We start from the raw sequence: 57,671 nt of genomic DNA, 5'->3' as shown, positions 1-57,671 counted from the left end.
ATGGATTCGAACAATTCCCCCGTGATGATCAGGCTGTCGGGGAATTTGCTGTTGATGTAGTACTTGGCCACCCGCAGCGGCAGCACGGTCACGTCGCACACTTCCGTTGCCACGCAGCGCAACGCATCTTCAATTCTGTCGAACTGCCGTGTCGTCAGCCTGCCGTAAGCCTCCGAGACAACTTGCGTCGTGATATACCCCTTGATCTCAGCCACGGTACCGGACTTGAGCAAGGTATCGGGCGACATGCCCTTGTGCCGCAGCCCCACCACGTAGGACAGGGGCTCGAGGACAAAGGCCCTGCTGAACAGATAGCGGTTCCTGCGATCCGCCGACGGACTCAGTACGCCTACGTCCACCAGACCGCCATCCAGCAGCTGGGTCATCTGCTCGGGCGTCTTGACGGGCACGACCTCGATCTCCACCCCCAGCTTAGCGCGAATGACCTGCAGCAGATCGGCGACCACTCCATGCATGGTGCCATTGACGTCGAGAAAGCTGAGGGGTGGCACGCCGCTGTTGACGGCAATCCGGATATTTTCCCGCCTGCCCAGCCATTCCCACTGCTCGCGGCTCAACCCGACCTTGCTGGCACCGATGGAGAGGCCTCCCCCATTCCAGCGCTTGGCCACTTCCGCCCGCTTGCTCTCTAGGATCTCCCCCAGCGCTATGTCTATTATTCTCTTGAGTCGCCGGTCTTTGGGATTGAGCGCAAAGGCAAAACCATTGGTATTGATATAAAGCGGCTTCAATAATTGAATGCTGCTCTGATAAAATTTGTTGACGATAAAGTTACCAGAGATCATATCCACCATGACAGCATCCGCCTGGCCATAAGCCACGGCGGAGAGCGCACTATAACGGGAGGGATATATTTTCACTTTATAATCTGACAAATAGCGCATGATGTCCGTATATGGCAAATAATACTCGGGGACTGCCACCGACTTTATTTCTCGTTCCCTTATAGCGATATTTTTATAAATGGCGGGATCATCTGCAATATATTTATCGGTCAACAGGAGTTGCTGCTCTTGCTCATAAGTGTTCGAGGCGCTCAGCAAGTCGATCTCCCCGCGCTTGAGCGCCTCGATGGCGGCCGCTCTGGAGGGGTATCCCTTCACCAGGATCTGGATATGCAGTAAATGGGTGAGCATGCCGACGATGTCGGCCGTCACCCCCTCATAGGCATTGGCACGAAGGGTGATGTCCATGGGGGGATTATCGGGTCTTGGCACCCCCAGGATCAGCCGCTCACGCTCCTGCAGCCAACGCCACTCCTCCCCGTGCAGCGGCAAGGGGCTGGCATCTAGGTACTCCCCGCCATCCCGCGAATAGACTTGCAGCAGCGGCTCTGCTTGCGCCCTGGCCGACAATGGCCAAGCACAGATCAGAACGAGCAGTAACAGCAGTGGTTTCATCGCGCTCACAACAGCTTCTGCCGTCTGGCCAGACTGATCAGATCGACGATGTTGGTGATGTTGAGTTTCTTCATCAGCCGGGTCTTGTAAGTGCTGACGGTTTTCTCGCTCAGCAGCATGCTCTGGGCAATCTGCTTGTTGGCATGGCCCTGGCAAATCTGCAACAGCACGCTCATCTCCCGGGAAGAGAGGCTGGAGAGCAGATCCTCGCGATCGACGGTATGGGCATGTCTGGCGCCGGCAATTACCTCACGAGGATAGTAGAGCAGCTTCTTTTCTATTTTTGCTATCGCATCCTTCAATAAAGACAAATCATCCAGCTTGGACAAAAAACCCTCAGCACCGGCTTGCAGACAACGCACCATAATATGGTGGGTCGATTGGGCAGACAGCACCAAGATCCGGGTACCTATATCCAGCAGCTTGAGTCTTTTAATGACTTCGATACCATCCAGCTTGGGAATTCCAATATCAAGAACCACGATATCGGGTCGGTTTATCTTGGCTGCAGAAATAGCATCAACACCATTATCAACCTCTGCTAAAACATGATGTCCATCCTGTTCAAGCAGCATTTTCACAGCCATTCTTATTGCTGGGTGATCATCTACAATCAATATCTTTGACATATATAAACCTGCTGTTTAGTCCTTCCCAAGTAGTATATTAACTATAAATCAAGCAGCTATACCATACAGCCCCCTTGATGTTCATAAGATGTTAAAAACTAATAAATCACAAATTTTAAAGCTGGCGCTGATTATATCCTTATTATTTTTCATATATTTATCAATCGGTTATTTATTCTGTACTTCGTTTACCCTCTCTGCCAGCCGAGTTTACTACGGCGGATTCCTAGCTCCCCATCACTACCTCCCCACCCCTTTAAGATTTTTCCTACGCAGCAATCAATCGATCCAGGCAAGTCCTATCGCTATCTTAGTCGAAGAAAAAACGAGCTGGTCCGAGGAACAACATGTTCCAAGGCCGGCTGCCTCCCTTGGTCAAATCGTCACCGGGGGCAATGAGATGCCCATGGCGGGCAATCAATCAACTAGGTGGCCTGCGCCGCCTATCAGAAAACATATAGGAAATATCGTAATGAAGAAGACTCTGATTGCACTGACCATCGCTGGACTGGGCTTTGCCGCTACCGCTCAAGCTGCCGTGGAAGCCTCCGCCGTAGCTACCTGGCAGGCCACCGCAAAGAAAGACACCACCTCCGAGCTGGTGGTAACCCCGCTCTCCAGCCTCTCCTTCCAATATGCAGAAGGGATCAAGGGGTTCAACACCGTCAACGGCCTGTTCGATGTCGCCATCAAGGGGGATGCCAGCGCCACCTCCTTCACCCTGAAGGCGAAAAAGCTCAACGGCACTCTGAATCACCTGGGTGGCGATTCCACTGTCGACGTGGGCGTGCTGTGGGGCGGCGCACCGGTCAGCACCACCGCCTATACCACGCTGATCGACACGGCGGCCGGCATCACTGGTGGCAACCTCTCCCCCATCGCCAACGGCTTCCAGAACGATGCGCAGCGCACCACGGCCCAGGGTTCTTTCACCTTCAACATCGAGAGCGCCACCGCCAACGGCAGCACCACCACCTTTGATGCCCTGCCGGATGGCCTGTGGAGCGGCGAAGTCAACGTCGAGTTCGTTGCGAACTGGGTCTGAGTCATTCACCGCATACCATTCGGGGCCCTGCGGGGCCCTTTTTACTCTCGAGACATCCCATGAATCTGAAAATCATAGCCATATGGTTGCTGCTCATTCCCGGCATCAGCCAGGCAATCAATGTCGGCGCCGTGACCACCTTCATCGACGCAGACAGCCAGGAAGTCGCCAAGCAGATCGAAAATGGCAGCGACCAGGCCAGGCTGGTCACGGTCACGGTCACGCGCATCTCCTCCCCGGAAGAGGGGGGACGGGAGATCCCCATGGAGGTGAGCGGTGAACTGATGCTGTCGCCCAGCCGGATGATGCTGCCCGCCAATGCCAAAAATAACGTGAGGTTCTTTTACAAGGGCCCACAAGATGACAAGGAGCGTTACTACCGCATCCGCTGGCTGGACACCGCCCTCTCCGCAGACGATCAGCGTAGCGAACGTCGGCAGGCGGTCGCCACCACCTCGGCCCAGATAGGCACAATCCTGGTGGTGACGCCGCGCCAGCAGCGATTTTCCTACGACCTGAAGGGCGACACCCTGACCAACAAGGGCAATGCCTCCTACCGCACCGTGGCGTACGGCCCCTGCCTGAAAAGCCAGGAGTTGTGCAAGGAGACCTACTACGACCTACCGGGCAAGCAGCGCCGGTTCAAGCAGGTCGACATGCATGACAAAAAGAGCCACTTGGGCCTGTGGCTGGGTCAGGAATTCGTCATCGTCAAATAACCTCTTTTTACCGGTACTGTCCTCGCCCCTCGCAGGGTGACGAGGCCCCGTTGCCGACATCTGGAACCATGGTGCTCGATATGTTGAAGAAAGCCTGGCTGTTGCCACTCTCATGGCTGATCGTGCTGTCAGCCCCGGCCAGCGCCACAGCCCCCCTCAGGATCGCCAACGTCATCATTCCCGCCAGCTTTGCTAGTGCACTGGAAGAGGGGCTGGCGGTGCCGGTGCGCCTCCAATACACGGATGAGGACAATCGGATCGACACCCTGACCGATGGCTCCATCGGCAACGCCACCCTTTTGCTCCAGGACGGCAAACTGCATTTGCTGCACCTTGATTTCAGTGCCGGCCAGCAGCAAGGACTGCTAAACGACGCCCTCACTGCCATGCTCTCCAGCAAACAGCAACGCACCTTTTCTGCAGATGGCAGCCTGCGGCTCGATGCCAATGCGAGCATGCAGCTGGACCTCGTAGCCATGCTGTTGACCATTAGGGTCTCGCGAGAAGCATTTGGCCAGGCCAAGCAGCCAGACAACCGGGTGGCATTGACCCCGACGGTCGATACCTTGACGGGGGTGCATCGCTACAACTTGGGCTACTCCTTCATCAGCAACCCGCAAAGCGGTCACAGCGACTCCAATTTCCTGCAACTGGACAGCACCGTCGGGCTAGGTGCCCATCATGTCGCCATGGACGCCTCCCTTTACAATCTGGGTAAGCCTGAGCAGACCGGAGATATCTACCGCGCCATGTACGAACGGGATCTCGATGATCGCCGCATCGCGGCAGGCATGGTGTCAACGTGGGACCTGCAGACCCTGGGGGTGGTGACGGGCCTGACCACGGGCCGCATCTACGGGGCGTCCTATGGCAACCAGGCGCAGTCTCGCAAACAGACGGCCAACGAATCGACCACGCCGGTACAAGTTTTCATGCCCGCCAATGGCGAGGCCAGAGTCTATAGGGATGGACGCCTGATCGGCCTGCAAAACCTGGCTATCGGCAACCAGAGCCTTGATACCTCTGCTTTCCCCAACGGTGTCTACAACGTCACGGTCGAAGTCCATGTGGATGGACGGCTGACCAGCACCACGACACAGCGTGTCACCAAGCTCGGCGGCAACCTCGGTTTTACCAAGGAGTGGGGCTGGCAATGGTGGGGAGGCATGATGGAAGGTACCCAAAACAGCGGCGATTCCCCCCTGTTTGGCGTATCGCTGGCGCGTTCGCTGGGCACCATTGAACTAGCCACCACTACCTATGCCTTCAAGGAAGCTGCGGTAGGCGAGGCGCGCGCAAGCTGGCAGGTCACCGATCGCCTCGGCACACAGCTGCAAAGCATGCTGGCTTCGGATCGTTCGTGGCGATTGGCCTCCAGCCTCTCCCTGCAGGCCCACGACTACGCCTCCTTGTGGATCAGCCAGGAGAAGCTGAAGACTGGCAGCACCCTGATGGTGGGCGATACCGAGCTCTACTCCGCCGGCATCACGCTCAACCTGGGTGGCTGGATCAGCGGACTGGGTCAGCTGACCTTCAACACCCAGCACGATCGCCAGATGAACAGCGATCGCAGCTATGCAGACTACTACCAGCACCTCTATGCGGGTCGATACGGCAACCTGTCGCTGCGCGCCAGCCTGCAGAGTGACAGTGGCACCCTCAATGGCTTCAGTAACAAGAGTGTCACCCTGGATTATTCGATTCCGTTCGACAACCTGTTCAGCTTTGGCATGAGCAGCAACGAACAGGGTCAGACAACGGCCAACCTCAGCTACCAGAAACGCATGGACGGCGTCATCAATCTGGCGGCATTCAATGCCTCGCGCATGGTGCACGGCAGCGATGAGCACAATACGGCTCTCTCCGGCACCCTGGGTTTCGAGCACAGTGCCATGGGCGGCACCATGACGCTGGGCCGCGGCCATGGCGGTGACATCAACGGCAACCTCATTGCACGGGGCGCCCTGGCCACCACGGAAAATGCCGTGACCGCATCGAGCCGGAGTGCCTCGGGTGCGGGCTTGATCATCAATACCGGGATCGCCCGTGAAGGGAAGATGATCGCCAAGGTGAATGGGCAGGACTACCCCCTGCAAGGGGAACAGACCTTCCTCGCCCTCTCCCCATATCAGGAATACGAGGTTGAGCTGCTCAACAGCAAGACGGGGAAAGACAGCTATGACATCAATACCGGCAAGCAGCGCTACACCCTGTTCCCCGGCAACGTCGCCACCCTGGATGCAAGCGATAGCGTCAAGGAGATGATAACTGTCTTCGGCGTACTCAAGGCAGAGGATGGCTCACTGCTGGCCAACGCCCGCATTGACAACCATATCGGGACCACGGTTACTAACGACGCTGGCGAATTTTCTCTGGATGTGGACAAGGCCAATCCCTTGCTGACCTTCCGCCAGGGGAGTGACTTCTGTGAAGCCGAGCTGGATCTTGCAAGACACACGGGCGCGGCCTGGGTCGGAGTCGTAACCTGCCAGGGACTGCCCACCTATGCCATGGTGAGGAAATATTGATCATGAAAATCACACACAGACTGCTATTGGTCATTGCGCTTGGTACTGGCTGGGCTCAGCAGGGCAGTGCAGCTGTCTCCAAAACCGTCTGGCCGAATGCACCACTTCGCAATTTCCTGTTCATTGAAAACCAGGAAGACAACAACCTGTTTGTTGCGCCAACCGATGCACTGGATCCACGACTGACCGGTGCGAATGCCTGGACCTCGCTCAAAGGAAATGGACAGGTGAGTCTGGCGTACGTTGATAACGGGTACAACACCGATATCAACAACTGGAACGTCGACATGTGGGAGAACGGCCCCATCCGTCGACCTTATGTCAACCAGCGGTGCATCATGACATATACCCGTTGCGATCCCGACACGGCAGAGGCAGTCAACAAGCCGGCCGTTGTCGATGATCTCGGCTTTTTCGGGCTCATGGGGGCATCCGCTGGATGGGGCCATGGCAAGCTGAGTCCAGGCTTCTTCGACTATCTGCGGGTAATGCCCGTTGGGGCTATTCTGAACAGGGAAATGAATCTGTGCAGGACCACGCTCAAATATGATGCTGCTGCGGGAGAACGCTGTGTCGATCAGAACAGCGGTAATTGGTATGTGAGGAACATGCAGCACAAGAAGGCCGGACATTTACGCTTCATACAAACCAACGCAATTAGCGAGGTGATCGTAGACAGCAATGGAACACCTTACGTATTGCCGGGTTCACAGGGTTGCGAGAACTACAGGCTGGGTACTCGAGACGGTATTTTGTGTCGATTTCTTGATTACAATTTCAATGAAGATGGTAGCCAGAGCTATAGCGAGCCTTATATGTATACCAATGTTAAAAACAGCTCGCTAAATAGCGCCATAGGCACAGCCGACCTGCAAATGAGCGCAGATCTAAAGAACTGGGCAAATAAGGGTTCTCGTTACAATATCAGTTACTTAAGGGGGCAACAGTCTGTCTACCTTTTCTTGTCTAGCAACTTTTTCAAGCAGGTCGTGAGACTGGGTTTACAAGAGCAGCTCACTCGCAGCCTGATCAACTTCAATATGAAAAACGGATATGCTCCAGAGAGTGGATATTATGAGTTCAGCGGTACAACTGAGATTCATATCAAACCACGGGATTTCAGCGTCTCGATCCTATCTTCGGATGGAGTAACCAATCCTTACAGGGAAGGCAGCGTCGGTAAAGATGTATTGAGCTTCCCATACAATATTTCGGATAGTGGCCCCATCAGTGCCGATCTGCTTGAGATCTCCATATCACAGGATAAGGGTGCCCCTTACCAGGGGTATTGCACTTTTTATCCTACCGGAACGTTCACCTCCGAACAGGCCGTACCAATACCGACCAGGCTGGTATTCGATTCGGCGACGCATGGTGCCGCCTCCCGACATGCCATTCGCTGTGATCGGACCCCGGTAGATATTCGCGCATTGGGCATACAAGACAGCCAGCCACCGCAGGAATGGAACGATCCGATCAACGGCAAAGGCATTACGCGGTTCTATCAACTGACGCTGGAATTTGACCTGACCGATCCCAGGGTACAGCGCACCGTCAACGATGAGATGTGGGAGGGTGCGGTAGAGCAAAGCGGCACCATTAACATCAAGGGAACCTGGCGCTGAGAATGGAGCACAACATGCATCGTCTTCTTTGGCCCTTGCTGGCCAGCCTCTTTGCCTCACAGGCCACGGCCATCGACATCGGGGCGATGACGGTTGCCATGGACCAGAAGGAAGAGTTCACCACGCGTACCGTGACCAACAACAGTGGCGCACCCAAGGTGTACGAAGTGCAGATGGAGAAGATCAGCGATCCCACGGCCAGAGGGCGCGCGGTGCCCACCATACCCGGTGAGCTGTTGTTTGCCCCCAAGCGCTTCACGCTGCACGGCAGGCAGGCACAGAACGTCAAGCTCTACTACAAGGGACCGGCGGATAGCCAGGAGCGTTACTATCGCATAACCTTCACCGAGTCGCCGGCAGCCCAGGTGGATGAAGGCGGTCAGGCGCAGCGCCGGGGAACCGTAGAGGTGAAGCTGGCTCTGCAATCCATCTTGGTCGTGCGCCCGCGTCAGTCACGTTTTGAATACCAGCTGGATCCGGCAAAGGGCAGCATCACCAATACCGGCAATACCTACTTCGAGTTCATGGTCAAACAGGGTTGTCAGCAGGCGGACAGCGAGGCCGACAGCAAGTACCTGCTGCCCGGCGAGACCTATCACAACTCCAGGATCGGTCAGCCGGGCAATCAGAAGCTGATCGTCTATCAATCCAGATTCATCCAGGTTGGCAAGGAGTGCTGGCCAGACTAGAGGCGCCCGGCACCGGGTGCCCGGGGTCCTGCCACCCTTCAAGGTTCAGGAGGAGAGGGTCGCAAGCGGGTGATCTGGATCTCCATCCTGGTCTATGCCTAGGATCTGGTCCCCGGCAAGGTCAGCACCATCTCTGGCCTCTTGTTCGGTTTCGCCTTCAGCATGGGGGTATAGGGGCGGCCCTTCTGGGCTGGCTAGTGGATCGCCCGCGAGGAATGCCGACCATAAAAAACGCGGCCTGAGAGGCCGCATCTGAAGTGGATGAGAACAAGGGCAGCTCAGCAGTACTGGCCAGCTACCCAACCGGAAGACCAGGCCCACTGGAAGTTGTAGCCACCGAGCCAGCCGGTCACGTCCACCACTTCGCCGATGAAGTAGAGGCCCGGCACCTTGCGCGCTTCCATGGTCTTGGAGGAGAGCTCGTTGGTATCGACGCCACCCAGGGTCACTTCTGCGGTGCGATACCCCTCGGTGCCGTTGGGCAGGATCTGCCAGTCACCCAGCAAGTTGGCCACCGCTTCCAGCTCCCGCTCGTTGTACTGACGCATCGGCTTGCTGACCAGCAGACCCAGTTCCACCAGCTTGTCGACGAAGCGCTTGGGCAGCTCGCGCCCCAGCACGGTTTTCAGCTCCTGCGCCGGGTGCGCCTGCGCCCATTCACGCAGGGCAGCCGGAATATCCAGCTCCGGCAGCAGGTTGATGTGGATCTTCTCGCCGGCATGCCAGTAGGAGGAGATCTGCAGGACGACGGGGCCGGAGAGGCCGCGATGGGTGAACAGCATCGCCTCCTTGAAGCGGGTGCCATCCTCGGCGGTCACCGCTACCGGCAGGCTGATGCCCGCCAGATCGGCAAAGGCCTCTTTCTCCGCCTGATGGAGGGTAAAGGGCACCAGACCGGCACGGGTCGGCAGCACCTTGAGACCGAACTGCTCCGCCAGCTTGAAGCCATACGGGGTCGCGCCCAGCTTGGGCATGGAGAGACCGCCGGTCGCCACCACCAGCGAGTGGCAGCCGATCTCACCCTTGCTGGTGGTCAACACAAAGCCTTCGTCCTGCTTGCTGACGGTGAGGATCTCGGTCTGGAACTGCAGGGTCACCCCGGCCCAGTCACACTCGGTGAGCAGCACATCGACGATATCCTTGGCACTCTCGAGACAGAACAGCTGCCCCAGGGTGCGCTCGTGATAGTTAACCCCGTGGCGATCCACCAGATCGATAAAGTCCTGCTGGGTGTAGCGAGCCAGCGCCGACTTGCTGAAGTGGGGATTCTCCGACAGGTAGGCGTGAGCACCAGCCTGATGGTTGGTGAAGTTGCAGCGGCCACCGCCACTGATGAGGATCTTGCGGCCCGGCTTCTTGGCGTTGTCGAGCACCAGCACGGAGCGGCCACGGTAGCCCGCCTGCGCCGCACACATCAATCCGGCCGCACCGGCCCCGATCACCACCACATCGACCTGCTTCATCATCACTCACTTATCAAAATAGAAACGGCACCTGGCCAGAACCGAGATTGCCTCTGGCGGAACAGAACCATAGTGGCTGCCCACCAGAATAAACAACGGCCCTTAAAAGGGCCGTTATTGTACTGGCTGAACACTAAGTGTCCACGACTATCAGGCGTTGCTGTCCATGATGCTGGCCGGGGCGCCCTTGGCCAGTTCGGCCAGCTCCTTGTCGATGAAGTAGAGGCCTTTGCCATCTTCACCCACCAGACCGAGACGGTCGACGATGCTCTTGAACAGCTTCTCCTCTTCATGCTGCTCGGCCACATACCACTGCAGGAAATTGAAGGTGGAGTAGTCCTGGGTAGTGAAGGCTACGTGAGCCAGACCATTGATGCACTTGGTGATGTGATACTCGTGCTCCAGGGTGGTACGGAACACATCGCCCAGCGACTTGAACTCGTGGGGAGGGGCATCGATGGCACCCAGCTTGGGCATGGCGCCAGTCTCGCTCACGTAGGTGAACAGACGCTCCATGTGCTGGCGCTCCTCGACCGCGTGCTGGCGCAGGAAGGTCGCCGCCCCTTCAAAGCCCTTGTCTTCGCACCAGGCGCTCATCTGCAGATAGAGATTGGAGGAGTAGAACTCCAGGTTAATCTGCTCGTTCAACTTCTCGATCATGGCTTGGGCCAGCATCTTGTTTCTCCTCAGTGATTTGGTATCGATTGTCGCCACACTCCCGCCGCGAATCAACCCGCCAACGAGAGGGAGATCCCGTTTCTTTGAGCTCAGGGGGTCAACTCGCCAAGGGAGGCGACATCCACCGGCGCTGCATAATCGACGCCCGGCAGCTCGAAGCCGTTGAGCTGCATGAAATCCTGCCGCAGCCCTGCAAAGTCCCCCAGCGCGTGGAAATTCTCCGGCGTCACCTTGGGCCAGAGCGCCGAAACGGCAGCCTGAATGGCCGGGTCGAGCTCGTGGTCATCCATCCGGATCAGCCGGTTACCATCGGCCACCACCCCATTGGGCCCGTACATCTTGGCGGCGAACAGTCGCTGCATCTGCTCGATGCAGCCCTCATGGACGCCACGCTCCTTCATCACCCCCATCAGCAGGCCGAGATAGACCGGCAGCACCGGGATATAGGCGCTCGCCTTGGTCACCAGCGCCTTGCAGACCGACACCCAGGCGTGACCACCAATCTCGGCCAGCTGCAGGTTGATGGTCTCGGCGGTGGCGTGCAGATGCTCCTTGGCATAACCGATGGTGCCATCCCGATAGAGGGGATAGGTGGATTCCGGGCCGATATAGGAGTAAGCGACGGTTTGCGCACCGGGGGCAAGACAATCGGTCTGCTGCAACGCCTGCATCCAGAGCTGCCAATCCTCGCCCCCCATCACGGTGACGGTATCGCGGATCTCCTCCGGCGTTGCTGGCGCCAGCGACTGCTGCACCAGGGTATCGCGCTCCAGATCCAGCCCCCAGCCGCTAAATGGCTGGCCTGTTGTCTTGAGCACCGAGCGCACTTGCGTGCCATCGGGCAGCACCCGGATGCCGCTTGCGAGCGAATAGATCACCAGATCCACCTGCCCCAGCTGCTGGCGGATGGTGTCGATGGCCTGCTGGCGCATGCCATCGGAGAAGGCATCGCCAATCAGGTTGATGGCGATACGCCCCTCCTGCTCCGCCTCCTTGCGAAACCAGATGTTGTTGTACCAACCGGCGCTGCCCAATCCTTTGTCGGAAGGGCCGCGCTCGAAGGAGATGCCGATGGTGTCGGCACCAGCCCCGAAGGCGAGTGCAATGCGCGACGCCAGTCCAAACCCGGAGGAAGCCCCCAGCACCAGCACCCGCTTGGGGCCGTTGAACGGGCCAGCGGCCTTGATCCGTTCGATCTGCTGCTGCACGGCGGCGCGACAGCCGATGGGGTGACAGTTGCGGGCAACACAACCTTGAATCTGGGGATGAATGATCATGGGAAGGCCTCCAAAGAAACTGGCTACAGCATAACCAAATCGAAGGAGATTAACTTGATGCCGGATCGCTATCAGTCAGAAAATCAGCGGGAATTGAGGCAGAAAAACAAAAGGGAACACGTGGCTCCCCAAAGCGGTATTCAGATGCTTTTTGTTGTTTTGTGTTCATTGCGAAGCACGGGCCCATCCTATGCCTCTCCCCCCAGATCGGCAAGCCGAGGGGTGTGACCGGCGTCAAACTCTTGTTTAATTTATAGGCAAATAGTGGTTAATAACTGAGTTGTTGACCCTGTGTCACACGTCATTAAACTCATTTAAATCCCAAAACTGTGCCTGAGGCACCATTTTAGTTTCAGCAGAGATTGGTATAGTGGGCTGAAGGATCGGTAAGGAGAACCCCCATGAGTGGAACAACCTATTACAAGCATATTCTGGCCGCGATCGACCTCTCTGAAGACAACCGCAAGGTGATCGACAAGGCGGTGGACAGAGCCCGCTCCAACGGCGCCAAGCTGTCGGTTATCCATGTCGATGTGGACCTCAAGGATCTCTACACCGAGATGATCGATATCGACATCGACAACGTGCAGGATCAGGTGATTGCCGAAGCGAAAGAGAAGCTGGAGGCATTTCTGGCCTCGGTGGACTATCCCATCGAGAAGAAGCTGGTGATCTGCGGCGATCTGAGCGAGCGGGTCAATCAGGCGGTCAAGGAGTACGAGATCGACCTGCTGGTGTGCGGCCATCGCCAGAGCTTCTGGAGCCTGCTCACCTCCAGCGCCCGTCAGCTGATGAATACGGTGCCCTGCGATCTGCTGGTCGTCCCCTTGCAGAAGTAATGAAACCGGCGTAGTTTGATTTGCTATGAACATGACCGCATTCAATCACAACTACTGGTGGTGCTACTCCTAAACAGGCGGCACCGCGTTTCTATTGTAAATTTCCCAAAGAAAACACCGTGACCGCCGAGAGGCGGTCAACTGTTTTTATCCCTTTGTCGCCTCCCGGCTCACCCAACTGGAGAGAGTGACATGCACAACCCTGTAATCCTGACTGGCGATCGTCCCACCGGCAAACTGCACATCGGCCACTATGTCGGCTCCCTGCGCCAGCGCGTCGAAGCTCAGCACCACTACCGTCAATTCGTGATGATCGCCGACCTGCAGGCGCTGACCGACAACGGCCACAATCCGGCCAAGGTGACCGACAACGTGCTGGAGGTGATGGCCGACTATCTGGCGGTCGGTCTCGACCCGGCCAAGACCACCTTCTGCCTGCAGAGCGCCCTGCCCGCCCTCGCCGAACTCACCTGTTACTACCTCAATCTGGTCAGCGTCGCCCGGCTGGAGCGCAACCCCACCGTCAAGGCGGAGATCCAGCAAAAAGGGTTCGAACGCACGCTGCCGGCCGGTTTTCTGGTCTATCCGGTCAGTCAGGCCGCCGACATCACCGCCTTTCGCGCCGGCCACGTGCCGGTCGGGGAAGATCAGCTGCCGATGCTGGAGCAGACCAACGAGATCGTCCGCCGCTTCAACTCTCTGGTAGGCAAAGAGGTGCTGACCGAATGCCAGCCGATCCTGAGCGACACCGGCCGCCTGCCCGGCATCGACGGCAAGGCCAAGATGTCCAAATCCCTCGGCAACACCATAGAGCTCGGCATGTCGGCGGAAGAGATCAAACAGGCGGTGTTCGCCATGTATACCGACCCCAACCACCTCAAGGTGAGCGATCCGGGTCAGGTGGAGGGAAATACGGTGTTCGCCTATCTCGATGCTTTCCACCCCGACAAGGCGCTGGTCGCCGAGATGAAGGCCCACTACCGACGAGGCGGACTGGGGGACATGCGCTGCAAACAGGTGCTCAATGACTGCCTGCAAACCCTGCTCGCCCCGATGCGGGAGCGCCGGGCCGCGGCCATTGCCGACAAGAAGATGCTGCTGGAGCTGCTCTATCAAGGCACCGAGCAGGCTCGCATCATCACCGATGAGGTATTGGCGGAGGTGAAAAGCGCCATGGGGCTCGACTACTTCGCCAGCATCCGCTGAGCGGGAGTCCCGAGTGCATCGTCGCCATAGAGGTCGAACACCAACTGGTGCAACAGGCTCTTGAACCAGCCGATCGCCTCGTCGTGGGCGGTGAGCGGATGCCCTGCCATCAGGTAAACGATCGGGATGGCGGGGTCGAGCTGGTGCATCCGCAGCGGGTAGTAGCGGCAGAAGTGGCGTCCGATCATCTCGGGCACCACCACCAGATAGCGGCCGGTCGCCATCAACGGCGGCACCGCCATAAAGCTCGGCAACCGTACGCCCAACTCCCGCTCCACCCCGAAGCGAGCCAGCCAGAGCTCCACCATCGCCTGACTGTGACCCCAGCTGGAGGTGTGGATGTGGGGACGGCTCACCAGCTCGACCGGGGTCAGCACATCGGGCAACTCGCTACCGAGTGGCGACAGGCAGACCAGCGGGTTGTTGAACCACTCCTCCCGCCACAAACGGGGTGAGAGGTGATTCGCCCCGGCGAAACCGATCACCAGATCCAGCTCACCCTTTTCCAACTCCCGCTCGTAGTCGCTGTCCGCCAGCTCGCACACCTCAAGCCGACAGTGAGGGGCCTGCCGATGGAGCCGCTCCACCAGCATTGGCACCAGCCCGTGCTCTACCGAACCCGGGGTGGCGATGCGGAAAATCCGCCGTGCGGTAGCGGGATCAAACCCTTTGGCCTGCCGCAATCCCTGCTCCAGCATTGCCAGCGCCTGGCGCACCGGCCCGGCCAGCGCCTTGGCCCGCTCGGTCGGCATCATCTCGCGCCGACTCATCACGAACAGCGGGTCATCCAGCGCCACCCTCAGCCGCCCCAAGGCGTGACTGACAGTGGATTGGGACAAATGCAGCCGTTCGGCGGCACGAGTGACATTGCGCTCCTGCATCAGCATGTCGAATACGGCGAGCAGGTTGAGGTCAAGACGGGCGAGCGAGCTATCCATCGATATTAGCCATAGTTAAATGCCAACAATTCATTTTTACCATAGTAACAGATTGCCTAGAATGCGCTGGCTTAATACATCGGAGATTCAAATGCGTAGCTATCTGTTATTGCTGGCCATTGGCCTGCTGTGGGGTTCCCAATTCATTTTCATGCACCAAGCCGTTGCCGAGTTGCCCCCCATTCTGGTGGCTGCCGGTCGTGCCCTGTGCGGCAGCCTGACCCTGGGTCTGCTCTGCCTGTTCATGCGACTCAAGAGTGAACACACCCCGTGGCGCACCTATATGCTGATCGCCCTGCTGGATGCCACCATCCCCTTCATCATGGTCGCCTGGGGCCAACAGTACGTGGATAGCGCAATCGCCGCCGTGGTCATGGGTTGTATCCCGTTTGTGACCATTCTGGCTGCACCGCTGTTTATTTCTGGTGAAAGAATAACCAAAACCGGTCTGCTTTCCGTGATCATCGGCTTTGCCGGTGTGCTCACCCTGTTCTGGCCGAAACTCTCCCAGGGCATGAACGCCGGTCTGCTTGGTGCCATGGCCATCCTGCTGGGAGCCAGCTGCTTCGCCATCGGCCTGCTGATGATCAAGCGCTTCGCCAAGGACCATCCGGTCGTGGTCGCCCGCAATATCCTGATCTCCTCGGCAATCCAGTTGCTGCTGGTCGCCCCCTTCATGGTTGATCTCAGCAGCCTGACCCTGCCGAGCACCCAGGCCCTGAGCGCGATCACCGTGCTGGGTACCCTCTGTACCGGTCTGGTCTACTTCCTCTACATGGCGCTGATCCAGAAGGCCGGCCCGACGTTCGCCTCCTTCAGCAACTATCTGGTGCCGCTGTTCGGCGTGATGCTGGGTGCCCTGTTCCTCGGCGAGCAGATCCATCCCACCACAGGTGTTGCTCTGGCCCTGATCCTCGGCTCGGTCGCCATGAACCAGTGGGCGCAACAGCGTCGCATGCAGCGCGAGGTCTCCCTATGTCAGGCATCCTGACCACACTGTGCGGTGGTCTGGTACTGATTGCCGGCTGGCAGTATCGCCAGCGACTGGCCGGGATCCTGGGCCTGCTGATGGTACTGCTGCCCTGGTTCTTCGATAGCAAGCTGCAAGCCATGTTGAGCTATGCCCTGAATGCCTGAAGTCCATCTCTGAATGTGTGACGAGAGTCTATCTCTCCTGTTTTTGGGACTGTTTTAAAAAACCTCCGATTTGTCCCCCGCTACCGGCGCTCTGCGCCGGTTTTTTTATGTTCGAGATCAGGAGAAGACCGTTACCTGTTATCAACTGTTTTGATGGGGGGCTGATCTAACAGTGGTTTCTCACCAACAGTGAATCCTTAAAGAACTGGGTATTAGGAATAAAACCGACTCATTAAGGTAATTTACATGCGTACTGATCTTGTCATATCCGATACCCTTCATGCCTTGGCGACCAATAGTCCGTTAGAAAACCTATGCGTTGCCGTAGCAGCGTTTGCCCTGATAAGGCTGATAAACGCTTTTGCAGAGCTACTGACAACATAGAGTGTGAGCAACACCTTCACGGGAAACTTAGCCGAGCTCGCCAGACTGATACACATTCCACCAGTCAGCCTGATATATCAGACTGACTGGCCAAAAAAGCCAACGACAACCATCTGAAACTCAAACCGAATAGCGATAGCTGAGTCGCTCGTTCTTGCGCGGCCCGGTGATCTGCCAGCTCAGCAGAAAACCGCCGTCTATCTCGGTCAGCTCGGCGCTGTAGTGATCCGCCCCGCACAGATGGGGCTCGGCGGTCAGCCAGCAGCCATCCCCCTGCGGCAGCAGCTCGAACAGTTCGACCGGCTCCTCATAACGCAGATGGGAGAGACGGATCCCCCGCGCACTGCGCTGCCACCAGAAGCGGTTGTGCATGGCGAGCTCCCTACCATGAGGCGTGATGTAACGGCCATGCTCGTTAAACAGCCAGCCCCCCTGATGATCGGCCACCTGCACACGCCCCTCGCCCCGACCATTCCAGTCGGTCGCCGACCCCTCGCCATTGCTGGCGGTAAAGAAAAATGCTCCGACCTGTGGCAATCGCGCCCATAAACGCTGGATTGCCGCTTCCATCTCGGCCATCATAGCCCCCTTAAAATTGACAACTGACGATAAATCAAACACATGAACTACTTGATAGGGGTCACCCTGCTCTGGTCATTCTCCTTCAGCCTGATCGGGGTCTACCTCGCCGGTCAGGTGGATGCCTACTTCTCGGTGCTGACCCGCATCGCCCTCGCCAGTCTGGTGTTTCTCCCCTTCCTGCGCCGCCGCTGGCTGCGCCCCGATCTGGCGGCCAAGCTGATGGCGCTGGGCGCCATCCAGCTCGGCATCATGTATCTCTTCTACTACCACTCCTTCCTGCTGCTGACGGTGCCGGAAGTACTGGTCTTTACCATCTTCACCCCCATCTACGTCACCCTGCTCCACGATCTGCTGGAGGGGCGCTTCAAGCCCACCTATCTGTGGGGCGCCCTGCTGGCGGTGCTCGGGGCTGCCGTCATCCGCTTCGACGGCCTGACCGAAAGTTATGTGCTGGGATTTCTGGTGGTGCAGGGGGCCAACCTCTGTTTCGCCCTAGGTCAAGTGGGCTACAAGGTACTGCTGGCAAGGGAGGCGGAGCAACCGCCGCAACTGGCGGTGTTCGGCTGCTTCTATCTGGGAGCGCTGGTGATCGCATTGCCCGCCTGGTGGCTGCTGGGCAAGCCGCAATACCCAACGTCAGGGTTGCAGTGGGGCATTCTGCTCTGGTTGGGGGTGGGTGCCTCCGGCCTCGGCTACTTCCTCTGGAACAAGGGGGCGACGCTGGTCACCAGCGGGGTGCTGGCCATCATGAACAATGCGCTAATTCCGGCCGGCTTGCTGGTCAATCTGCTGCTCTGGGGCAAGGATACCGACCTGACCCGACTGACCATCGGCGGCCTGCTGATGCTGGCCTCGCTCTGGGTCTGCCAGCGTGACAAGCGCGGCCTACCCTGACCGCACTCAGCCGACGACGGTGTTGTGCTCCCGTCTGGCCTGACTGTGACAGCTGGCCAGCCGGGCCAGCAGATGATCGAGCAGCTCGCCAGCCTGACTCTGCACCAGCCCGATGCTGACGGTGACCGGCCGCTGTGACAGCAGGCTGGCATCGGCAATCTCGAGGCGCAGCCGCTCGGCGATCTCCAGCGCACTCATCCGCTCGGTCTGGGAGAGCATCAGGATAAAACCGTCCTCATCCCAGCGGGCGAAGGGATCTTCCCGCCGCAGTTCGTGACGCACGATACGCGCCAGCTTGGCCAGCATGGCGTCGCAAGCCGCTTCACCAAACAACTGCTGGATTTTGGCCATGTGATCGACCGAGAACTGCAACAGACTGAAAGTGCCGCTCTCGGTCGCCAGCCGCTCTTCAAGCAGTTGCTCGAAACGGCCACGGCTCTCCAGTCCGGTCAGCGGATCGGTGCCATGTCGCTCCTCCACCAGCACGGCAGCGGGATCGAGGTGACGGACGACCCCCAGCAGATAACCCCGCTCATCGCGACGCATCCGCTCTTCCAGCCGGATGTAGTGACCGTGATGATGCAGAATGCGGTATTCGAGGCGCAGACCGCTGCTGCGGCCGCTCTGGCAGGCGAGCAGGGCATCTTCCAGCCGGGTAACATCGTCGGGATGCACCCGATCCAGCCAGCCAAGATCATCCGGCCAGCACTCTCCCAATCCCAACAGGCGCAGGCAGGAGGGATCACGCTGCAGTCCATGTTGGGCTGACCAGCTCCAGATCCCCGCCTCCAGCAGCGCCATGGCATCAGACAGCAGACCCGGATCAAGCCGGGCAGTCACATCGACCAAAGGTGTCTTGAGCATTTCCATGGGGCGCCTCGAAACAGGATCTGAATACCTGCTCAATAAGTAACATTGGCGTTCACGCCGAGCAACAGGGTCAGAGCGCTTTTCCCTGATACCCGTTCATCAAGGTCTGCCAGTTCTCCGGTACGAAGTGGAAACTGGTATGCAGTTGAGACTCTTTATTGAATGAACGAAGCAAGCGTTCCAGATTGGCCTTCTGCCATTCACCGGGGGAACGGATCGCACCCTTGTCAAAATCGATCACCCACACCTTGCCCTCTTTATCGAGCAGCAGGTTGTGACTGTTGAGATCGGCGTGATAAACCCCGGCATCGTGCAGCTGACGCACCGTCTGACCTATCTTGTGCCACACCTCGGTCACCACCGGCCCCTGCTTGAGCAGCGCCACCATATCCTTGGCACCGCGAATTCGCTCGATCAGGATATCGGCGCGATAGAAGGGGCCCTGTTTGACCATACGGGCGCCAAACGGACGCGGCACCGGTAACCCCAGCTCACACAACTTGGCCAGCAGGGTGTATTCGGCCATGGCGCGGCTCGACTCGACCCCTTCGAACCAGAAGCGATCCCGCACCACCTTGCCCACCATGCCGCCGCGATAGTAGTGGCGCAGCACCAGATGGCGGGACTCATCCTTGACGAACCAGGTCACTCCCCGTCCGATGGAGGTTCCCACCACCTGACGGTTGTTCTGCCACCAGGCAGGATCGAATAACTGGGGAGATGGGTCGCGAAAGGCCCCTTCGGCATACCAGCAGATCTGGTTGTGTTCGGTCTGTACTCGCATCGTGGAGATCCCGCTCGGTGGGTCGTTGATCGCCCCTGTTTATGGGCGATGAGGCTGCGACTGTGGCATGCCCGCAACATGTGCCAGCCATGGCGGCTGCTATTCAGGTGGCAAAGCCCGGCTGACGATTGTGCGCAATTTTACAATCCAGAGGGGAGTTTGCATAATGCCATTCACCCTTTTTGCCAGCCGTGCGCCACAACATGCCGCTATTTCAAACGCCTCCCTCCTCCATCTGCATCCTGCGGCTCTCCGCCATCGGGGATTGCTGCCACGCACTGGCGCTGGTGCGCGTCATCCAGCGGGAGTGGCCACAGACCCGTATCACCTGGATCACCGGCAAAATCGAGGCAACCCTGTTTGCCGATCTGCCTGGGGTCGAGGTGATCCCCTTCGACAAGAGCAAGGGGTGGCGCGGCTATCGCGATCTCTGGCATACCCTCAAGGGGCGCAAATTCGATGCCCTGCTCCACCTGCAGGCGGCGATGCGGGCCAGCATCGCAACCCTCGGCATCAAGGCCAAGGTCAAACTCGGGTTTGATCGGGAGCGGGCCAACGACGGCCAGTGGCTGTTCACCAACCACAAGGTACCTTCGCCTGCCTCCCCCCATGTGCTGGACGGTTTCCTCGCTTTCGCCAAAGAGCTCGGCATCCAGGATCTGACCCCGGACTGGCAACTGCCCATCAGCGCCGATCATCAGGCGTGGGCAAGGGAGAAGATTGGCGGCAAACCGACTCTGCTTATCTGCGCAGCCGCCAGCAAGGCATTCAAAAACTGGACTGCCGCAGGCTATGCCGCGCTGGCAGATCACGCCGCCAACAAGGGCTTTCAGGTCTATCTCTGTGGCGGGCCTGCCAAACTGGAGCGGGATCTGGCTGCCGAGATCCGGCAACTCAGCCAGAGTAAACCGGTCGATCTGGTGGGGCAGACCAACCTCAAGCAGTTATTGGCGCTGATTGGCGAGGCGAGTCTGGTACTGGCCCCCGATACCGGCCCCACCCATATGGCCACCATAGTGGGCACGCCGGTGATCGGCCTCTATGCCCACCACAATCCGGCCCGCACCGGCCCCTATCTGTGCCGCGACTACGTGGTCAGCGTCTATCAGGAGCTGGTCGAGCAGGAGACCGGCAAGCCGCTGGCCGAATTGAGCTGGCGCACCCGTCTCAAAGACCCGGAGGCCATGCGAAAAATCACCAGCGAGCAGGTGACCGCCGCGTTCGATCGGCTCTGTGCAGATCGTCAACTGCCGTAGTGACAGGGCACCTCGGGAATTCCGAGCCATCAGGCAGGGATAACCTGATAGCCTCTGCCCTCAGCCAAAGGCACAATGCAGGCTGATGTGGGTTACGCTCCCGCAGCAAGCTACGAATACTTTGATCGGCTGGAATATGATTCCGGCCGTTTTTTTATTCGCCGCATTCTGGTAAAATTCGCCGCCTTTACATCCTCCTGACTCAAGAATTTTCCGCGTTTTGCGTTTGGCTGTCTCCCTTTCGGGCACAAGACGGCGGTCTCTGCTACAACCAAAACAGCGGTTTCGATTAAAGGTAATAATATGGCGCAACAAGGCACTCTCTATATCATCTCCTCTCCGAGCGGCGCGGGTAAATCCAGTCTGCTCAATGCCTTGCTGACCAACCACAATCAAGCTGGCAAGATGCAGCTATCGGTTTCCCACACCACTCGCGCCACCCGCCCGGGCGAAGAGCACGGCGTCCACTACCACTTCGTTCAGGTGGAAGAGTTCAAGGCGCTGATCGAACGCGGTGATTTTCTGGAGTGGGCCGAAGTGTTCGGCAACTACTACGGCACCTCCCGCGCCACCATCGAAGCCTGTCTGGCCAAGGGGATCGACGTATTCCTCGACATCGACTGGCAAGGTGCCCGCCAGATCCGCGAGCAGATGCCGACCAAATCCATCTTCATCCTGCCCCCCAGCCGCGAAGAGCTGGAACGCCGCCTGATTGGGCGCGGTCAGGACAGCGCCGAAGTGATTGCCGGCCGGATGGCGAAAGCCATTGCCGAAATGGTGCACTACGACGAGTATGACTATGTCATTATCAATGAAGAGTTCGAGCAGGCACTGTTCCAGCTCAGGTCCATTATTGAGTGCCAACGGCTGGAGATGCGTCACCAGCAACAGGCTCAAAAAAACTTGCTGCAACAGCTACTGGCAGAGTAAGCCAAAAACAAGTAAACTTTTGCGTCATTTTTAAACACTGCTTTTCTAAATACAGAAAGCCCAAACACTGGAGTCCTGCATGGCACGCGTTACTGTAGAAGATGCTGTAAAACAGGTTGGTAACCGTTTTGACCTGGTGCTGGTCGCCGCGCGCCGCGCTCGTCAAATCGCGGTACAAGGCAAAGATCCCCTGGTTGAAGAAGAGAACGACAAGCCGACCGTGATCGCCCTGCGTGAGATCGAACTGGGTCTGGTGAACAATCAAGTGATGGACACCCAGGACCGCTACGAACAGCAAGAGCAGGAAGCCGCCGAGCTGGCTGCCGTTGCTGCCATCGCCGAAGGCCGCGGTTAAGTTATTCCTCCGGTTGGCACCCGCCCGGGTGCCGACTGTTCATCCCCATTTACAACCGCTCGAAAACCTCGCAAACTCAGGGCTATACCCTCAATTCCACGAATTGCCGTTTCACCGCTGCGGGGACTGTCTTGTATTTATTTGAAAACCTTAAAGAAATAGCCAGTTCCTACCTGCCGCCAGAGCAGGTTGAGAAGCTCAAGCAAGCCTATGTGGTGGCCCGTGATGCCCACCAGGGTCAGATGCGTTCCAGTGGCGAACCCTATATTACCCACCCTGTTGCCGTTGCCCGGATCCTGGGTGACATGCGCCTCGACCATGAAACCCTGATGGCCGCCGTGTTGCACGACGTCATCGAAGACACCTCTGTCACCAAGGCCGATCTGGCCGAGCAGTTTGGCAATGCGGTTGCAGAACTGGTGGCCGGGGTCTCCAAGCTCGACAAGCTGAAGTTTCGCGATCGCAAAGAGGCGCAGGCCGAGAACTTCCGCAAGATGGTGATGGCAATGACCCAGGATATCCGGGTCATTCTGATCAAGCTGGCCGACCGCACTCACAACATGCGCACGCTAGGCTCGCTGCGCCCTGACAAGCGCCGCCGCATCGCCCGGGAAACCCTCGAAATCTTCGCCCCCATCGCCAACCGCCTCGGTATTCACACCATGAAGAACGAGCTGGAAGAGCTGGGTTTCGAGGCGCTCTATCCCATGCGATCCCGCGTGTTGCGCGAATCGGTGCGCCGCGCTCGTGGCAATCGCCGCGAGATCATCGACTCCATCCAGAGCGAAATCAGCGGTCGCCTGAAAGAGGCAGGGATCGAGCATCAGGTCAGTGGCCGCGAGAAGAATCTGTTCTCCATCTACAACAAGATGGAGAAAAAAGAGCTGCAATTTCATGAGGTAATGGATATCTACGCCTTTCGTGTCAAGGTGAAGGACATAGATACCTGTTACCGGGTGCTGGGACAGATGCACAGCCTCTACAAGCCGCGCCCCGGCCGCTTCAAGGATTACATCGCCATCCCCAAGACCAACGGCTACCAGTCGCTGCACACCTCTTTGGTGGGGCCGCACGGGGTACCGGTCGAGGTGCAGATCCGCACCGAGTTCATGGACCAGATGGCCGACAAAGGGGTTGCCGCCCACTGGGCCTACAAGCAGGATGGCGACAGCTCGGGCACCACTGCCCAGATCCGCGCCCAGCGCTGGATGCAGAGCCTGCTGGAATTGCAACAGAGCGCCGGCAGCTCGTTTGAATTTATCGAAGGGGTCAAGACCGACCTCTTCCCCGACGAGATCTACGTGTTCACGCCGGAAGGACGCATCATGGAGCTGCCCGCTGGCGCCACGCCGGTGGACTTCGCCTACACGGTGCACACCGATATCGGCCATGCCTGCGTCGGTTCGCGGGTCGACCGCCACCCCTACCCGCTCAGCAGCCCGCTGCACTCGGGCCAGACGGTGGAGATCATCACGGCACCGGGCGCTCGCCCCAACGCGGCCTGGCTCAACTTTGTGGTGACCACCAAGGCACGATCCAAAATCCGCCAATTCCTCAAGAACCTGCGCACCGAAGAGTCGGTGGTGCTGGGTCGCCGCCTGCTCAACCATGCGCTGGGCGCCAAGAATATCGAAGACATCCCCGAGCCGCGCATCAAGCAGGTGCTGGCTGATACCAAGCATGAGAACCTGCAGGGGCTGCTGGCCGATGTGGGCCTCGGCAACGCCATGAGTGTTATGGTGGCGCGCCGCATGCTAGGGGATGAACTGCCGCCGGAAGAACAGCCCAAAACCAGCAGCAAAAAGATGCCGATCAAGGGTGCCGACGGCATGCTGGTCACCTTCGCCAACTGCTGCCGCCCGATCCCGGGGGATGCCATTATCGCCCACATCAGCCCGGGCAAGGGTCTGGTGATCCACCAGGAAGCCTGTCGCAACATCAAGGGCTACAGCAAGGAGCCGGACAAGTACCTGCCGGTGCAGTGGGAAGTGGACAAGGAGCAGGAACAGGAGTTCCGCACCGGTATCAGCATCGAGATCGTCAACCATCAGGGTGCGCTGGCCGAGCTGGCCAACGTGATTGCCGCCACCGGCGCCAACATTCACGCCATCAGCACCGAAGAGAAGGATGGCCGGGTCTATCAGGTCAGCCTGCTCATCACCACCAAGAGCCGCATCCACCTGGCCAACATCATGCGCAAGATCCGCGTGATGCCCAACGTGCTCAAGGTGAGCCGACAGAAGAACTGAACACAGGCGGCGCAAGCCGCCTGCTGCTTTTATAGAGACAAGCCATGACCCCCGAACGCTTCAAGCGCATCACCGATATGCTGGCCCAGCGTCAGCTCGATTTGACCGTCTGTATGGAAGAGGTCCACAAACCTCACAATCTGGCCGCTATCGTGCGTACCGCCGATGCCATCGGCATCCACCGGGTACACGCCGTCTGGCCCAAAACCTGGATCCATAAGCGCAAGGGCACCGCCCGCGGCAGCCAGAACTGGGTGGATGTAAAACTGCACCCGGATATCGGCACAGCCGTTGCCGAGCTGAAAGCTTCAGGCATGCAGATCCTGGCAACCCACCTCTCCGACAGCTCCGTCGATTTTCGCGCTATCGACTACACCAAACCGACCGCCATTCTGGTGGGTCAGGAGAAACACGGCATCGGTGAAGAGGCGCTGGCGCTGGCCGACCACCATATTGTCATTCCCATGGTCGGCATGGTGCAGTCCCTCAACGTCTCGGTGGCTGCTGCCGCCATCCTCTACGAAGCCCAGCGTCAGCGCGAGCTGGCCGGTTGCTATCAGCGCGGCTGCCCGCTCACGCTGGAGGAGCAGAACAGCATCCTGTTCGAGGGGGGTTATCCTATCTATGCCCAGCTCTGCAAAGAGAAAGAGATACCCTACCCCCAGCTCGGCCCGGCCGGTGAAATTCTGGCGGACGAAGAGTGGTGGCAACGGATGCAGCTGACCCGCAAAGGGTGGGCACAGCAGAGCGAGCAGGACGACCTACAGGAGGAGTGATGGAGAACCCTTTTGGCAGCTGGCTGGAATCGCAAATCATCCGGGATCACCTGACCAACCCGAACATAGAGGCCGGCGACTACAGCTACTACTCCGGCTACTACCACGGCAAACCGTTCGAGGATCACTGCGTCCGCTACCTGCTCGGCGATGGCTCGACCCGCGACACCTGGGAGAGCGGCCTCTGGGGCGAGGTGGATCGGCTGATCATCGGCAAGTTCTGCTCCATCGGCTCGGGCGCCACCTTCATGTTGGCGGGCAATCAGGGCCACCGGCTGGATTGGGTCTCAACCTTCCCGTTCAACCCCGACACCTTTGGCGAAGGTGCCCACAGCGGCTTCCAGCGCAAGGGGGACACCCGGATTGGCAACGATGTCTGGATCGGCTCGGAAGCGATGATCATGCCCGGCATCACCATAGGTGATGGTGCCGTCATCGCCACCCGCGCCGTGGTGACCAAGGATGTGGCCCCTTACACCATAGTCGGCGGCAACCCGGCCCAACCGATCCGCCGCCGTTTCAACGATGAGCAGATCCTCATGCTGCAAGAGATGCAGTGGTGGGACTGGCCCCTGCCTCGCTTGCAAGCCTGCATGGCGCTGCTCTGCTCGGGGGATATCGCCGCCCTTTATCACCATTGGCAACAGGAGTGTGCCTGATGAAACCCCTCTCTCTTTCCCTGTTGGCCCTGACCCTGTTTTCTGCCGGAGCCCTTGCCGTGACCAATACCTATCAGCTCACCAGCGAAGCCGATGTACCCAGCCTCTACCAGCAAACCCTGCCCGACTTCTGGCGCCAGCATGCGGTGGAAGGAGAGTTCAAGGGCAAGGATGGGGTGACCATCCGCTATGCCGCGCTGCGGCAGGAGAAGGTCGATCGCGCCATCCTGATCGTCAATGGCCGGGTCGAAAGCTACCTCAAGTATCAGGAGCTGGCGTGGGATCTCTGGCGTCAGGGCTACAGCCTCTATCTCATCGACCATCGCGGTCAGGGGATGTCCGACCGGATGCTGAATGACCCGCAGAAGGGATATGTCGACCAGTTCGACGATTATGTGGCCGATCTGAAGCAGTTTCACGACCAGATCATCATGGCGGACCAACCTGCCAAGCTGTTCCTGCTGGCCCACTCCATGGGCGGTGCCATCTCGGCCCGCTATCTGGAGCGCTGGCCCGATGATATCAAAGCAGCCGTACTCTCCTCCCCCATGCTGGGCATCAATCTCGGCGGTCTGCCCAAGTGGCTGGCCAAGGGATTGGCGAGCACCATAGGCACGGTCGGCGGTTGGATTAGTGAGCCTCCCTACGGCCCCGGTCAGGGAGCCTATCAGGATCACGGCTTTGCCGATAACGAACTGACTCACAGCCAGCCCCGCTATCAGGCCTTCCGCCAAATCTACGAGCAGCACCCGCAGATCAAGCTGGGTGGCGCCACCGCCCACTGGATTTATCAGGGGATCACCGGTGCCGATGCCGCCATCGCCGATGCGGGCGCCATCAAAACCCCGCTGCTGGTACTGCAGGCTGGCAACGACAGCGTGGTGGACAATGCCGCGCAGGATCGCTTCTGCACCATAGCCAAGTGCGAAGGGGGCAAACCACTGCGCATCGAGGGTGCCTGGCACGAGCTGTTTATCGAATCCGATGACAAGCGCCAGCCAGCCCTGACCGCGATGGTCGACTTTTTCGCCCGCTTCTGAGCTGGCTATTTTTTGTAACCCTAAATAAATGGGGTGACAGTGCGGGCTAAGGTAAACTGCCCCTGTTTTCAATCGATGCCGAGGTAATGATGTTCAAGGTAGTTGTATCCGATCTCGATGGCACTCTGCTCAACAAGCAGCACCAGATCTCTCCCCGTACCCGGGATACCCTGCACCGCCTGGTAGAACAAGGTGTGAAATTCGTGGTCGCCACCGGCCGTCATCACGTTGACGTACGCAGCTTCCGCGATGCGCTGGGGATGGACATCTACCTCATTACCTCCAATGGCGCCGTGGTCCATGACAAACAGGATCAGCTGATTTTCAACCAGCCGCTGCCGACCGAGATCGCCGCCGAACTGATTGCGCTGGAGCGCGACCCCTCTATCCACCTCAATGTCTATCAGGGTGATGATTGGGTGGTGGAAGAGGAGCTGCCCTGGCTGCTGCAGTTCCACGACGAGTCAGGGTTCACCTACCGTCTGGTCGATGACCTGAAACAGGAACCGAAAGAGCAGATCAACAAGGTGTTCTACATCGGCGACCACGAGAAGCTGCTGAAGATCGAGGCACACCTCAACCAATGCTACGGCGATCAGCTCAACGTCACCTTCTCCCTGCCGGACTGTCTCGAAGTGATGCACGCCGGGGTGCACAAGGGCAATGCTGTGCGTGCCGTGCTGGAGCAGAACGGGTTCGACATGTCGGAGGCGATCGCCTTCGGCGATGGCATGAACGACTTCGAGATGTTGACCATGGTGGGACGCGGCATCGTTATGGGCAACGCCCATGACCGCCTGAAAATGGCGCTGCCAGAGCATGAGCAGACCCTCACCTCCGATGAAGATGGCGTCGCCGTCTATCTGGAGAAGCTGTTCGAGCTGGAGAGCGTCAGCGCAGCCTGATCCTCTTCAGCCCGCCATCCGATTCAGCAAAGCCTCACCATGTGAGGCTTTGTTTTTTCAGAGTCTCCAGCCAGGGATTGGGCCGCTGCCAGCTGAAGCTCTGGTTCGCACCGCCGTAGCATTCAGCCAACCGCAGAGGCGTGCCGGGGGTATGGCGTCGCCCGGCCACATCGAGGCAGCGGGAGACCTTGCTGTTGAACAGTCTGTCTTTCTGCCACTCCCACTGTGCCTGACCGTCACAGGGTGCCAGCATCACTTCGCTGTCACTTTTGGCTTGCAGGCAGAGATCCTGCAGACGCAACTCACCCAGATCCCACTCGAACAGTTGATCGTCTTTTCCGCTGCAGGGTTGTGCCAACACCTTCTGTTGGGATACTGCGACACAAAAATCGCCGCTGGTCAGCAAGGGAGAAAGCACCCGATCCTCCGACGGTATCGAAGCGATTGAGTCCATCATTTCATCGGTTGATGGCGGCTTGATGGTACATCCTCCCAGCAACAAGGCGACCAGCAGAGCGGGAGAGCAAGCAAGGGAAATTTTGTTATTCATGGAAAATGCCTGAAATGGGCCGATGACATCCGTTTGTCAGTGACTCGAGGCTGAAGCATAACCGAAAGGTGGGGCACTCTGCCCTGATAGAGTGTAAACAGACGTAACAGAGAAAGCGTGCAGGCGCAGTAAAGGCCGGAAAGCAAAAAACCTCGCCGAAGCGAGGTTTTTCTAAATGTGGTCGGTGATAAAGGATTCGAACCTTTGACCCTCTGGTCCCAAACCAGATGCGCTACCGGGCTGCGCTAATCACCGATGCTATTCAAAAATAGCGTTTTTCAAAAAACAAAGACGACCTGATGGCCATCCTCGTCATACAGCAAGTATGGTGCGAAGAGAGGGACTCGAACCCTCACACCCGGGGGGCACTAACACCTGAAGCTAGCGCGTCTACCAATTCCGCCACCTTCGCGTACCTGACAAGCTGTAAAATGGGGTGGCTGATGGGGCTCGAACCCACGACAACCGGAATCACAATCCGGGACTCTACCAACTGAGCTACAGCCACCACAGCTGTTTTCGTTCCACAACAACGCCCGTTTAACCGACGCACTTTTTATGGTGCGCCCGACAGGATTCGAACCTGTGACCTCTGCCTCCGGAGGGCAGCGCTCTATCCAGCTGAGCTACGGGCGCTACGCTGTCGAACGGGGCGCATTATTAATGATGGTTGCCGGTTTGTCTACACTTTTCTGTCACCGAAGCACTGTTCGTTGTTTTTTCAGGCAATCTGTGTGTTTTTCTTCCACTTACCTGCCTGTGGCCTGGCAAAAAGGCACACATCCCCGCTCAAATCATCCTGCCGTCTTGACTTGATGTTGTGCCCATCTAAAATGAATGAACGTTCATTCAATCGAAAGTCACACTGATGATTCTGGATAAAAAAGAGAGCATCTTCAACGCGGCCCATGAGGTGCTGGGTGAACGGGGTTTTCATGGTCTGTCGATTGCGGAAGTCGCCAAGAAGGCCAATGTTGCCACCGGCACCATCTATCGCTACTTCGGCGACAAGGATGATCTGATCCGGCAACTGCACCAGCACACTATCTTGCAGTGTGTGCCCATGGTCATGGCCGATGTAGCAATCGATAAAGTTTCATTTCAACAATTTCGCCAATTATGGCTCAATATTCATGCCATTTTTGTTAACGAACCCAACGCTATCCGGTGCAAATTGCAGTACGAGAGCTCTCCGCTAGGGGCAGAATTGGAGACCAATCCTGTCATTCTGGCTGCCTGGGAGCCTCTGGACCGATTTTTTGAACAGGGCGTTGAACAAGGATTGTTTATTGATTTACCGATACGGGCACTCCAGGTGTTGAGTCTGGACAGTGTCATGCATCTGGCCCTGCAGTGCAGGGTGCACAACATCACGCTGACCGAATCGCAGTTGGAAACCGCGATCCGGGCCAGCTGGAATGCCATTTTATCCCCCAATCTTTCCACCTCAGGAGCCTGTTCATGAAAAAGTGGATGGCCATTATGTTGCTGATAGCGATCGCCTTGTTTGGCAGCGTCATCGGCTTCAATTTGTTCAAACAGAAGATGATTGCCCAATATATGGCCAACCGGCCGGAACCCGAGTTCCCCGTCACCGCCATGGTGACCAAGGCGCAGGATTGGGTACCGACCATCGAAGCAATCGGCTTCATCGAACCGAATCAGGGGGTGACCCTCTCCACCGAACTGGCCGGCACCATTGATGCTATCACCTTCGAGTCGGGCAAACCGGTCAAGGCTGACCAGCTGCTGTTGAGCCTGGACTCCACCGTGGAGCGGGCCAATCTGCGCGCCTCCCAGGCCAAGCTGCCGGCGGCAAAAGCCAAGTTCGATCGTTTCCAGAACCTCTACAAGACCAGCTCCATCTCCAAAGAGCAGCTGGATGAGGCGGAAGCGGCCTATCGCTCGCTGGAAGCGGATATCGAGAGTCTGAAGGCGACCATTGCCCGTCGTGAAGTGCGTGCGCCCTTTAGCGGCGTGGTCGGCCTGCGCAATGTGTTCCTCGGTCAGTATCTGCAGCCGGGCACCGATATCGTGCGCCTGGAAGATACCAGCGTGATGCGCCTGCGCTTCACCGTGCCCCAGACCGATATCTCCAAAATCAAGCTGGGCCAGACCATCAAGATCAATGTGGATGCCTATCCGCAAACCCAGTTTGACGGCCATATCACCGCTATCGAGCCTGCGGTCAACTTCCAGAGCGGCCTGATCCAGGTACAGGCAGACATTCCGAACAACGACGGTCAGCTCCGTTCCGGTATGTTCGCCCGCGCCAGCATCATTCTGCCGACGGTGAAAGATCAGATTGTGATCCCGCAAACCGCTATCTCCTTCACCCTTTACGGTCAGAACGTCTACGTGCTCAAAGAGGGCGAAGAGACTGACAAAGAGGGTAACAAGGTGAAAGTGCTGCGAGCCAAGCAGGTTGTGGTCAAGGCGGGTGAGCGCCGTGGCAACGATGTGCATGTGCTCTCTGGCATTCAGGCCGGTGACCAGATCGTACTGTCGGGTCAGGTTCGCCTGAGCAACGACACCAAGGTGCATGTGGTCGAGAACGATGCCCTGGCCGTTCCGGCACAAACCCCGATGCTGTAAGCGCGGAGATCTGCGATGCGATTTACTGACATATTTATAAAACGGCCTGTGCTGGCGATCTCGCTCAGCTTCCTGATCGCCTTGCTGGGCTTTCAGGCCATCTTCAAGATGCAGGTACGGGAATACCCCGAGGTGACCAACACGGTGATCACCGTCAGCACTGGCTACTATGGCGCCAGTTCTGATCTGATCCAGGGGTTCATCACCCAGCCGCTGGAACAGGCGGTCGCGCAAGCCGACAACATCGACTTCATGACCTCCTCCAGCCAGCTGGGTAGCTCCACCATCACTGCATACATGAAGCTCAATACCGACCCCAACGCCGCGCTGTCCGACATCCTGGCGAAGGTGAACTCGGTGCGCTCTCAGTTGCCGAAAGAGGCGGAAGACCCCTCGGTCACCTCCTCCACCGGTTCAACCACGGCGGTGCTCTACCTCGGCTTTACCAGCCCGGAGCTCAACTCCAGCCAGATCACCGACTATCTGGAGCGGGTTATCAAGCCGCAGCTCTTTACTGTCGGCGGGGTCTCCAAGGTTGACCTCTACGGCGGTGTCGAGTTTGCCCTGCGGGTATGGCTGGATCCGGCCAAGATGGCGGCCTTCAACCTGACTGCCAGCGACGTGATGACGGTGCTCAACAGCAACAACTATCAGTCCGCGACAGGTCAGGCGACCGGTTACTTCACCCTGTTCAATGGCAATGCCGAGACCCAGGTCAAGGATGTCGACGAGCTGAAGCGACTGGTGGTGGCTACCCGCGACGGCAAGGTGATCCGTCTGGCGGACATCGCCAAGGTAACCCTCGAGAAGAGTCACGATGTCTATCGTGCCAGCGCCAATGGTCGCGAAGCCGTGGTCATGGCGGTCAACGCCGCCCCGACAGCCAACCCCATCAACATCGCCCGCGATGTGCTGGCACTGCTGCCGAGCCTTGAGCGCAATATGCCGAGCACCATGCGTCTCAACGTGATGTATGACTCCACCGTGGCGATCAACGAGTCCATCCACGAGGTTATCAAGACCATCCTGGAGGCAGCCGCCATCGTTCTGGTGGTCATCACCCTGTTCCTCGGCTCGTTCCGCGCGGTCATCATCCCGATCATCACCATTCCGCTCAGTCTTATCGGCGTGGTGATGATGATGGATATGTTCGGCTTCTCGATAAACCTGATGACCCTGCTGGCGATGGTGCTGGCGATCGGTCTGGTGGTGGATGACGCCATCGTGGTGCTGGAGAACGTCGACCGCCATATCAAAGAAGGTGAAGAGCCGTTCCGGGCCGCCATTATCGGTACCCGTGAAATTGCGGTGCCGGTTATCGCCATGACGGTCACCCTGGCGGCGGTATACGCACCTATCGCCCTGATGGGGGGTATCACCGGCTCCCTGTTCAAGGAGTTTGCCCTGACCCTGGCAGGTGCCGTGTTCGTCTCGGGCATCATCGCCCTGACCCTGTCACCGATGATGTGTTCCAAGATGCTCAAGGCCAACGAGCAACCGGGCAAATTCGAGAGCACGGTCCACCACCTGCTGGAACGGATGACCGATCGCTACGACAGCATGCTGCACGCCGTGATGAAAAAGCGCCCCGTCATCGTGGTGTTCGCCGTCATCGTGTTCGCCAGCCTGCCGTTGCTGTTCAAGTTCATCCCGAGCGAACTGGCACCGTCAGAGGACAAGGGGGTAATGGCCGTGCTGGGTACCGCACCGTCCAACGCCAACCTGGACTACATCGAAAACACCATGGCGGATGTGAACAAGATCCTGGACGAGCAGCCCGAGATCGCCTTCTCCCAGGTCTTCTCAGGGGTGTTCAACGCCAACCAGGCGTTCGGTATCGCCTCCATGGTGCCCTGGAGCCAACGTGAAGCGAGCCAGAAAGAGGTGCTGGATCGGGTCGCCAATCTGGTTAAAGACATCCCGGGTATGGCCATCACCACCTTCCAGTTCCCGGAACTGCCGGGAGCATCGAGTGGTCTGCCGATCCAGTTCGTCATCACCACCCCGAACAGCTTCGAAAGCCTGTTCCTGGTGGCCGGTGAAATTCTGGCCGCGGCGCAGAGTAACGGTCAGTTCGTCTATTCGGATCTCGATCTGAACTACGACTCCGCCACCATGAAGATCCGCATCGACAAGGACAAGGCGGGTGCCTACGGCATCACCATGCAGGATATCGGTATCACCATGGGCACCATGATGGCGGACGGTTACGTCAACCGTATCGACCTGGATGGCCGCTCCTACGAGGTGATCCCGCAGGTCGAGCGCAAATACCGTCTCAATCCGGAGTCCATCAAGGGCTACTACGTGCGGGCCGCAGATGGCAAGTCGATCCCGCTCGGCAGCCTGATCACCATTGAAGTGGTTGGCGAGCCCCGCGCCCTGCCCCACTTCAACCAGCTGAACTCCGCCACTATCGGTGCCGTTCCGGCTCCGGGTGTGGCCATGGGTGATGCGATCAACTGGTTCCAGACCACCGCCGACGAGAAGCTGCCGCAAGGCTATCGTTACGACTTCATGGGTGAAGCCCGTCAGTTCGTCACCGAAGGCAATGCGCTCTATGCCACCTTCGCGCTGGCACTGGCGATCATCTTCCTGGTGCTGGCGATCCAGTTCGAGTCGGTGCGTGACCCGCTGGTCATCATGGTCTCTGTACCGCTCGCCATCAGCGGGGCCTTGATTGCCTTGGCTTGGGGACTGGCGACCATGAACATCTACTCCCAGGTGGGCCTCATCACCCTGGTGGGTCTGATTACCAAGCACGGCATCCTGATCTGTGAAGTAGCGAAGGAAGAGCAGCTGCTGCGCGGCATGAACCGGATGGAAGCCGTGATGCAAGCCGCCAAGGTGCGTCTGCGTCCGATCCTGATGACCACCGCCGCCATGATTGCCGGTCTGATCCCGCTGCTCTACGCCGCAGGCGCCGGTGCAGCACAACGGTTCAGCATCGGTATCGTCATCGTGGCAGGCCTTGCCATCGGTACCCTGTTCACCCTGTTCGTACTGCCGGTGATCTACACCTATCTGGCTTCCGAGCACAAACCCTTGCCGGTATTCGATGAAACCATTCCGCCCAAGGCAAACGGCGGACACTGATCATCAATCACTTGCCAAGGCCCCGATACGGGGCCTTTTTTATGGTTCGCAGGAAAGACGACATAAGTCCATGAAGCAGTTAAACTAAAAAACACAACATCCAGACCGCAAGGACGCCATGTCAGGACTCATCTCCAAGACCGCCGAGGCTGTAGGCCGCAACGGACTCTCATACCGCCTGCTCTCCTATATTCTGGTGTGTAGTACCGTATTGGCGATGATCATTACGGTGCTGCAACTCGCCTGGGATTACCGCAAGGATGTCGCCGTCATCGAAGACAGCATCGGCCAGATCGAAGCCTCCTTTTTGCAACCTATTGCCGCCAGCTTGTGGAACCTCGATGAGGAGCAGGTCAAGGTGCAGATCGAAGGGATCATGAACCTGCCCAACATGCAGTTTGTGATGGTCAAGGAGATGCTCGGCAACTCCGAAGTGCCATTGTTGACCCAGGGAGTGGAACGGGAAAGCTATGACATCTCCCAGGAGTTCAATCTCACCTATCAGGGGGAAATTGTCGGCAAGCTGTTTGTCGCCGCGTCGCTGGAGCAGATTTACCAGCGTCTGATTGAGAAGTCAGTGCTGATCATGGTCAGCCAGACCATCAAGACCCTGGTGGTCTCATTTTGTATCCTGATCATCATTTACTATCTGGTGGTCAGACACATCAACCGCATCGCCAACTACGCCCAGAAGTTCAACCTCGATCGGCTCGACATGGAGCTGGTGCTGGAGGGGCGTCCGCAACCACGCAAGAAACCCGACGAACTGGATACCCTGGTGTCCACCCTCAACCAGATGCGCACCCGGCTACGTGACGAGCTGGTCGCTCGTCATCAGGCGGTGGAACAACTGCAACAGGAGCGGGATTTCTCCGCCACCCTGATCAACTCGGCCAACATGGTCATCTGCTGTATGGAGCCGGATCTCACCATCGCCAGCATCAATCCGGCAGCCATCCTGCTGACCGGTTATCACCAACAGGAGCTGCTCCAGCACAACTGGCTGGATCTCTTCGTCAGCCCGACCCAGCGGGAAGAGCTGAACAATATCCTGAACGAAGAGGGGTCACTGGCAGACAAAGAGGTCATCATGCATGACCAGCAGGCCCACGAGCTGGTGCTGCAGTGGACCTTCGTACCCTTCTATGAAGGGCCGAACCTCAAGTACCAGATCGGGTTCGGCTACGACATCACCCAACTGAAAAAGGTCGAGCGGGAGATTATCCAGCTCAATGAGCAGCTGGAAGGAAAAGTGGTGGAACGTACCCGCAGCCTGAGTGAAGCCAACAACCAGCTGGGCAAGGCGTACGACGACCTGAAACAGGCCCAGCAAACCCTGGTGGAGTCGGAGAAGATGGCCTCCCTCGGCTCGCTGGTGGCCGGGGTGGCACACGAGATCAATACCCCAATCGGCATCAGTGTGACCGCCTCCTCCTACCTGCAGGAACGGGTTGCCGATTTCAAATCTCATATAGAGTCAAAACAGCTGTCGCGTTCCTATCTCAACGAGTTCACCGTCAACCTCGACGAGTCGATGCAGCTGCTGCAGAGCAACCTGCGCCGCGCCTCTGAGCTGATTGCCAGCTTCAAGCAGGTAGCTGTCGACCAGTCATCGGAAGCACGCTACAACTTCAGCCTCGCCGACAACCTCCATCAGGTGGTGGTCTCGCTTGGCCACAAACTGAAGAAGAGCCAGTGCGAAGTGGATATCCAGTGCGATCCCAAGCTGTCTATATTCTCCTTCCCGGGCAGTTTTACCCAGATCTACTCGAACCTGATCCTCAACTCCATCAACCACGGGTTCGACAACTGGGACAAACCGAAGAAGATCACCATCAAGGTGGAACAGCAGGGAGAGGAGCTGTTTATCGACTATTCGGACAATGGCCGCGGCATCCCGCCCGAAATCTTGCCGCGCATCTTCGATCCCTTCGTCACCTCCAAGCGGGGTCAGGGTGGCAGCGGTCTGGGCACCCACATCATCTACAACCTGGTGGTGCAACTGCTGAAAGGCCGTATCAGCTGTGCCAGCGAACCGGGCCAGGGCGCCCAGTTCCATATTCGCCTGCCGATCCAACATAACTGAGTGCTGGCTCTTGTGAGCCAGCCGCTTTATCCCCATCATGCTGTGATTGCATTCTTAATGAGCGGAGAACCTCGCAATGGCACAGCATTTTGACTATATCGCCATCGGCGGCGGCAGCGGCGGTATTGCTTCTGCCAACCGGGCTGCCATGTACGGTAAGAAAGTTGCCCTGATTGAAGCCAAAGAGTTGGGTGGAACCTGCGTCAACGTAGGCTGCGTACCGAAGAAGGCTATGTGGTATGCAGGCCAGATCGCCGATGCCCTGAAATATGGCGCCGACTACGGCTTTGACACCACCCTCAACCACTTCAACTGGGCCAAGCTGGTCGAGTCCCGCCAGGCCTACATAGGCCGCATTCACCAGTCCTATCAGAACGTGCTGGGCAAGAACCAGATCACCGTCATCAAGGGCTTCGCCCGCTTCGTCAGCAGCAACACCATCGAGGTTAATGGCGAGCACTACACGGCCGATCATATCCTGATCGCTACCGGTGGCCGCCCGGAAATTCCGGCGATCCCGGGTGCCGAGCTGGGTATCGACTCCGACGGTTTCTTTGACCTGCAAAGCCAGCCCAAGCGGGTTGCCGTGGTGGGTGCTGGCTACATCGCAGTCGAGATCGCTGGCGTGATGCAGGCACTCGGCTCAGAGACCCATCTGGTGGTGCGCAAGCACGCGCCGCTGCGCAACTTCGACCCCATGATCCACGAGACTCTGGTCGAAATCATGGCGCAGGAAGGGCCCAAGCTGCACACCCACGCCATTCCCAAAGCCGTGCTCAAGAACGCTGACAACAGCCTGACCCTGCAACTGGAAGATGGTCGCCACCTCACCGTTGACTGCCTGATCTGGGCCATCGGCCGGGTACCGGCTACCGACAACCTCAACCTGGCTGCCGCTGGCATCACGCTGGACGAGAAGGGCTTTATCCCGACCGACAAGTTCCAGAACACCGCCGTCGCCAACATCTATGCAGTGGGTGACAACACGGGGCGCATCCAACTCACCCCGGTGGCTGTCGCCGCGGGCCGTCGCCTCTCCGAACGGCTGTTCAACAACAAGCCGAACGAGCACCTCAACTACGATCTGGTGCCGACCGTGGTGTTCAGCCACCCGCCCATCGGCACCATAGGCCTGACCGAACCGGAAGCCATCGCCCAATACGGCGAGGACCAGGTGAAGGTCTACCGCAGCCAGTTCACCGCCATGTACTCGGCACTGACCCAGCATCGCCAGCCCACCCGGATGAAGCTGGTCTGTGTCGGCCCGGAAGAGAAGGTGGTCGGTCTGCACGGCATCGGCTTTGCGATGGACGAGATCCTGCAAGGCTTCGGCGTCGCCATGAAGATGGGCGCCACCAAGGCTGATTTCGACAACTGCGTGGCGATCCATCCGACCAGTGCAGAAGAGTTCGTGACAATGCGATAGGTACGTTTGAAGTCGGCCTGTCATTATCAGGCCAACTTCAACAACTACGTTCCCACGCCTCATCCCACCAGCGCTGAAGAGTTCGTGACGATGCGATAGGTACGTTTGAAGTTGACCTGTCACGAGCAGCCGGCTTCGACAACCATCTAACCCCTTCTCCCAAACCCGGCTCAGGCCGGGTTTTTTGATCCCTCCTCGCTATTTCTCTCGCAAATCCGCCGTTCTTTACGCCGATTTTACGCCTGCCACATGGCGCTTTATGGCGCCTTTACGCCTGTTTTACATACCCTTTTCAGCGTCAATGACACCAACAGAGTCGATATGGTCTTACATCGGCTCTCGCAGCTAATTATCTCAATGGAGTCGATATGAATTGGCTATATCTGCTGCTCGTCCTCGCCTTGATGGCCTATCTGATGCGCGCACTCACGCGCAGTCACGAGTGATGGACTACCTATATGCAGCAAGAAATTATCTACCCGGTGGCCAGCAAACTGCCGAGCCTCGTGAGCAATCCAATGCGTGCCCTGACGCACCGTGACCACGAGTGAGGAACTAGAACATGTGGCAAGAAATAATCTATCCGGTTGCCTTCGTGCTGCTGGTTCTGCTGCCGGCACCGCTGCTGGGCAACTACATCTACCGGGTATTTGAAGGCAAAATCCACTGGCTGGCACCGGTCGAGCGCGCCACGCTGGCTTGCTGTGGCACCGATGGACGGGAACAGGACTGGAAGTCCTACGCCCTCAGCCTGCTGGCCTTCAACGGCGCCGGTTTCGGTCTGCTGTTCCTGATCCTGATGGCGCAGGGGTTGCTGCCCCTCAACCCGCAACAACTGCCGGGTCTGAGTTGGCAACTGGCATTCAACACCGCGGTCAGCTTTATGACCAACACCAACTGGCAAGCCTATTCCGGTGAGGCCAGCCTCTCCTACTTCAGCCAGATGGTGGGCCTGACCACCCAGAACTTCGTCTCCGCAGGGACGGGCGCAGCCGTCGCCATTGCCCTGTTCCGCGGTATCGCCCGCCAGCAGACCATCAACCTTGGCAACTTCTGGCAGGATCTGGTGCGTTTCTGCCTCTATGTGCTGCTGCCCATCGCGCTGATCATGGCGCTGGTGCTGGTATGGCAAGGGGTGCCGCAAAGCCTCTCCGCCTATCTGTCGTTCCACGGTGTGGAGGGTCAGGAGCAGCTGCTGCCCCTCGGCCCGGCGGCCTCGCAGATCTCCATCAAGCAACTGGGCTCCAACGGCGGCGGCTTCTTCGGCATCAACTCGGCACATCCGTTCGAGAACCCGACAGCCCTCTCCAACTGGCTGGAGATGGTCGCCCTGCTCACCATCGCCGCCGCCATGGTCTTTACTCTGGGCCGCTATGTGAAGGACATGGCCCACAGCCGCGCCATTCTCGGTGCCATGACCCTCATGCTGGTGCTGGGGCTCTTCGTCTCCCTCTCCCAAGAGCTGAAACCGGATCACGCCCTCGCCCAGCTCACCACTGACGCCAGCAACATGACTGGCAACTGGGAAGGCAAGGAGAGCCGCTTCGGCCCTGTGCTCTCCAGCATCTGGGAAGTGGCGACTACTGCCGCCTCCAACGGTGCCGTCAACGCCATGCACGACAGCTTTACTCCGCTCGGCGGCATGGTGGGCATGATCAACATGCTGCTGGGTGAGGTCATCTTCGGCGGGGTCGGCTCCGGTATCTACGGCATGATGCTGTTCGTACTGCTGACCGTGTTCCTGTGCGGCCTGATGGTCGGGCGCACCCCGACCTATCTGGGCAAACGCCTCGGCATCACCGAGATGAAGTGGGTAGTCGCCAGCATGCTGGTCATGCCGGTGGGGGTTTTGGTGATCGGCGGTGTCACCCTGCTGATGCCGGATGCCAGCACCATCATCGGCCATGATGGCCCGCACGGTCTGTCACGCCTCATCTACGCCTACGCCTCGGCTGCCGGCAACAACGGCTCCGCCTTTGCCGGTTTTGCCGCCGGTGACAACTGGCAGTGCATCGCCATCGGTCTGGCCATGCTGCTCGGTCGCTTCGGCTACATCATTCCGGTACTGGCCATCGCCGGTCAGCTGGCCCGCGCGCCCCGTCAGGAGACGAGCGAAGGGGACTTCCCCATCAGCGGCCCGCTGTTCGTTACCCTACTGATCATCACCGTCCTGCTGATAGGTGGCCTCTCCTTCCTGCCGGTGCTGGCACTGGGCCCGGTGGCTGAACATCTGAGTCTGATCGGAGGTGCATTCTGATGAACCTGACCCTGTCGATCACCATCCGGATGCCAATGGCCAACTATCTGATGCTGGGAGCTTTCCAATGAGCAAGTCCACTGCAATGAGCACTGACACCATGTTGGTGAAGGGCAAAAAACAGAAATCACAGATCATCCAGGCAATGGTTGAGGCCCTCTATCGCTTCAATCCCAAGGCGCTGTTTGGCAGTCCCATCCTGTTCACCCTCTGGCTGGCCGCAGTCATGGCGACCGTGGAGTCCCTGCTGGGGCAGCCTTTCTCCGGCGTTGCTCCCTCACTGGCCTGGCAGCTGACCGCCTGGCTCTGGCTGACCCTCTGGTTTGCCAACTTCGCGGAAACCCTGGCCGAGGGGCGCGGCAAGGCCCGCGCCGACAGCCTGAAAGCGGGCATGAGCCAGCTCAAGGCCCGTCGGGTGGCGAATGCCAAAGATGGTCAGGGCGAGTGGGTACCCGCCACCAGCCTGATGAAGGGGGACCTGGTGCTGGTACGCAGCGGCGAGATGATCCCGGCCGACGGCGAAGTGATCGCCGGTATCGCCTCGGTCAACGAGGCCGCCATCACCGGCGAATCCGCCCCCGTCATCCGCGAGTCGGGTACCGACCGCAGCGGTGTAACCGGCAATACCACCGTCGTTTCAGACGAGATCTGGGTACGCGTCAGCAACAATCCGGGCGAAAGCACGCTGGATCGGATGATCGCACTGGTGGAAGGGGCCAAGCGCCAGAAAACGCCCAATGAGATGGCGCTGGATGCCCTGCTGGTGGGCCTGACCCTGATCTTCCTGTTGGTGGTCGCCACCCTGCCCTGGTTCCTCGACTACAACGGCACCCAGGTACCGCGCCTCTACCTGATCGCTCTCTTTATCACTCTGATCCCGACCACCATCGGCGGCCTGCTCTCCGCCATCGGTATTGCCGGTATGGATCGACTGGTGAAGCTGAACGTCATCGCCAAGTCTGGCCGTGCCGTGGAAGCGGCCGGTGACGTGCGTACCCTGCTGCTGGACAAGACCGGCACCATCACCTTCGGCAACCGGATGGCGGATGAGCTGATCCCGGCACCGGGCGTCGACCCCGCCCTGCTGGCACAAGCCGCCATGCTGGCCTCGCTGGGTGACAATACCCCGGAGGGCAAATCCATCCTGACTCTGGCCAGCAAGAGCATGGCCAAGCCGAGCCAGCTGGAGAGCGACAAGGTGATCCCCTTCAGCGCCGAAACCCGGCTGAGCGGGCTGGATCGCAACGGTCATCAATATCGCAAGGGTGCGGTGGATGCCGTGTTGAACTACCTCAGCCTCGACCGCAAGGCGGTACCTGAGCTGGTGCTCAAGTCAGTCGACAGCATCGCCCGTCAGGGTGGTACTCCGCTGCTGGTCTGCACTCAGGAGAAACTGCTGGGGGTGGTCTACCTCAAGGACATCATCAAGCCCGGTATCAAGGCTCGCTTCCAGATCCTGCGCCATATGGGGATCCGTACCGTGATGATCACCGGTGACAACCCGAAAACCGCCGCCGCCATCGCCGCCGAAGCCGGGGTGGATGACTTCATCGCCGAAGCGACGCCGGAGAAGAAGCTCGCCTATATCCGGCAGGAGCAGGCCGATGGTCGTCTGGTCGCCATGTGCGGTGACGGCGCCAACGATGCGCCCGCACTGGCGCAGGCTGATGTGGGGCTGGCCATGAATGAGGGTACCCAGGCCGCCAAGGAGGCGGGCAACCTGGTGGATCTCGACTCCAACCCCACCAAGCTGCTGGATGTGGTGCTGGTCGGCAAACAGCTGCTGGTGACCCGTGGCGCCCTGACCACCTTCTCCATCGCCAACGACGTGGCCAAGTACTTCGCCATCCTGCCAGCCCTGTTCATCGCCGCCTACCCGCAACTGGGGGCACTGAACCTGATGCAGCTGGGCAGCCCGCAGAGCGCCATCCTGTCGGCCATCATCTTCAACGCCCTGATCATTGTGGCGCTGGTGCCGCTGGCACTGCGTGGTGTCGACCTGAAAGGCTCGGCCGCCAGCCTGCTGCGCCGCAACCTGCTGATCTACGGTGTCGGTGGCCTGCTGGTGCCGTTTATCGGCATCAAGCTGATCGATCTGGTCATTACCGGCCTGGGTCTGGTGTAACGACATAACCGGGATGCGGGACAGACCCGCATCCCCAGCCATCCATTTGGAGCAAGAGAATCATGATAGCAATCAGAACCCTGTTGACCCTGACCCTGCTGCTGGGAGTGGGTTATCCGCTGGCGGTCACCGGACTGGCCCAACTGCTGTTCCCCTGGCAGGCCAACGGCAGCCAGCTGACCGACAGCAAGCAGCAACTGATCGGTAGCGCCCTGCTGGGGCAGAAATTCGAGCGGGCTGACTACTTCCATCCCCGCCCCTCCGCCAGCGATTTCAACACCATAGGCGGCAGCGCCAGCAATCTGGGGATGAGTTCGCCACTGCGGGCAGAGTTCGCAGAACAGGTGGCCAAGGCACAGCCTGGAACCCGCTCCCCCGCCATGCTGACCCGCTCCGCCTCCGGCCTCGATCCCCACCTGCAGCTGGATGCGGTGCTGGCTCAGGTCGACCGCGTCGCCAAAGAACGTGGACTGGATCCCGCCCAACTGACGGAGCAGGTCAAGTCGGCCACACAAGCTGGTATCCTTGGCCCGCAGGTGGTCAACATTCTCCAGCTGAATCTGCAACTGGATCATAAAAAGGGCGCCTGATGGCGCCCATTCCGGTTTGATGATGACCTCGATTTTCGAAACGGGCGGTTGGCTCGATAGGGATAACAATGGCTGATGTAGCAAGCGCTGATGCCCTGCTGACGAGTCTGATGCAGGAGCATGGGGATGCGTGATGAGGTAAGGGCCGACGCCCTGCTGGCGAGCCTCGAACAGGAGCACAAGGGCAAGCTGAAGGTGTTTCTCGGCGCAGCTCCCGGCGTGGGCAAGACCTACGCCATGCTGCAGGCAGTGCGGGAGCAGGCCAAAGAGGGGGTAGACATCCTGATCGGCGTGGTGGAGACCCACGGCAGGCAGGAGACGCTGGCTCTGCTCGACAAGCTCGCCATCATGCCGCGCAAGATCCACATGCACCGCCAGCAGCGACTGGAGGAGATGGATCTCGACGGCCTGCTCGCCCGCAAACCGGCCATCGCCGTGGTGGACGAACTGGCACACAGCAACGCCCCCGGCAGCCGCCACGAGAAGCGTTGGCAGGATGTAGAGGAGCTGCTCAACGCCGGGATCGACGTCTACACCACCCTCAACGTGCAGCATCTGGAGAGTCTCAACGATCTGGTGTGGCAGCTGACCGGGGTCAGGGTGAAAGAGACCCTGCCCGATCAGGTGCTGCTGGAAGCCGACAGTCTGGTGCTGATCGACCTGCCCCCCAAGGAGCTGCTCGGCCGCCTCAAGGAGGGCAAGGTCTATGTGCCCCATCAGGCCAAGGCTGCCCTGCAATCCTTCTTCTCCCTCAACAACCTCACCGCATTGCGGGAGCTGGCGATGCAGACCGCCGCCAGCCATGTGGAGGGCGATCTGCAACTGCAGTGGCAGGCTGCAGGCAAGAGCACCTTGCCGCTACGGGGCAAGCTGATGGTTTGCCTCGGCGATCTGCACGGCTCGGCGCTGGTGCGCTACGGCCACCGCTTTGCCCAGCGCCGCCAGCTTCCTTGGCTGGTAGTGCATGTCGACAGCAATGGCCGCCGCTCTGCTGATGTGGAACAAGCACTGGCGCTCGCCTCTCACCTCGGTGCCAAGGTGCTTACCCTCTCCAGTCCGGCGGTCGCCAACACCCTGCTGGAGACCGCCGAACAGCAGCAGGTCTCCCAGCTGCTGCTCGGCAAACCTCACAAGGCGCCGTGGCGCCGCTCGCTAGTGCAACACCTGCTCAAACAGGCGCAGGGGCTCGAAATCACGCTGGTCGATACCGAGAAGCAGAAGCCCGAAGTGGGAATGCGCGTCCCGACCCCGAAGGATATACACCACAGCATGCTGGCAGTGGTGATCATGGGGATCACCTCGGCCGCCGCTTGGGGGCTCTCCTACTGGCTGCCACCAGCAGCGTTGCCGCTCATCTTCGTGCTGGGGGTACTGGCGACCGCCCTCACCACCAGTCTGGTGCCCGCCACGCTGGCAGCGGTGCTGGGCTTTATCGCCCACAATCTGCTCTTCACCGCCCCCTACTTCTCCCTGAGCGTCGCCAACCACAGCGATCTGCTCACCCTGTTTGTGCTGCTTATCGTCGGCATGACGGCGGGACGGCTCGCCTCCCGCCAGCGCCAGCAGCTGATCGGTCTGCGCGAGACCCAGCAGCTGGGCAATGCCCTGCTCTCCCTCAGTCAGGGGCTGGCCACCGCCAGCAGCCCGGAGGAGGTTTTGAGACAAGGTGCCCAGGCCATTTCGCTGGCGCTCGGCCAGCCAACCGTGGTGATCGACAAGGAGTTCAACGATCGGCTCGGCAACGAGAAGCACAGGCCCGGCCAGACCGACAAGGCGGCCATCGACTGGTGTCTGGCCCAGAAGCAGAGCGCCGGGGCCCACACCGCCACCCTCAATGCCGCCGAGGCCCAGTATTACCATCTCAGCGATGACCTGGTGATCGGTATAACGCTGGCCAATCCGCTCTCCTCCTCTGCCGAGCATCAGCTGCAGGCGCTGCTCACCGACATTCGCGCCGCACTGGCGCGGATCGACCTCAACGAGCGGCTGGCCGACAGCCAGTTGCAGGCTGAGACCGACCGGATGCGCGCAGCCTTGCTCTCCTCGGTCTCCCACGATTTGAAGACCCCCTTGGCGACCATCATGGGGGCTGGCAGCACCCTGCTGGAATATGGTGACCGGATCCCCGCCGAAGACCGTGACGAACTGCTCCACTCGGTACAGGACGAGGCACGCCGCCTCCACAGCTATGTGCAGAATCTGCTGGATATGACCCGCATCGGCTCCCCCGACTTCCAGCTGAAACGAGACTGGGTCGATCTGGCGGATCTGGTGGAGAGCGCCCGCAAGCGGCTCGACTCCTCCTGGCGCCAGCACAAGCTGCTGGTCCATTTCGATCAGCATGTGCCCCAGCTCTATGTCCATGGCGCCCTGATCGAGCAGGTGCTGGTCAACATCCTCGACAACGCCTCCCGCTACTCGCCAGCTGGCACCCCCATCGAGTTCAAGGTGATGGTGGCCGAACCCGACCTTATCATCGACATCATCGATATCGGGGTCGGTATCGCCGAGTCGGATCGGGAGAAGATCTTCAACCTCTTTTACACCCAGCCGGTGGGTGATTGCGGCAGCCGTGGCACCGGGCTTGGCCTCGCCATTTCCCGCGCTATGATAGAGGCCCACGGCGGCAAGATTTGGGCCTTCTCCGGCCCCAATGGCAACGGAACCTGCATGCGCATCTCCCTGCCGCTCGCCCTCAATTCACCGGAGGTCTGATGGTTGACCGCCAGATCGGGTCACTCAGCCCCTCCCACCATTCGCCTCTGGAGGTTCGATGGCGCACATTCTGGTCATAGATGATGAAGCGGCGATCCGTCGCTTTCTGCGGATCAGCCTGATTGCCGAGGGGCATCAGGTGAGTGAGGCGGTGGGGGTCAATGAAGGGCTGGAGCAGTATCGCCACCTCAACCCCGATCTGGTGATCCTCGATCTCGGTCTGCCGGATGGCGATGGCATTCAGGTGTTGCAGGCCATTCGCGAACACCACCCCAATCCTGTGCTGGTGTTGTCGGCCCGCGATTCGGAGCAGGAGAAGGTGCGGCTGCTGGATGCCGGCGCCAACGACTACATGAGCAAGCCGTTCGGCATCGGCGAGATGATGGCCCGCATTCGCGTGCTCTTGCGCCAGCGGGCTGGTGTCAGCAGTGGCGAACGGCGCCACTTCCCCCAATGCGGCCTGACGCTCGATATCAGCAGCCACAAGGTAACCATGAAAGACGAGGAGATCCCTCTCTCCCGCAAGGAGTTCGCCCTGTTGCAGGCGCTGGTGTGCCACCCCGGCAAGCTGGTGATGCAGACCCAGCTACTCAACGACATCTGGGGGCCGAGCCACAAGGAGGACACCCACTACCTGCGCATCGTCATCGCCAGCCTGCGCAAAAAGCTGGGGGATAACCCCCAGCAACCGACGCTTATCGAGACCGAATCCGGTATCGGCTACCGCTTTATCGGCAACTGACGTTTCACGTGGAACGACGCCCGCTGCAAATCAGCGCCAGCAGACCGCAGCCACTCAGCAACAGGCCGAGATCCTGCAATCCGGCCGCCACCGCCAACCCCAGACTGAGCAGCAGGTAGTAGCCAAGCCCGAACAGGGCGCCAGCGCTGCCCGCTACTTCGCGATAGGCCAGCAGCGCCTGACTCAGCACATTGGGGATAGCCAGCCCGAAGGCCACCACCACACCCATCATGGGCAACAGGAACCAGAGGCTGGACTGACTCGCCCAGACCAGCAGCCCGGCGACCAGCGCCAGAGCGCAAGCCAGTCTGACCAGAGAGGACGGCAGCCACCCCCTCCCCAGCAGATGCTTGTTGAGCAGGCTGCCAACCAGGGTCGCCAGCGCCAGCAAGATCCCCGAATAACCAAACTCGCCAGTGCTCAATCCCAATCCGGCAAACAGGAACGGCGCCAGACTGTAGTAACCAAACAGCATGGTGTTGAACAGGGCGACCAGCATGGCACTGCGCCAGAGCCCGCCATCCTTCATCATCCGGCACGCCAGCGGCCAGAGTGCGATTTGCCGGATGGTGGCCGGACGGGTTTCCGGCAGTTGCCAACAGGTAACCAGCAGCAAACCTACTGCCAGTACCAGCAGACCGCTGAACACCCCGAGATAGCCGAACCCGCTCGCCAGCTGACCGCCACTGAGCAGCCCCAGCACCGGACTGAGTGAGAGCGCAATGCCCATCACCGAGAAGACCCGCGCCAGATCGCTGCCCTGATAGCTGTCACGCAGCATGGTCTGGGTCACCACGGAACCCACTGCAGCGCCAAAGGCCGAGATGATCCGGGCCTGCAGCAGGGTCTCAAACTGATTAGCCAGCAGCGCCAGCAAGGTGCCGACGCCATAGGTAAGCAGACCTGCCAACATGGCGGGGCGCCGTCCGATCAGATCGCAGAGCCTTCCCCAGCAGACCACGCCCACCGCAAACGCCAGAAAATAGACCGACAGGGTCTGGGATGCCTGCCCTTCGCTCACCTGAAACTGGGTAGCGATGTGGGTCAGGACCGGGCTGTAGATGGTCTCCACAATTTGGGGAAACATCATCAATCCCACCACAAGCCAGAGCGGTGGCAACTTGTTGTTCATGACAAACCTCCTTCACAAGAGGTCGCCATTCTAGAGAGATGCCGTCTGTCTGATTACAATAAGAAGGACTATAAACATCAAAAATCAGACATATGGCCTTTATTCTTCCCGATCACCCTTTTGACCCCGACCAGCTGACCGGCAGCGTGATCGGCATTGCCTCCGCCCTCGGCTGGCACGACTCGGGCCTACATCAACATCAGCGCCATCAGCTGCTGTTCGCCCAATCCGGCTGCATGACCATGGAGCTGGAAGGTCGGGTCTGCCTGCTGCCGCCTACCCGCGCCGCCTGGCTGCCTGCAGGCACCGCACACCGGATCTTGATGCGCGGTGTGGTGGCCTACCGCTCCCTCTACTTCCAGCCGCACCCCGAGTTGCCCGGCACGGTCGAAGTGCTGGCGGTCAATCCGCTGCTGCACGAACTGATCGAGCGGATGGCGCTCTGGCCGTGGGACAAACCGCAAGAGCAGCAGCTACGGACGGTGGCACTGTTTATGGAGGAGTTGGGGCAGGCGCCGCGGGAGTCGTGGCAGTTACCGCTGCCGACGGATCCCAGACTGGGCGACTGGCTACAGCAGTTGAAACGGGGGGATGCCCTGCCCGATCGGCTCAACCGGCTGGCCGAGCGGGTGGGTGCCAGTGACAAGACCATTGGCCGCATCTTCATTCGGGAGACCGGCATGAGCTATCAGGCGTGGCGTCAGCAGTGGCGGCTGTTGCGGGCCATGGAGCTGCTGGCAGAAAGCGAGTCCATCAGCAGGATTGCCGCAGCGCTGGAGTTCTCCAGCGACAGCGCCTTTATCAGCTTCTTCAAACAACATACGGGACAGACCCCCCTGCGCTACCTCAGCTCTCGGGGTGAGTCGCCACAGCCTGGCTCGCCTCCACCACCAGGGTATCCAGCGCCAGCGGCTTGAGATTGTGCAGCGCATCCTGCACCACGGCATGGGATGCCTGTTGCAACTCGCTCTGCACATCCTGCTCCAGCTGGGCACTCTCCAGCTCGGGCCGCGGGTTTTCGTTGGCCATCACGTTCAGGCTCAGGGCACTCACAATCAGGGTAGCGATCAGGCTTTTCATCTGGTTTGCTCCGGTATGGTTGAGATGACCAGATAGCTATTCCAATAGTTGTGCCAATCCTCACGCAATTCATAACATAATGATTTTGTTTAAATTAACTATATCTCGATACCAAATTGAGTCGCAAAATGCATTCCGCTCGGTCATTTTTAAACCAACAGTTGGTGCTTTTAACCACGCTTGATTTTTGCACCATGTTCCACGTGGAACGTCCCATCTTTTTGATCGACACCCGCTTTTAAACTGAGCTATGGTGCTACATCCCCGTAACTCAAATCTGGATCTGTCACTGAATGGAATTTTCCTTGTTCGGCGAGAAGTTCACTCGCCACGCCGGTATTACCCAACTCATGGATGACCTCAATCAGGGGCTGACCAATCCGGACGCCATCATGCTGGGTGGCGGCAATCCGGCCCCCATCCCCGCCATGCTGGAACGCTTTCAAGCCGAGGCCAAGAGCCTGCTCGACAACGGCGAGCTGGTCAAAGCGATGGCCAACTACGACGGCCCACAGGGCAAAGACAGGTTCACCAAAGCGCTGGCCGCCCTGCTCAGCAAGGAGCTGGGATGGGATATCTCGGCCCGCAATATCGCCCTGACCAACGGCAGTCAGAATGCCTTCTTCTACCTGTTCAACCTGCTGGCCGGTGAATTTGCCGATGGCCGCAAGAAGAAGGTGCTGTTCCCGCTCGCCCCCGAATACATCGGCTATGCCGACTCGGCGCTGACCGACGACTACTTCGTGGCCTACAAACCCACCATCGAGAAGCTGCCCGATGGCCAGTTCAAATACCACGTGGATTTCGAGAGTCTTCAGGTAGGTGACGATATCGGGGTGATCTGCGTCTCCCGTCCCACCAATCCCACTGGCAACGTGCTGACCGACGAAGAGATCGAACACCTCGATCAGATCGCCCGCGACAAGGGGATTCCGCTGCTGATCGACAACGCCTACGGCGTCCCCTTCCCGGGCATCATCTTCAGCGAAGCCAAGCCGTTCTGGAACGCCAACACCATCCTCTGCATGAGCCTCTCCAAACTCGGCCTGCCAGGCACCCGCTGCGGCATCGTCATCGCCGACGAGAAGATCATCCAGGCCATCACCAACCTGAGCGGCATCATCAATCTGGCGCCGGGCAGTCTGGGGCCCGCCATCACCATCCCGATGATCGAGAGCGGCGAGATCATCGCCCTCAGCGAACAGGTGGTGAAGCCCTTCTATCAGCAGAAAGCGGAGCTGGCGGTGCAGCTGCTGCGCGAAGCGATCCCCGACCCGCGCTTCCATATCCACAAGCCGGAAGGCGCCCTCTTCCTCTGGCTCTGGTTCGAGGGTTTACCGATCCACTGTCAGGAGCTCTATGAGCGACTGAAGGCGAAGAACCTGCTGATCGTGCCGGGTCACTACTTCTTCCCCGGCATCGACGACCCAGAGTGGCGCCACAGCCAGGAGTGCATCCGCCTCAACTACTCCCAAAGCGAGGAGCTGGTTCGCCGCGGCATCGCCATTCTGGCCGATGAAATAAACGCCCTCTACGCCGGCTAAGTCAGTCCGGCCAGCCAAAAACAGAAAGGCCTGCATCTGCAGGCCTTTATTGTTTATCGCGATCCGGTTTGCTTAGCCGGGCAGCGCCAGCTGCTCGGGTTTGCCGATGGGGATGGTGCGGGGCTTGAGCGCCTCCGGCAGTTCGCGCGCCAGATCGATGGTCAACAGACCATGCTCCAGCTTGGCGCCCTGCACTTCCACGTGCTGGCTCAGCTTGAAGGCGAGCTCGAAGTCGCGCTCGGCAATCCCCTGATGGAGGAACTGACGCTCACCGGCCGCAGCCCCTTTGCACCCCTTCACCTTGAGGGTGCCGTTTTCGGTCTCCAGCTCCAGCTCTTCGCGCTCGAAGCCAGCCACGGCGACCGTGATGCGATAGCCATCCTGATCGCGCTTTTCAATGTTGTACGGAGGGTAAGCGGCGGTCTTCTGCTCGAACAGACCTTCCAGCTCGCGGGCCATCCGCTCGAAGCCGACGGCGTTGGAATAGAGATGAGAAAAATCGAGGTTACGCATAATCCTATCCTTCTAATAAGCAACAGGTTCAACTCTCCACAGGCCCGTCATCGGCACCCGGGAAATTTTATAATTTCAGTGAATTCAGGCTATCAGCCGTTGATCTCTATCTTGCGCGGCTTCATCGCCTCGGGCACTTCACGCACCAGTTCGATGTGCAGCAAGCCGTTTTTCAGGTCGGCCCCTTTCACCCGCACATAATCGGCCAACTGGAAGCGACGCTCGAAACCACGTTCGGCAATCCCCTGATAGAGATAGTTGCGCCCGGTGTCGGCCTGCTTGTTGCCCTTCACAGTCAGCAGATTTTCCTGAAAGCTCAGCTCCAGCTCTTCCTGGGTAAAGCCCGCCACCGCCATGCTGATGCGGTAGTCGTTGTCACCCAACTGCTCGATGTTGTAGGGGGGATAACCGGCATTGCCATTGCTGGCCGCAGATTCGATGAGATTGGCCAGACGATCGAAACCGATGGCAGAACGATAGAGCGGAGAAAAGTCGATAGAACGCATAGTATTACCCTCTTATGAGCGATAACGGATTGTTTGCCCTCCTTATGGACGGGCGCCTGGTCGAAACCTCTGTCGAGCGTTCCGGCCTTGTTACCTATATAGGGGCTCACTTTTTGCTTTCAAGGGGATTTTTTCAAATTTTTTAAATGGCCGCGCCGGTCTGTAGAACATCAACCTGTTGGCCCGATAGTGATGATAATCGACCCGTGGGCCACTGATGGCAATGCGCTCCGCACCCCATAATTGGTTGCATATACACCAGCCAACATGGAGCCACCCCATGAAGATTACCCAGGTTCGCAACGCCACCTTGCTGCTCGACTATGCCGGCACCCGCTTTCTGATCGACCCCATGCTCTCGGCCAAGGGAGCCTTCCCCGGCTTTGAGGGCACCGCCAACAGCCAGCTGCGCAATCCGCTGGTCGAGCTGCCGCTACCGATCGATGAGCTGGTCGATGTGGACGCCGTTATCGTCACCCACGACCATCCCGACCACTGGGATGATGCCGCCAGAGCCAAGATCCCCAAGCATCTGCCGCTCTTGGTACAACATCAGAAAGATGCCGATGCCATTCGTGCCAGTGGCTTTGAGGATGTGCGCCTGCTGAGCGACCAGCCCGAGTTTGCCGGCATTCGCCTGCAGCAGACCGGTGGCCAACACGGCAGCGACCAGTTGATGGCGGTACTGGGCGAGCGCATGGGAGAGGTATGCGGCGTGGTCTTCACCCACCCCGATGAGCAGTGCCTCTATCTGGCCGGTGATACCATCTGGCATCCCACGGTCGAGCAAGCCCTGCAACAGCATCAGCCTGAGGTCATCATCCTCAACTGTGGCGATGCACAGGTGCCCGGACTCGGTTCCATCATCATGGGCAAGGAGGATGTCGCCGCCGTTTATCAGGCCGCACCGCAAGCCACGCTGATCGCCAGCCATATGGAGGCGGTCAACCACGCCGTGCTGTCACGCCTAGAGCTGCGCGACTATCTGTCGGAACGGGGCATGATGGATCGGGTACGGGTGCCGCAAGATGGCGAGGCGATATCGCTGTGACCCGCAGGAGGGCCATGCCAGAGATGGCCCTTCGGCTTTCACTACCGAACGATTATGATGAGTGGTCTGAGCGCAGAGAGGAGCCAACACCATGACCACCCCGATCGTTGCCGTGGTGACCTTCGATCACTTCAGCCCTTTTCACTGCGCCGTCCCCTGCCTCATCTTCGGTGATATCCTGCCGGGCCAGCCGCTGTTCGAGCTCAAGATCTGCTGCGGTGATGGCAACCCTCATTCACACTCGGCGCAAGGATTCACCATTCAGGCTCCTCATGGGCTGGAGGTGCTGGCCGAGGCGGAGATCATCGTCATCCCCTTCTGGCACGACCCGGCAGCACGGCCACCAGCAGCGCTGCTCGATGCCCTGATTGCCGCCAGAGCCAGAGGTGCCCGGCTGGTCGGGCTCTGCCTCGGTACCTATGTGCTCGCCTACGCCGGGCTGCTCAATGGTCGCAAGGCATCGACCCACTGGGAGTACGAGCAAGATTTCTGCCACCGCTTTCCCTGCGTGCAGCTCGATACCAACGCCCTCTATGTGGATGACGAAGGGCTTGTCACCTCGGCAGGCACTGCCGCCGGGCTGGACTGCTGCCTCTATCTGGTACGCCAGTACCACGGCTCGGCCATCGCCAACAAGGTGGCACGGCGGCTGGTGATCCCGCCCCACCGGGAAGGGGGTCAGGCCCAGTTTATCGAGCAGCCGGTGCCCGCCTCCACGCGCGATGTCCGGATGAACCAGTTGCTCGATCACCTGCGTGCCCATCTGGCCGAGCCTCACACCCTGGATTCTCTGGCGGCCCACACCCTGATGAGCCGCCGCACCTTTACCCGCCGTTTTCATCAGGCTACCGGCCTCTCGGTGGGTGAATGGCTGCTGGCGGAGCGGCTCAGGCGCAGTCAGGAGCTGCTGGAGGTAAGCGGCCATTCAATCGATCGCATTGCCGAGCTGGTTGGCTTCAAGAGTGCCACCTCTTTGCGCAACCACTTCCGCGGCCGCTTTGCCATCTCCCCCAGCGAGTGGCGACGATCTTTTCGTGGCCAAAACCCCTGATACCAAAGCACGATGTTTCACGTGGAACGTGCAACTTCTTTCGCCCAAAAACAAAAAGCCGCTCACAGGGAGCGGCTTTTTTTATATCGAGCTGACAGCGTCGATTAGACGTCGAGGTTGGCTACGCGCAGGGCATTGGTCTCGATAAAGTCACGACGGGGCTCAACGGCATCACCCATCAGGGTGGAGAAGAGCTGGTCAGCACCGACGGCGTCGTCGATGGTGACGCGCAGCATGCGACGAGCTTCCGGATCCATGGTGGTTTCCCAAAGCTGGTCAGGGTTCATCTCACCCAGCCCTTTATAGCGCTGGATGTAGATGCCGCGTTTGCCTTCACCCATCAGCCACTCGACGGCTTCGACGAAGTTGGCAACCGGTTTGACCTTCTCGCCACGCTTGATGAAACCACCTTCCTCGATCAGGTTGGCGATCTCCTTGCCCAGCGAGACCAGTTGACGGTACTCACCGGACTGCAGGAAGTCGTAGCTGAGCGGATATTCGCGGTCGACACCGTGCTGACGTACCACGGCGTGCGGCACGTACAGGCTGCGCTCTTCATCACGACGAACCTGGATCTGGTACTGGATACCGTGGTTGCTCTCGTTGAGCACGGCTTCCATACCCTGACACCAGGCCAGCAGATCGCTCTCGCTGTTCAGCAGCGCTTCGTTCAGCTCCGGCTGATAGATCAGCTGGGTCAGCACGGCTTCGGGCGCACGACGAGACATGCGGGTGATCAGGTGAGTCACCGAGCGATGCTGGTTGACCAGACGCTCCAGCGCCTCGCCACCGATGGCCGGAGCAGACTCGTTGACGTGCAGGGTAGCACCGTCCAGCGCCATGGCGGTCTGGTACTGCAGCAGCGCGTCTTCGTCTTTCAGATACTGCTCCTGCTTGCCCTTCTTCACCTTGTAGAGCGGCGGCTGGGCAATGTAGACATAGCCACGTTCGATGATTTCCGGCATCTGACGATAGAAGAAGGTCAGCAGCAGGGTTCGGATGTGCGCACCATCGACGTCCGCATCGGTCATGATGATGATGTTGTGATAACGCAGCTTGTCCGGGTTGTACTCGTCGCGACCGATACCGCAACCCAGTGCAGTGATCAGGGTGCCCACCTCTTGCGAGGAGATCATCTTGTCGAAACGGGCCTTCTCAACGTTCAGGATTTTACCCTTGAGCGGCAGGATGGCCTGGTTCTTACGGTTGCGACCCTGCTTGGCGGAACCGCCAGCAGAGTCCCCTTCCACTATGTAGAGTTCGGAGAGAGCCGGGTCTTTTTCCTGACAGTCAGCCAGCTTGCCGGGCAGACCGGCGATATCCAGCGCGCCTTTGCGGCGGGTCAGTTCGCGGGCTTTGCGGGCCGCTTCACGGGCACGGGCCGCATCGATGATCTTGTTGACCACGATCTTGGCATCGCCCGGGTTTTCCAGCAGGAAGTCCGCCAGCTTCTCACCCATCGCCTGCTCAACTGCGGTCTTCACTTCGGAAGAGACCAGCTTGTCCTTGGTCTGGGAGGAGAACTTGGGATCCGGCACCTTGACGGAGATAACGGCAATCAGACCTTCACGCACGTCGTCGCCACTGGCGGCAGACTTGGCCTTCTTGCTGTAATCCTCTTTGTCCATATAGGAGTTCAGAGTACGGGTCAGCGCGGTACGGAAGCCAACGAGGTGAGTACCACCATCCCGCTGCGGGATGTTGTTGGTGAAGCAGTAGACCCCTTCCTGATAGGCGTCATTCCACTGCATCGCCACTTCAACGCCGATACCATCCTGCTCGGTGGTGAAATGGAACACCTTCGGGTGGATCGGGGTCTTGTTCTGGTTCAGGTATTCAACAAACGCCTTGATGCCACCCTCGTAGCAGAAATGCGCCTCACGGCCGTCACGCTCATCCATCAGACGGATGGAAACACCGGAGTTGAGGAAGGAGAGCTCGCGCAGGCGCTTGGCCAGAATCTCGTAGTGGAACAGGGTGTCGCTGAAGATGGTCGGGCTTGGCCAGAAGCGAACTTCTGTACCGGTGCCGGTGCTGTCGCCAATCTGCTTGAGCGGAGCTTGCGGCTCACCCAGATGATAGGTCTGTTCGTAGACGTGGCCGTTACGACGAATGGTCAGCAACAGCTTGTCAGAGAGGGCGTTAACGACGGAGACGCCGACGCCGTGCAGACCACCGGAAACCTTGTAGGAGTTGTCATCGAACTTACCGCCAGCGTGCAGCACGGTCATGATGACTTCGGCAGCGGAGCGGCCCTCTTCCGGGTGAATATCGACCGGAATACCACGGCCGTTATCACGCACGGAGACGGAGCCATCGGAATGGATCTTGACCTGAATATCGGAGCAGTAGCCAGCGAGCGCCTCGTCAATGGAGTTATCGACGACCTCGAACACCATGTGGTGCAGACCCGAGCCATCATCCGTATCGCCGATATACATCCCCGGGCGCTTGCGGACCGCATCCAGGCCCTTCAGCACCTTGATATTCGAGGAGTCGTAAGTATTTTCACTCATAGCTTACTCTCTGCCTTCTCTAACGTTTCGGAGATTTTACCCTGTTCCACGTGGAACAACTTGCAGTCATTCGCATCCATCATGTCTGCGAGCTGACCGGTGTCGATGGCGGTGATAAACACCTGGGACGCACACTGCTTCAGCCTTGCGGCCAGCAAGCGGCGCTTGTCGACATCCAGTTCAGAGGCAAAATCGTCAATTAAAAAAATACAGCCACGGCTGCTATGTTGATTCAAATAGAGCCCTTGGGCCAGTCGCATGGCGCAGACCAGCAACTTCAGCTGACCCCGGGACAAAATATCCTGAGCGGGCACCCCGTTCGCCTTGAGGCGCACATCGGCTTTTTGTGGACCGACACCGGTATAGCCCAGCGCCCGATCCCGCTCAAACCCCGCCTCCAGCAGATCGCCGAGGGGAGTATCTTTCTCCCAGCCCCGGTAAAAGCCGAGACTGATATCGAATTCCGGCAGAAAATCCGCCGTCATTTCCTTGATCAGGGGCGTAATGGCCTGACAATAACTGGCGCGAAACTCGGCCAGCTCACCACCCAGCCGCACCAACTCCTGATCCCAGAACGCCAGCTGGCGGTACTGGGTGCTCTGGCGCAGCAGCGCATTGCGCTGTTTCAGCAGCCGCCGCACTCGTCCCCAGAGGGCAAAGAAGGTTGGCTCCTGATGGAAAACGCCCCAATCGAGCCAGGCGCGGCGAGCCTGAGGCCCGCCCGTCAGCAGGTTGAAGCCATCGGGATGGATCAACTGCACCGGCAACAGCTCCGCCAAATCGGCAAGCCGCTGGGCCTGTGCCCCGGCAATCTTGAGCTGGGTCTCGCCACTCTTGTCTTTGGCAAGACCGATAGGTACCTGACGCCCCTCCAGCTCGCACTGGGCAAACAGGGTAAACGCCCTCTCCCCCTGGCGGATGACCCGCCCGGTCAAATGAGTGCGAAAGGAGCGCCCCAGACCAAGGTAGTGAATGGCTTCCAGCACGCTGGTCTTGCCGCTGCCATTGCACCCGACCAGAATGTTGAGGCCGGGCGACAGCTTGAGACTGGCTTGCTGGATATTGCGAAAGTCGCTGAGCTGGAGTTTGACCAGGGACACGACTAGATCCGCATCGGCATCACCACGTACTGAGCATCCTGATGTTCAAAATCCTCAATAATGGCACTGCTGATGGAATCGCTCAGGCTAATCCGAATTTGGTCACATTTTAACGTATTCAGCACGTCGAGCACATAAGAGACGTTAAAGCCGATCTCCATCTCGCCAGCGGCATATTGTACGTCAAGCAGCTCTTCGGCTTCTTCCTGTTCCGGGTTGTTGGCGGTGATGCGCAGCAGGTTTTCCTGCAGATTGAGACGCACCCCACGGAATTTCTCGTTGGAGAGGATGGCGGCGCGGGCAAACGCCTGACGCAGATCCTCACGGCCGGCGATGAGGGCCTTGTCGCTGTTGCGCGGAATGACGCGGCGCCAGTCCGGGAAGCGGCCATCCACCAGCTTGGAGGTGAAGATGAAGCCGTCCAGCGCAGCACGCAGGTTGCTGCGACCGATCTGCAGCCGCACCGGCTTGTCTTCCGCCTCCAGCAGACGCACCAGCTCCAATACCCCTTTGCGCGGCAGGATAACCTGATGATCGGGCAGCGATTCCCCTACTACCTCGCGGCGGCAGGTGGCCAGACGGTGACCGTCGGTCGCTACGGTACGCAGACCGTGACCTTCACTCTCGAACAGCATGCCGTTCAGGTAGTAACGCACGTCCTGGCTGGCCATGGAGAACTGGGTCGCATCGATCAGCTTCTTCAGCTCCAGCTGGCTGATATCGAACTCGAGCACGGATTCCCAATCTTCAATGTTCGGATACTCGGTCGCCGGCAGGGTCGAGAGGTTGAAGCGGGAGCGACCGGATCGGATGATCAGGCGCTCCCCTTCGGTATTGAGACGGATCTCGGCGCCTTCCGGCAGACCACGGCAGATATCCAGCAGCTTGCGCGCCGGTACTGTGGTGCGGCCATCTTCGCTGGCCCCGTTCAGATAGACCTGACCGATCATCTCTACTTCGAGATCGGTACCGGTCAGTGACAGCAGACCGTTGCTGACATCAAGCAGCACGTTGCCGAGGATCGGCAGGGTCGGTCGGCCGCCGAGGGCGCCGGACACCAGCTGCAGAGGACGTAACAGGGCCTCACGGCTAATTTCGAGCTGCATCTGTGCTCTCCG

General features: G+C 59.0%; 49 protein-coding genes, 4 tRNA genes and 1 pseudogene (1 of these 54 cut by a window edge). 33 read left to right on the top strand and 21 right to left on the bottom strand.

The window, feature by feature from the left end:
- Nucleotides 1-1,421 carry the start of an ATP-binding protein gene (locus G5229_RS17710; RefSeq protein ID WP_421209847.1) on the bottom strand. 2,164 nt of this gene lie to the left of the window's left edge, so 1,421 of the gene's 3,585 nt are visible here — the first part of the coding sequence; it begins with the start codon at nucleotides 1,419-1,421; its stop codon lies beyond the left edge, outside the window.
- 5 nt (nucleotides 1,422-1,426) lie between these two features.
- The gene (locus G5229_RS17705) at nucleotides 1,427-2,050 is read right to left on the bottom strand and encodes a response regulator transcription factor (protein WP_236302647.1); all 624 of its coding nucleotides are present in this window, start codon (nucleotides 2,048-2,050) and stop codon (nucleotides 1,427-1,429) included.
- A 472-nt stretch (nucleotides 2,051-2,522) separates the two neighbouring features.
- Between G5229_RS17705 and ecpA the strand changes: the two genes are divergently transcribed.
- The 6 genes and pseudogenes from ecpA to G5229_RS17675 form a co-directional block, all read left to right on the top strand.
- Nucleotides 2,523-3,095, top strand: coding sequence for a common pilus major fimbrillin subunit EcpA (gene ecpA, locus G5229_RS17700; protein WP_421209844.1), 573 nt, complete (start codon nucleotides 2,523-2,525; stop codon nucleotides 3,093-3,095).
- A 59-nt stretch (nucleotides 3,096-3,154) separates the two neighbouring features.
- Nucleotides 3,155-3,814 (top strand): fimbria/pilus periplasmic chaperone, encoded by a 660-nt coding sequence (locus G5229_RS17695; RefSeq protein WP_421209842.1) that lies wholly within the window; start codon nucleotides 3,155-3,157, stop codon nucleotides 3,812-3,814.
- Nucleotides 3,815-3,894: 80 nt separating this feature from the next.
- Nucleotides 3,895-6,342, top strand: coding sequence for a CS1-pili formation C-terminal domain-containing protein (locus G5229_RS17690; protein ID WP_421209840.1), 2,448 nt, complete (start codon nucleotides 3,895-3,897; stop codon nucleotides 6,340-6,342).
- A 2-nt stretch (nucleotides 6,343-6,344) separates the two neighbouring features.
- Nucleotides 6,345-7,967, top strand: a complete 1,623-nt coding sequence (locus G5229_RS17685) for a hypothetical protein (RefSeq protein ID WP_421209838.1) — start codon at nucleotides 6,345-6,347, stop codon at nucleotides 7,965-7,967.
- A 14-nt stretch (nucleotides 7,968-7,981) separates the two neighbouring features.
- On the top strand, nucleotides 7,982-8,656 hold the full coding sequence (locus tag G5229_RS17680; RefSeq protein WP_323911218.1) for a fimbrial biogenesis chaperone: 675 nt from the start codon (nucleotides 7,982-7,984) through the stop codon (nucleotides 8,654-8,656).
- Nucleotides 8,657-8,737: 81 nt separating this feature from the next.
- Nucleotides 8,738-8,859 (top strand): annotated as a pseudogene (locus G5229_RS17675) (MFS transporter); the annotation flags it as partial.
- A gap of 75 nt (nucleotides 8,860-8,934) precedes the next feature.
- Here G5229_RS17675 and G5229_RS17670 read toward each other — a convergent pair.
- From G5229_RS17670 to fabV, 3 genes are all read right to left on the bottom strand, one after another.
- Nucleotides 8,935-10,119: an NAD(P)/FAD-dependent oxidoreductase gene (locus G5229_RS17670; RefSeq protein WP_421209864.1), complete on the bottom strand. Its 1,185-nt coding sequence runs from the start codon at nucleotides 10,117-10,119 to the stop codon at nucleotides 8,935-8,937.
- 150 nt (nucleotides 10,120-10,269) lie between these two features.
- Nucleotides 10,270-10,794 carry a non-heme ferritin gene (gene ftnA, locus G5229_RS17665; protein WP_005339225.1) on the bottom strand — a complete coding sequence of 175 codons (525 nt, stop codon included), beginning with the start codon at nucleotides 10,792-10,794 and terminating at the stop codon, nucleotides 10,270-10,272.
- A 92-nt stretch (nucleotides 10,795-10,886) separates the two neighbouring features.
- Entirely contained in the window at nucleotides 10,887-12,074 is a 1,188-nt protein-coding gene (gene fabV, locus G5229_RS17660; protein WP_421209836.1) for an enoyl-ACP reductase FabV, read from the bottom strand.
- Between the two features lie 401 nt (nucleotides 12,075-12,475).
- On the opposite strand from fabV, the gene G5229_RS17655 reads away from it, so the two are divergent.
- Complete coding sequence (locus tag G5229_RS17655) at nucleotides 12,476-12,913, top strand: universal stress protein (RefSeq protein WP_005339229.1); 438 nt, start codon at nucleotides 12,476-12,478, stop codon at nucleotides 12,911-12,913.
- 192 nt (nucleotides 12,914-13,105) lie between these two features.
- Complete coding sequence (trpS, locus tag G5229_RS17650) at nucleotides 13,106-14,119, top strand: tryptophan--tRNA ligase (RefSeq protein ID WP_421209834.1); 1,014 nt, start codon at nucleotides 13,106-13,108, stop codon at nucleotides 14,117-14,119.
- On the opposite strand, the gene G5229_RS17645 is transcribed toward trpS, so the two are convergent.
- Nucleotides 14,098-15,057 carry a LysR family transcriptional regulator gene (locus G5229_RS17645; RefSeq protein ID WP_127007941.1) on the bottom strand — a complete coding sequence of 320 codons (960 nt, stop codon included), beginning with the start codon at nucleotides 15,055-15,057 and terminating at the stop codon, nucleotides 14,098-14,100. The two genes, trpS and G5229_RS17645, sit on opposite strands and share 22 nt — an antisense overlap.
- A 91-nt stretch (nucleotides 15,058-15,148) precedes the next feature.
- On the opposite strand from G5229_RS17645, the gene G5229_RS17640 reads away from it, so the two are divergent.
- Entirely contained in the window at nucleotides 15,149-16,048 is a 900-nt protein-coding gene (locus tag G5229_RS17640) for a DMT family transporter (RefSeq protein ID WP_005355734.1), read from the top strand.
- A complete protein-coding gene (locus tag G5229_RS17635) occupies nucleotides 16,033-16,194 on the top strand; it encodes a hypothetical protein (RefSeq protein WP_005339236.1) in 162 nt (53 codons plus the stop codon). The genes G5229_RS17640 and G5229_RS17635 overlap by 16 nt, the downstream gene beginning before the upstream one ends.
- 504 nt (nucleotides 16,195-16,698) lie before the next feature.
- On the opposite strand, the gene G5229_RS17630 is transcribed toward G5229_RS17635, so the two are convergent.
- Complete coding sequence (locus tag G5229_RS17630) at nucleotides 16,699-17,157, bottom strand: DUF6314 family protein (RefSeq protein ID WP_421206846.1); 459 nt, start codon at nucleotides 17,155-17,157, stop codon at nucleotides 16,699-16,701.
- Between the two features lie 42 nt (nucleotides 17,158-17,199).
- Here G5229_RS17630 and G5229_RS17625 point away from each other — a divergent pair, with 42 nt between their 5' ends.
- Nucleotides 17,200-18,054: a carboxylate/amino acid/amine transporter gene (locus tag G5229_RS17625; protein WP_204384776.1), complete on the top strand. Its 855-nt coding sequence runs from the start codon at nucleotides 17,200-17,202 to the stop codon at nucleotides 18,052-18,054.
- Nucleotides 18,055-18,060: 6 nt separating this feature from the next.
- Here the strand turns inward: G5229_RS17625 and G5229_RS17620 are convergent, their stop codons facing one another.
- Nucleotides 18,061-18,924, bottom strand: a complete 864-nt coding sequence (locus G5229_RS17620) for a sensor domain-containing diguanylate cyclase (RefSeq protein WP_421206756.1) — start codon at nucleotides 18,922-18,924, stop codon at nucleotides 18,061-18,063.
- A 70-nt stretch (nucleotides 18,925-18,994) separates the two neighbouring features.
- Nucleotides 18,995-19,708 (bottom strand): 3-deoxy-D-manno-octulosonic acid kinase, encoded by a 714-nt coding sequence (locus G5229_RS17615; RefSeq protein ID WP_005342265.1) that lies wholly within the window; start codon nucleotides 19,706-19,708, stop codon nucleotides 18,995-18,997.
- Between the two features lie 203 nt (nucleotides 19,709-19,911).
- Here G5229_RS17615 and G5229_RS17610 point away from each other — a divergent pair, with 203 nt between their 5' ends.
- The 8 genes from G5229_RS17610 (at nucleotide 19,912) to G5229_RS17575 (ending at nucleotide 27,878) form a co-directional block, all read left to right on the top strand.
- Nucleotides 19,912-20,964, top strand: coding sequence for a glycosyltransferase family 9 protein (locus G5229_RS17610; RefSeq protein ID WP_421209832.1), 1,053 nt, complete (start codon nucleotides 19,912-19,914; stop codon nucleotides 20,962-20,964).
- Nucleotides 20,965-21,267: 303 nt separating this feature from the next.
- Complete coding sequence (gmk, locus tag G5229_RS17605; protein WP_421209830.1) at nucleotides 21,268-21,894, top strand: guanylate kinase; 627 nt, start codon at nucleotides 21,268-21,270, stop codon at nucleotides 21,892-21,894.
- Between the two features lie 79 nt (nucleotides 21,895-21,973).
- Nucleotides 21,974-22,249 carry a DNA-directed RNA polymerase subunit omega gene (rpoZ, locus tag G5229_RS17600; RefSeq protein ID WP_026456240.1) on the top strand — a complete coding sequence of 92 codons (276 nt, stop codon included), beginning with the start codon at nucleotides 21,974-21,976 and terminating at the stop codon, nucleotides 22,247-22,249.
- 131 nt (nucleotides 22,250-22,380) lie between these two features.
- Nucleotides 22,381-24,498 (top strand): bifunctional GTP diphosphokinase/guanosine-3',5'-bis pyrophosphate 3'-pyrophosphohydrolase, encoded by a 2,118-nt coding sequence (gene spoT / locus G5229_RS17595; RefSeq protein WP_005339255.1) that lies wholly within the window; start codon nucleotides 22,381-22,383, stop codon nucleotides 24,496-24,498.
- Nucleotides 24,499-24,542: 44 nt separating this feature from the next.
- Entirely contained in the window at nucleotides 24,543-25,274 is a 732-nt protein-coding gene (gene trmH / locus G5229_RS17590) for a tRNA (guanosine(18)-2'-O)-methyltransferase TrmH (protein ID WP_139438046.1), read from the top strand.
- Entirely contained in the window at nucleotides 25,274-25,933 is a 660-nt protein-coding gene (locus tag G5229_RS17585) for a CatB-related O-acetyltransferase (protein WP_421209828.1), read from the top strand. Before trmH ends, G5229_RS17585 begins: the two co-directional genes overlap by 1 nt.
- On the top strand, nucleotides 25,933-26,973 hold the full coding sequence (locus G5229_RS17580) for an alpha/beta fold hydrolase (RefSeq protein WP_160880855.1): 1,041 nt from the start codon (nucleotides 25,933-25,935) through the stop codon (nucleotides 26,971-26,973). The genes G5229_RS17585 and G5229_RS17580 overlap by 1 nt, the downstream gene beginning before the upstream one ends.
- A gap of 89 nt (nucleotides 26,974-27,062) precedes the next feature.
- Nucleotides 27,063-27,878 (top strand): Cof-type HAD-IIB family hydrolase, encoded by an 816-nt coding sequence (locus G5229_RS17575; RefSeq protein WP_421209862.1) that lies wholly within the window; start codon nucleotides 27,063-27,065, stop codon nucleotides 27,876-27,878.
- A gap of 34 nt (nucleotides 27,879-27,912) precedes the next feature.
- Here G5229_RS17575 and G5229_RS17570 read toward each other — a convergent pair whose 3' ends face one another.
- From G5229_RS17570 to G5229_RS17550, 5 genes are all read right to left on the bottom strand, one after another.
- Nucleotides 27,913-28,428 (bottom strand): ricin-type beta-trefoil lectin domain protein, encoded by a 516-nt coding sequence (locus G5229_RS17570; RefSeq protein WP_421209825.1) that lies wholly within the window; start codon nucleotides 28,426-28,428, stop codon nucleotides 27,913-27,915.
- Nucleotides 28,429-28,606: 178 nt separating this feature from the next.
- A tRNA-Pro gene (locus G5229_RS17565) sits at nucleotides 28,607-28,683 on the bottom strand.
- Between the two features lie 71 nt (nucleotides 28,684-28,754).
- A tRNA-Leu gene (locus G5229_RS17560) sits at nucleotides 28,755-28,840 on the bottom strand.
- A gap of 20 nt (nucleotides 28,841-28,860) precedes the next feature.
- Nucleotides 28,861-28,936, bottom strand: a tRNA-His gene (locus G5229_RS17555).
- 51 nt (nucleotides 28,937-28,987) lie between these two features.
- A tRNA-Arg gene (locus G5229_RS17550) sits at nucleotides 28,988-29,064 on the bottom strand.
- Between the two features lie 232 nt (nucleotides 29,065-29,296).
- Here G5229_RS17550 and G5229_RS17545 point away from each other — a divergent pair.
- From G5229_RS17545 to G5229_RS17500, 10 genes are all read left to right on the top strand, one after another.
- Entirely contained in the window at nucleotides 29,297-29,893 is a 597-nt protein-coding gene (locus tag G5229_RS17545) for a TetR/AcrR family transcriptional regulator (protein WP_005339267.1), read from the top strand.
- Nucleotides 29,890-31,023, top strand: coding sequence for an efflux RND transporter periplasmic adaptor subunit (locus G5229_RS17540; RefSeq protein WP_005355753.1), 1,134 nt, complete (start codon nucleotides 29,890-29,892; stop codon nucleotides 31,021-31,023). Before G5229_RS17545 ends, G5229_RS17540 begins: the two co-directional genes overlap by 4 nt.
- A 15-nt stretch (nucleotides 31,024-31,038) precedes the next feature.
- Nucleotides 31,039-34,119, top strand: coding sequence for a multidrug efflux RND transporter permease subunit (locus tag G5229_RS17535; RefSeq protein ID WP_216952542.1), 3,081 nt, complete (start codon nucleotides 31,039-31,041; stop codon nucleotides 34,117-34,119).
- 118 nt (nucleotides 34,120-34,237) lie between these two features.
- Nucleotides 34,238-36,205, top strand: a complete 1,968-nt coding sequence (locus G5229_RS17530) for an ATP-binding protein (protein ID WP_216952540.1) — start codon at nucleotides 34,238-34,240, stop codon at nucleotides 36,203-36,205.
- 76 nt (nucleotides 36,206-36,281) lie between these two features.
- Entirely contained in the window at nucleotides 36,282-37,631 is a 1,350-nt protein-coding gene (gene gorA, locus G5229_RS17525) for a glutathione-disulfide reductase (RefSeq protein ID WP_421209823.1), read from the top strand.
- Nucleotides 37,632-38,193: 562 nt separating this feature from the next.
- Nucleotides 38,194-39,888, top strand: a complete 1,695-nt coding sequence (gene kdpA, locus G5229_RS17520) for a potassium-transporting ATPase subunit KdpA (protein ID WP_245133347.1) — start codon at nucleotides 38,194-38,196, stop codon at nucleotides 39,886-39,888.
- A 67-nt stretch (nucleotides 39,889-39,955) separates the two neighbouring features.
- Complete coding sequence (kdpB, locus tag G5229_RS17515; protein ID WP_005355771.1) at nucleotides 39,956-42,013, top strand: potassium-transporting ATPase subunit KdpB; 2,058 nt, start codon at nucleotides 39,956-39,958, stop codon at nucleotides 42,011-42,013.
- Nucleotides 42,014-42,075: 62 nt separating this feature from the next.
- Nucleotides 42,076-42,603, top strand: a complete 528-nt coding sequence (locus G5229_RS17510) for a potassium-transporting ATPase subunit C (RefSeq protein WP_421209820.1) — start codon at nucleotides 42,076-42,078, stop codon at nucleotides 42,601-42,603.
- Nucleotides 42,604-42,729: 126 nt separating this feature from the next.
- Nucleotides 42,730-45,318, top strand: coding sequence for an ATP-binding protein (locus G5229_RS17505; protein ID WP_421209818.1), 2,589 nt, complete (start codon nucleotides 42,730-42,732; stop codon nucleotides 45,316-45,318).
- Nucleotides 45,319-45,376: 58 nt separating this feature from the next.
- On the top strand, nucleotides 45,377-46,060 hold the full coding sequence (locus G5229_RS17500) for a response regulator (RefSeq protein WP_033138525.1): 684 nt from the start codon (nucleotides 45,377-45,379) through the stop codon (nucleotides 46,058-46,060).
- 4 nt (nucleotides 46,061-46,064) lie between these two features.
- Here the strand turns inward: G5229_RS17500 and G5229_RS17495 are convergent, their stop codons facing one another.
- Nucleotides 46,065-47,192 (bottom strand): multidrug effflux MFS transporter, encoded by a 1,128-nt coding sequence (locus G5229_RS17495; protein ID WP_421209815.1) that lies wholly within the window; start codon nucleotides 47,190-47,192, stop codon nucleotides 46,065-46,067.
- 92 nt (nucleotides 47,193-47,284) lie between these two features.
- Here G5229_RS17495 and G5229_RS17490 point away from each other — a divergent pair, with 92 nt between their 5' ends.
- Nucleotides 47,285-48,109 (top strand): AraC family transcriptional regulator, encoded by an 825-nt coding sequence (locus tag G5229_RS17490; RefSeq protein ID WP_216949911.1) that lies wholly within the window; start codon nucleotides 47,285-47,287, stop codon nucleotides 48,107-48,109.
- Here the strand turns inward: G5229_RS17490 and G5229_RS17485 are convergent.
- Nucleotides 48,039-48,272, bottom strand: a complete 234-nt coding sequence (locus tag G5229_RS17485) for a hypothetical protein (RefSeq protein ID WP_005342304.1) — start codon at nucleotides 48,270-48,272, stop codon at nucleotides 48,039-48,041. The two genes, G5229_RS17490 and G5229_RS17485, sit on opposite strands and share 71 nt — an antisense overlap.
- A gap of 293 nt (nucleotides 48,273-48,565) precedes the next feature.
- Between G5229_RS17485 and G5229_RS17480 the strand changes: the two genes are divergently transcribed.
- Complete coding sequence (locus G5229_RS17480) at nucleotides 48,566-49,816, top strand: valine--pyruvate transaminase (protein ID WP_216949910.1); 1,251 nt, start codon at nucleotides 48,566-48,568, stop codon at nucleotides 49,814-49,816.
- A 72-nt stretch (nucleotides 49,817-49,888) separates the two neighbouring features.
- On the opposite strand, the gene G5229_RS17475 is transcribed toward G5229_RS17480, so the two are convergent.
- Together G5229_RS17475 and G5229_RS17470 are read right to left on the bottom strand one after the other, a co-directional pair.
- Nucleotides 49,889-50,329, bottom strand: coding sequence for an Hsp20 family protein (locus G5229_RS17475; protein ID WP_216949909.1), 441 nt, complete (start codon nucleotides 50,327-50,329; stop codon nucleotides 49,889-49,891).
- Between the two features lie 92 nt (nucleotides 50,330-50,421).
- The gene (locus tag G5229_RS17470; RefSeq protein WP_005339298.1) at nucleotides 50,422-50,835 is read right to left on the bottom strand and encodes an Hsp20 family protein; all 414 of its coding nucleotides are present in this window, start codon (nucleotides 50,833-50,835) and stop codon (nucleotides 50,422-50,424) included.
- A 280-nt stretch (nucleotides 50,836-51,115) separates the two neighbouring features.
- Here G5229_RS17470 and G5229_RS17465 point away from each other — a divergent pair, with 280 nt between their 5' ends.
- Together G5229_RS17465 and G5229_RS17460 are read left to right on the top strand one after the other, a co-directional pair.
- Nucleotides 51,116-51,886, top strand: coding sequence for an MBL fold metallo-hydrolase (locus tag G5229_RS17465; protein WP_421209811.1), 771 nt, complete (start codon nucleotides 51,116-51,118; stop codon nucleotides 51,884-51,886).
- 91 nt (nucleotides 51,887-51,977) lie between these two features.
- Nucleotides 51,978-52,937, top strand: a complete 960-nt coding sequence (locus G5229_RS17460) for a helix-turn-helix domain-containing protein (protein WP_337073438.1) — start codon at nucleotides 51,978-51,980, stop codon at nucleotides 52,935-52,937.
- A 104-nt stretch (nucleotides 52,938-53,041) separates the two neighbouring features.
- Here the strand turns inward: G5229_RS17460 and gyrB are convergent, their stop codons facing one another.
- From gyrB to dnaN, 3 genes are read right to left on the bottom strand one after another with little or no spacing between them, the layout of a single operon-like run.
- A complete protein-coding gene (gene gyrB, locus G5229_RS17455) occupies nucleotides 53,042-55,453 on the bottom strand; it encodes a DNA topoisomerase (ATP-hydrolyzing) subunit B (protein WP_076494165.1) in 2,412 nt (803 codons plus the stop codon).
- A complete protein-coding gene (recF, locus tag G5229_RS17450; RefSeq protein WP_005339305.1) occupies nucleotides 55,450-56,553 on the bottom strand; it encodes a DNA replication/repair protein RecF in 1,104 nt (367 codons plus the stop codon). The genes gyrB and recF overlap by 4 nt, the downstream gene beginning before the upstream one ends.
- Nucleotides 56,554-56,555: 2 nt before the next feature.
- Complete coding sequence (gene dnaN / locus G5229_RS17445) at nucleotides 56,556-57,659, bottom strand: DNA polymerase III subunit beta (protein WP_005339306.1); 1,104 nt, start codon at nucleotides 57,657-57,659, stop codon at nucleotides 56,556-56,558.
- Between the last annotated feature and the right edge of the window lie 12 nt (nucleotides 57,660-57,671).

It is taken from the genome of Aeromonas sp. 602396 (assembly GCF_049173735.1).
In the GTDB taxonomy this organism is placed as follows: Bacteria; Pseudomonadota; Gammaproteobacteria; order Enterobacterales; family Aeromonadaceae; genus Aeromonas; species Aeromonas veronii_A.
Note: the sequence above shows the minus strand (reverse complement) of the source record. Positions and strands in the feature narration are given on the sequence as shown.

Coding starts and splice junctions, on each gene's coding strand:
- G5229_RS17705 (WP_236302647.1), bottom strand. CDS start 2,050: ATGTCAAAGATATTGATTGTAGATGATCACCCAGCAATAAGAATGGCT.
- ecpA (WP_421209844.1), top strand. CDS start 2,523: ATGAAGAAGACTCTGATTGCACTGACCATCGCTGGACTGGGCTTTGCC.
- G5229_RS17695 (WP_421209842.1), top strand. CDS start 3,155: ATGAATCTGAAAATCATAGCCATATGGTTGCTGCTCATTCCCGGCATC.
- G5229_RS17690 (WP_421209840.1), top strand. CDS start 3,895: ATGTTGAAGAAAGCCTGGCTGTTGCCACTCTCATGGCTGATCGTGCTG.
- G5229_RS17685 (WP_421209838.1), top strand. CDS start 6,345: ATGAAAATCACACACAGACTGCTATTGGTCATTGCGCTTGGTACTGGC.
- G5229_RS17680 (WP_323911218.1), top strand. CDS start 7,982: ATGCATCGTCTTCTTTGGCCCTTGCTGGCCAGCCTCTTTGCCTCACAG.
- G5229_RS17670 (WP_421209864.1), bottom strand. CDS start 10,119: ATGAAGCAGGTCGATGTGGTGGTGATCGGGGCCGGTGCGGCCGGATTG.
- ftnA (WP_005339225.1), bottom strand. CDS start 10,794: ATGCTGGCCCAAGCCATGATCGAGAAGTTGAACGAGCAGATTAACCTG.
- fabV (WP_421209836.1), bottom strand. CDS start 12,074: ATGATCATTCATCCCCAGATTCAAGGTTGTGTTGCCCGCAACTGTCAC.
- G5229_RS17655 (WP_005339229.1), top strand. CDS start 12,476: ATGAGTGGAACAACCTATTACAAGCATATTCTGGCCGCGATCGACCTC.
- trpS (WP_421209834.1), top strand. CDS start 13,106: ATGCACAACCCTGTAATCCTGACTGGCGATCGTCCCACCGGCAAACTG.
- G5229_RS17645 (WP_127007941.1), bottom strand. CDS start 15,057: ATGGATAGCTCGCTCGCCCGTCTTGACCTCAACCTGCTCGCCGTATTC.
- G5229_RS17640 (WP_005355734.1), top strand. CDS start 15,149: ATGCGTAGCTATCTGTTATTGCTGGCCATTGGCCTGCTGTGGGGTTCC.
- G5229_RS17635 (WP_005339236.1), top strand. CDS start 16,033: ATGTCAGGCATCCTGACCACACTGTGCGGTGGTCTGGTACTGATTGCC.
- G5229_RS17630 (WP_421206846.1), bottom strand. CDS start 17,157: ATGGCCGAGATGGAAGCGGCAATCCAGCGTTTATGGGCGCGATTGCCA.
- G5229_RS17625 (WP_204384776.1), top strand. CDS start 17,200: ATGAACTACTTGATAGGGGTCACCCTGCTCTGGTCATTCTCCTTCAGC.
- G5229_RS17620 (WP_421206756.1), bottom strand. CDS start 18,924: ATGGAAATGCTCAAGACACCTTTGGTCGATGTGACTGCCCGGCTTGAT.
- G5229_RS17615 (WP_005342265.1), bottom strand. CDS start 19,708: ATGCGAGTACAGACCGAACACAACCAGATCTGCTGGTATGCCGAAGGG.
- G5229_RS17610 (WP_421209832.1), top strand. CDS start 19,912: ATGCCGCTATTTCAAACGCCTCCCTCCTCCATCTGCATCCTGCGGCTC.
- gmk (WP_421209830.1), top strand. CDS start 21,268: ATGGCGCAACAAGGCACTCTCTATATCATCTCCTCTCCGAGCGGCGCG.
- rpoZ (WP_026456240.1), top strand. CDS start 21,974: ATGGCACGCGTTACTGTAGAAGATGCTGTAAAACAGGTTGGTAACCGT.
- trmH (WP_139438046.1), top strand. CDS start 24,543: ATGACCCCCGAACGCTTCAAGCGCATCACCGATATGCTGGCCCAGCGT.
- G5229_RS17585 (WP_421209828.1), top strand. CDS start 25,274: ATGGAGAACCCTTTTGGCAGCTGGCTGGAATCGCAAATCATCCGGGAT.
- G5229_RS17580 (WP_160880855.1), top strand. CDS start 25,933: ATGAAACCCCTCTCTCTTTCCCTGTTGGCCCTGACCCTGTTTTCTGCC.
- G5229_RS17575 (WP_421209862.1), top strand. CDS start 27,063: ATGTTCAAGGTAGTTGTATCCGATCTCGATGGCACTCTGCTCAACAAG.
- G5229_RS17570 (WP_421209825.1), bottom strand. CDS start 28,428: ATGAATAACAAAATTTCCCTTGCTTGCTCTCCCGCTCTGCTGGTCGCC.
- G5229_RS17545 (WP_005339267.1), top strand. CDS start 29,297: ATGATTCTGGATAAAAAAGAGAGCATCTTCAACGCGGCCCATGAGGTG.
- G5229_RS17540 (WP_005355753.1), top strand. CDS start 29,890: ATGAAAAAGTGGATGGCCATTATGTTGCTGATAGCGATCGCCTTGTTT.
- G5229_RS17535 (WP_216952542.1), top strand. CDS start 31,039: ATGCGATTTACTGACATATTTATAAAACGGCCTGTGCTGGCGATCTCG.
- G5229_RS17530 (WP_216952540.1), top strand. CDS start 34,238: ATGTCAGGACTCATCTCCAAGACCGCCGAGGCTGTAGGCCGCAACGGA.
- gorA (WP_421209823.1), top strand. CDS start 36,282: ATGGCACAGCATTTTGACTATATCGCCATCGGCGGCGGCAGCGGCGGT.
- kdpA (WP_245133347.1), top strand. CDS start 38,194: ATGTGGCAAGAAATAATCTATCCGGTTGCCTTCGTGCTGCTGGTTCTG.
- kdpB (WP_005355771.1), top strand. CDS start 39,956: ATGAGCAAGTCCACTGCAATGAGCACTGACACCATGTTGGTGAAGGGC.
- G5229_RS17510 (WP_421209820.1), top strand. CDS start 42,076: ATGATAGCAATCAGAACCCTGTTGACCCTGACCCTGCTGCTGGGAGTG.
- G5229_RS17505 (WP_421209818.1), top strand. CDS start 42,730: ATGCGTGATGAGGTAAGGGCCGACGCCCTGCTGGCGAGCCTCGAACAG.
- G5229_RS17500 (WP_033138525.1), top strand. CDS start 45,377: ATGGCGCACATTCTGGTCATAGATGATGAAGCGGCGATCCGTCGCTTT.
- G5229_RS17495 (WP_421209815.1), bottom strand. CDS start 47,192: ATGAACAACAAGTTGCCACCGCTCTGGCTTGTGGTGGGATTGATGATG.
- G5229_RS17490 (WP_216949911.1), top strand. CDS start 47,285: ATGGCCTTTATTCTTCCCGATCACCCTTTTGACCCCGACCAGCTGACC.
- G5229_RS17485 (WP_005342304.1), bottom strand. CDS start 48,272: ATGAAAAGCCTGATCGCTACCCTGATTGTGAGTGCCCTGAGCCTGAAC.
- G5229_RS17480 (WP_216949910.1), top strand. CDS start 48,566: ATGGAATTTTCCTTGTTCGGCGAGAAGTTCACTCGCCACGCCGGTATT.
- G5229_RS17475 (WP_216949909.1), bottom strand. CDS start 50,329: ATGCGTAACCTCGATTTTTCTCATCTCTATTCCAACGCCGTCGGCTTC.
- G5229_RS17470 (WP_005339298.1), bottom strand. CDS start 50,835: ATGCGTTCTATCGACTTTTCTCCGCTCTATCGTTCTGCCATCGGTTTC.
- G5229_RS17465 (WP_421209811.1), top strand. CDS start 51,116: ATGAAGATTACCCAGGTTCGCAACGCCACCTTGCTGCTCGACTATGCC.
- G5229_RS17460 (WP_337073438.1), top strand. CDS start 51,978: ATGACCACCCCGATCGTTGCCGTGGTGACCTTCGATCACTTCAGCCCT.
- gyrB (WP_076494165.1), bottom strand. CDS start 55,453: ATGAGTGAAAATACTTACGACTCCTCGAATATCAAGGTGCTGAAGGGC.
- dnaN (WP_005339306.1), bottom strand. CDS start 57,659: ATGCAGCTCGAAATTAGCCGTGAGGCCCTGTTACGTCCTCTGCAGCTG.